This window comes from Variovorax sp. P1_G12 (assembly GCF_056405555.1).
In genome coordinates this window covers 1-56,198 of record NZ_JBFUBW010000031.1, presented here as the reverse complement: position 1 = coordinate 56,198, position 56,198 = coordinate 1, and the positions used below count along the sequence as shown (strand labels likewise).

50 protein-coding genes and 2 tRNA genes (1 of these 52 running past the window's edge) are annotated in these 56,198 nt (G+C 66.9%); 35 read left to right on the top strand and 17 right to left on the bottom strand.

Annotation, left to right across the window (positions count from 1 at the left end; all coding sequences use genetic code 11):
• Positions 1-395, top strand: partial view of a hypothetical protein gene (locus AC1D2O_RS28815; protein WP_478091588.1) — the 3' portion only. It extends 19 nt beyond the left edge of the window; only the last 395 of its 414 coding nucleotides appear in the window; the start codon falls outside the window, past its left edge; its stop codon occupies positions 393-395.
• Positions 396-623: 228 nt separating this feature from the next.
• On the top strand, positions 624-2,969 hold the full coding sequence (locus AC1D2O_RS28810; protein ID WP_478091590.1) for a hypothetical protein: 2,346 nt from the start codon (positions 624-626) through the stop codon (positions 2,967-2,969).
• Positions 2,970-3,810: 841 nt separating this feature from the next.
• On the opposite strand, the gene AC1D2O_RS28805 is transcribed toward AC1D2O_RS28810, so the two are convergent.
• On the bottom strand, positions 3,811-4,815 hold the full coding sequence (locus AC1D2O_RS28805) for an AraC family transcriptional regulator (RefSeq protein ID WP_478158295.1): 1,005 nt from the start codon (positions 4,813-4,815) through the stop codon (positions 3,811-3,813).
• Positions 4,816-4,996: 181 nt separating this feature from the next.
• Here AC1D2O_RS28805 and AC1D2O_RS28800 point away from each other — a divergent pair, with 181 nt between their 5' ends.
• From AC1D2O_RS28800 to AC1D2O_RS28775, 6 genes are all read left to right on the top strand, one after another.
• Positions 4,997-5,845 carry a TauD/TfdA dioxygenase family protein gene (locus AC1D2O_RS28800; protein WP_478091592.1) on the top strand — a complete coding sequence of 283 codons (849 nt, stop codon included), beginning with the start codon at positions 4,997-4,999 and terminating at the stop codon, positions 5,843-5,845.
• An 11-nt stretch (positions 5,846-5,856) separates the two neighbouring features.
• Positions 5,857-7,257 carry an alpha/beta fold hydrolase gene (locus AC1D2O_RS28795; protein WP_478091593.1) on the top strand — a complete coding sequence of 467 codons (1,401 nt, stop codon included), beginning with the start codon at positions 5,857-5,859 and terminating at the stop codon, positions 7,255-7,257.
• A gap of 295 nt (positions 7,258-7,552) precedes the next feature.
• Positions 7,553-9,190: a 3-(methylthio)propionyl-CoA ligase gene (locus AC1D2O_RS28790; RefSeq protein WP_478158294.1), complete on the top strand. Its 1,638-nt coding sequence runs from the start codon at positions 7,553-7,555 to the stop codon at positions 9,188-9,190.
• A 73-nt stretch (positions 9,191-9,263) separates the two neighbouring features.
• The gene (locus tag AC1D2O_RS28785) at positions 9,264-10,235 is read left to right on the top strand and encodes a Bug family tripartite tricarboxylate transporter substrate binding protein (protein ID WP_478158293.1); all 972 of its coding nucleotides are present in this window, start codon (positions 9,264-9,266) and stop codon (positions 10,233-10,235) included.
• A gap of 19 nt (positions 10,236-10,254) precedes the next feature.
• A complete protein-coding gene (locus AC1D2O_RS28780; protein WP_478158292.1) occupies positions 10,255-10,527 on the top strand; it encodes an SDR family oxidoreductase in 273 nt (90 codons plus the stop codon).
• Complete coding sequence (locus tag AC1D2O_RS28775) at positions 10,527-10,652, top strand: hypothetical protein (protein WP_478092764.1); 126 nt, start codon at positions 10,527-10,529, stop codon at positions 10,650-10,652. Before AC1D2O_RS28780 ends, AC1D2O_RS28775 begins: the two co-directional genes overlap by 1 nt.
• A 295-nt stretch (positions 10,653-10,947) precedes the next feature.
• On the opposite strand, the gene AC1D2O_RS28770 is transcribed toward AC1D2O_RS28775, so the two are convergent.
• Positions 10,948-11,163, bottom strand: coding sequence for a hypothetical protein (locus tag AC1D2O_RS28770; protein ID WP_478092762.1), 216 nt, complete (start codon positions 11,161-11,163; stop codon positions 10,948-10,950).
• Between AC1D2O_RS28770 and AC1D2O_RS28765 the strand changes: the two genes are divergently transcribed.
• From AC1D2O_RS28765 to AC1D2O_RS28755, 3 genes are all read left to right on the top strand, one after another.
• A complete protein-coding gene (locus tag AC1D2O_RS28765; RefSeq protein WP_478092760.1) occupies positions 11,162-11,323 on the top strand; it encodes a hypothetical protein in 162 nt (53 codons plus the stop codon). The two genes, AC1D2O_RS28770 and AC1D2O_RS28765, sit on opposite strands and share 2 nt — an antisense overlap.
• A 46-nt stretch (positions 11,324-11,369) precedes the next feature.
• Positions 11,370-11,672 (top strand): hypothetical protein, encoded by a 303-nt coding sequence (locus AC1D2O_RS28760; RefSeq protein ID WP_478092758.1) that lies wholly within the window; start codon positions 11,370-11,372, stop codon positions 11,670-11,672.
• A 119-nt stretch (positions 11,673-11,791) separates the two neighbouring features.
• A complete protein-coding gene (locus AC1D2O_RS28755) occupies positions 11,792-11,995 on the top strand; it encodes a hypothetical protein (protein WP_478092756.1) in 204 nt (67 codons plus the stop codon).
• Between the two features lie 544 nt (positions 11,996-12,539).
• On the opposite strand, the gene AC1D2O_RS28750 is transcribed toward AC1D2O_RS28755, so the two are convergent.
• Positions 12,540-12,815: a hypothetical protein gene (locus AC1D2O_RS28750; RefSeq protein WP_478158291.1), complete on the bottom strand. Its 276-nt coding sequence runs from the start codon at positions 12,813-12,815 to the stop codon at positions 12,540-12,542.
• A gap of 49 nt (positions 12,816-12,864) precedes the next feature.
• Between AC1D2O_RS28750 and AC1D2O_RS28745 the strand changes: the two genes are divergently transcribed.
• Complete coding sequence (locus AC1D2O_RS28745) at positions 12,865-13,062, top strand: hypothetical protein (protein ID WP_478092755.1); 198 nt, start codon at positions 12,865-12,867, stop codon at positions 13,060-13,062.
• 630 nt (positions 13,063-13,692) lie between these two features.
• A complete protein-coding gene (locus AC1D2O_RS28740; protein WP_478158290.1) occupies positions 13,693-15,168 on the top strand; it encodes a DUF1254 domain-containing protein in 1,476 nt (491 codons plus the stop codon).
• 318 nt (positions 15,169-15,486) lie between these two features.
• Here the strand turns inward: AC1D2O_RS28740 and AC1D2O_RS28735 are convergent, their stop codons facing one another.
• The 5 genes from AC1D2O_RS28735 to AC1D2O_RS28715 all read right to left on the bottom strand — a co-directional run bounded on the left by AC1D2O_RS28735 (position 15,487) and on the right by AC1D2O_RS28715 (position 18,464).
• Positions 15,487-16,011 (bottom strand): thermonuclease family protein, encoded by a 525-nt coding sequence (locus AC1D2O_RS28735; protein ID WP_478158289.1) that lies wholly within the window; start codon positions 16,009-16,011, stop codon positions 15,487-15,489.
• The gene (locus AC1D2O_RS28730; protein ID WP_477650434.1) at positions 16,011-16,226 is read right to left on the bottom strand and encodes a hypothetical protein; all 216 of its coding nucleotides are present in this window, start codon (positions 16,224-16,226) and stop codon (positions 16,011-16,013) included. The genes AC1D2O_RS28735 and AC1D2O_RS28730 overlap by 1 nt, the downstream gene beginning before the upstream one ends.
• 197 nt (positions 16,227-16,423) lie before the next feature.
• Complete coding sequence (locus AC1D2O_RS28725; protein WP_477650433.1) at positions 16,424-17,026, bottom strand: AbiU2 domain-containing protein; 603 nt, start codon at positions 17,024-17,026, stop codon at positions 16,424-16,426.
• Between the two features lie 38 nt (positions 17,027-17,064).
• Entirely contained in the window at positions 17,065-17,715 is a 651-nt protein-coding gene (locus tag AC1D2O_RS28720) for a DUF6988 family protein (protein ID WP_477650432.1), read from the bottom strand.
• Positions 17,712-18,464 carry a hypothetical protein gene (locus AC1D2O_RS28715; protein WP_477650431.1) on the bottom strand — a complete coding sequence of 251 codons (753 nt, stop codon included), beginning with the start codon at positions 18,462-18,464 and terminating at the stop codon, positions 17,712-17,714. Before AC1D2O_RS28715 ends, AC1D2O_RS28720 begins: the two co-directional genes overlap by 4 nt.
• Before the next feature lie 963 nt (positions 18,465-19,427).
• On the opposite strand from AC1D2O_RS28715, the gene AC1D2O_RS28710 reads away from it, so the two are divergent.
• Together AC1D2O_RS28710 and AC1D2O_RS28705 are read left to right on the top strand one after the other, a co-directional pair.
• Complete coding sequence (locus AC1D2O_RS28710; protein ID WP_477650430.1) at positions 19,428-19,652, top strand: hypothetical protein; 225 nt, start codon at positions 19,428-19,430, stop codon at positions 19,650-19,652.
• Positions 19,649-20,338 carry a hypothetical protein gene (locus AC1D2O_RS28705; RefSeq protein ID WP_478158288.1) on the top strand — a complete coding sequence of 230 codons (690 nt, stop codon included), beginning with the start codon at positions 19,649-19,651 and terminating at the stop codon, positions 20,336-20,338. Before AC1D2O_RS28710 ends, AC1D2O_RS28705 begins: the two co-directional genes overlap by 4 nt.
• Before the next feature lie 441 nt (positions 20,339-20,779).
• Here AC1D2O_RS28705 and AC1D2O_RS28700 read toward each other — a convergent pair whose 3' ends face one another.
• Both AC1D2O_RS28700 and AC1D2O_RS28695 read right to left on the bottom strand, forming a co-directional pair.
• Positions 20,780-21,238, bottom strand: a complete 459-nt coding sequence (locus AC1D2O_RS28700; RefSeq protein WP_478090562.1) for a DUF4124 domain-containing protein — start codon at positions 21,236-21,238, stop codon at positions 20,780-20,782.
• Positions 21,235-21,450, bottom strand: coding sequence for a hypothetical protein (locus AC1D2O_RS28695; RefSeq protein WP_478090561.1), 216 nt, complete (start codon positions 21,448-21,450; stop codon positions 21,235-21,237). The genes AC1D2O_RS28700 and AC1D2O_RS28695 overlap by 4 nt, the downstream gene beginning before the upstream one ends.
• 157 nt (positions 21,451-21,607) lie before the next feature.
• Between AC1D2O_RS28695 and AC1D2O_RS28690 the strand changes: the two genes are divergently transcribed.
• The 3 genes from AC1D2O_RS28690 to AC1D2O_RS28680 all read left to right on the top strand — a co-directional run bounded on the left by AC1D2O_RS28690 (position 21,608) and on the right by AC1D2O_RS28680 (position 23,611).
• Complete coding sequence (locus tag AC1D2O_RS28690; protein ID WP_478090560.1) at positions 21,608-21,829, top strand: hypothetical protein; 222 nt, start codon at positions 21,608-21,610, stop codon at positions 21,827-21,829.
• A 79-nt stretch (positions 21,830-21,908) separates the two neighbouring features.
• Entirely contained in the window at positions 21,909-23,075 is a 1,167-nt protein-coding gene (locus tag AC1D2O_RS28685) for an ImmA/IrrE family metallo-endopeptidase (protein WP_478090559.1), read from the top strand.
• An 11-nt stretch (positions 23,076-23,086) separates the two neighbouring features.
• Positions 23,087-23,611, top strand: a complete 525-nt coding sequence (locus tag AC1D2O_RS28680) for a DUF4411 family protein (RefSeq protein WP_478090558.1) — start codon at positions 23,087-23,089, stop codon at positions 23,609-23,611.
• Positions 23,612-23,735: 124 nt separating this feature from the next.
• Here AC1D2O_RS28680 and AC1D2O_RS28675 read toward each other — a convergent pair.
• Positions 23,736-23,811: transfer RNA gene (locus AC1D2O_RS28675), tRNA-Lys, on the bottom strand.
• Positions 23,812-23,874: 63 nt separating this feature from the next.
• Positions 23,875-25,059: a beta-ketothiolase BktB gene (gene bktB, locus AC1D2O_RS28670; RefSeq protein ID WP_478090557.1), complete on the bottom strand. Its 1,185-nt coding sequence runs from the start codon at positions 25,057-25,059 to the stop codon at positions 23,875-23,877.
• A 95-nt stretch (positions 25,060-25,154) separates the two neighbouring features.
• Between bktB and AC1D2O_RS28665 the strand changes: the two genes are divergently transcribed.
• The 12 genes from AC1D2O_RS28665 (at position 25,155) to AC1D2O_RS28610 (ending at position 43,287) form a co-directional block, all read left to right on the top strand.
• Positions 25,155-25,865 (top strand): SDR family NAD(P)-dependent oxidoreductase, encoded by a 711-nt coding sequence (locus tag AC1D2O_RS28665; protein ID WP_478158287.1) that lies wholly within the window; start codon positions 25,155-25,157, stop codon positions 25,863-25,865.
• Positions 25,866-26,092: 227 nt separating this feature from the next.
• Positions 26,093-27,025: an HAD family hydrolase gene (locus AC1D2O_RS28660; protein WP_478090555.1), complete on the top strand. Its 933-nt coding sequence runs from the start codon at positions 26,093-26,095 to the stop codon at positions 27,023-27,025.
• Positions 27,022-28,497, top strand: a complete 1,476-nt coding sequence (locus AC1D2O_RS28655) for a DUF1254 domain-containing protein (protein WP_478090554.1) — start codon at positions 27,022-27,024, stop codon at positions 28,495-28,497. Before AC1D2O_RS28660 ends, AC1D2O_RS28655 begins: the two co-directional genes overlap by 4 nt.
• Positions 28,498-28,513: 16 nt before the next feature.
• Positions 28,514-31,012 (top strand): autotransporter, encoded by a 2,499-nt coding sequence (locus tag AC1D2O_RS28650; protein WP_478158286.1) that lies wholly within the window; start codon positions 28,514-28,516, stop codon positions 31,010-31,012.
• 26 nt (positions 31,013-31,038) lie between these two features.
• Positions 31,039-32,040: an HAD family hydrolase gene (locus AC1D2O_RS28645; protein WP_478091360.1), complete on the top strand. Its 1,002-nt coding sequence runs from the start codon at positions 31,039-31,041 to the stop codon at positions 32,038-32,040.
• A 23-nt stretch (positions 32,041-32,063) separates the two neighbouring features.
• On the top strand, positions 32,064-32,699 hold the full coding sequence (locus tag AC1D2O_RS28640; RefSeq protein ID WP_478091361.1) for a MarC family protein: 636 nt from the start codon (positions 32,064-32,066) through the stop codon (positions 32,697-32,699).
• On the top strand, positions 32,689-33,156 hold the full coding sequence (locus AC1D2O_RS28635; RefSeq protein ID WP_478091363.1) for a YidH family protein: 468 nt from the start codon (positions 32,689-32,691) through the stop codon (positions 33,154-33,156). Before AC1D2O_RS28640 ends, AC1D2O_RS28635 begins: the two co-directional genes overlap by 11 nt.
• Before the next feature lie 10 nt (positions 33,157-33,166).
• Positions 33,167-34,429: an ion channel protein gene (locus AC1D2O_RS28630; RefSeq protein WP_478091365.1), complete on the top strand. Its 1,263-nt coding sequence runs from the start codon at positions 33,167-33,169 to the stop codon at positions 34,427-34,429.
• Between the two features lie 10 nt (positions 34,430-34,439).
• Entirely contained in the window at positions 34,440-36,032 is a 1,593-nt protein-coding gene (locus AC1D2O_RS28625; RefSeq protein ID WP_478091366.1) for an efflux RND transporter periplasmic adaptor subunit, read from the top strand.
• Positions 36,029-39,211, top strand: coding sequence for an efflux RND transporter permease subunit (locus AC1D2O_RS28620; RefSeq protein ID WP_478091367.1), 3,183 nt, complete (start codon positions 36,029-36,031; stop codon positions 39,209-39,211). The genes AC1D2O_RS28625 and AC1D2O_RS28620 overlap by 4 nt, the downstream gene beginning before the upstream one ends.
• Positions 39,198-40,676 carry an efflux transporter outer membrane subunit gene (locus AC1D2O_RS28615; RefSeq protein WP_478158285.1) on the top strand — a complete coding sequence of 493 codons (1,479 nt, stop codon included), beginning with the start codon at positions 39,198-39,200 and terminating at the stop codon, positions 40,674-40,676. Before AC1D2O_RS28620 ends, AC1D2O_RS28615 begins: the two co-directional genes overlap by 14 nt.
• A gap of 175 nt (positions 40,677-40,851) precedes the next feature.
• Entirely contained in the window at positions 40,852-43,287 is a 2,436-nt protein-coding gene (locus tag AC1D2O_RS28610) for a DUF6351 family protein (protein WP_478091772.1), read from the top strand.
• Between the two features lie 242 nt (positions 43,288-43,529).
• On the opposite strand, the gene AC1D2O_RS28605 is transcribed toward AC1D2O_RS28610, so the two are convergent.
• A tRNA-Ala gene (locus AC1D2O_RS28605) sits at positions 43,530-43,605 on the bottom strand.
• Between the two features lie 89 nt (positions 43,606-43,694).
• Here AC1D2O_RS28605 and AC1D2O_RS28600 point away from each other — a divergent pair.
• The gene (locus tag AC1D2O_RS28600; protein ID WP_478158284.1) at positions 43,695-44,561 is read left to right on the top strand and encodes an alpha/beta hydrolase; all 867 of its coding nucleotides are present in this window, start codon (positions 43,695-43,697) and stop codon (positions 44,559-44,561) included.
• 16 nt (positions 44,562-44,577) lie between these two features.
• Here AC1D2O_RS28600 and AC1D2O_RS28595 read toward each other — a convergent pair whose 3' ends face one another.
• Complete coding sequence (locus tag AC1D2O_RS28595) at positions 44,578-45,555, bottom strand: GMP reductase (RefSeq protein ID WP_478091775.1); 978 nt, start codon at positions 45,553-45,555, stop codon at positions 44,578-44,580.
• Positions 45,556-45,749: 194 nt separating this feature from the next.
• Between AC1D2O_RS28595 and AC1D2O_RS28590 the strand changes: the two genes are divergently transcribed.
• Positions 45,750-48,122, top strand: a complete 2,373-nt coding sequence (locus tag AC1D2O_RS28590) for a UvrD-helicase domain-containing protein (RefSeq protein WP_478158283.1) — start codon at positions 45,750-45,752, stop codon at positions 48,120-48,122.
• A 131-nt stretch (positions 48,123-48,253) separates the two neighbouring features.
• Here the strand turns inward: AC1D2O_RS28590 and AC1D2O_RS28585 are convergent, their stop codons facing one another.
• Genes AC1D2O_RS28585 through AC1D2O_RS28575 form a run of 3 tightly spaced genes read right to left on the bottom strand, consistent with a single transcriptional unit; the run spans position 48,254 to position 50,480 of the window.
• The gene (locus tag AC1D2O_RS28585; protein ID WP_478094757.1) at positions 48,254-49,048 is read right to left on the bottom strand and encodes a BPSS1780 family membrane protein; all 795 of its coding nucleotides are present in this window, start codon (positions 49,046-49,048) and stop codon (positions 48,254-48,256) included.
• Positions 49,049-49,057: 9 nt separating this feature from the next.
• Positions 49,058-50,101: a homoserine kinase gene (locus AC1D2O_RS28580; RefSeq protein ID WP_478158282.1), complete on the bottom strand. Its 1,044-nt coding sequence runs from the start codon at positions 50,099-50,101 to the stop codon at positions 49,058-49,060.
• 7 nt (positions 50,102-50,108) lie between these two features.
• Positions 50,109-50,480 carry a hypothetical protein gene (locus tag AC1D2O_RS28575; protein WP_478158281.1) on the bottom strand — a complete coding sequence of 124 codons (372 nt, stop codon included), beginning with the start codon at positions 50,478-50,480 and terminating at the stop codon, positions 50,109-50,111.
• 98 nt (positions 50,481-50,578) lie between these two features.
• Between AC1D2O_RS28575 and polA the strand changes: the two genes are divergently transcribed.
• The 3 genes from polA to AC1D2O_RS28560 all read left to right on the top strand — a co-directional run bounded on the left by polA (position 50,579) and on the right by AC1D2O_RS28560 (position 55,771).
• Positions 50,579-53,371 carry a DNA polymerase I gene (gene polA, locus AC1D2O_RS28570; protein WP_478158280.1) on the top strand — a complete coding sequence of 931 codons (2,793 nt, stop codon included), beginning with the start codon at positions 50,579-50,581 and terminating at the stop codon, positions 53,369-53,371.
• A gap of 133 nt (positions 53,372-53,504) precedes the next feature.
• The gene (locus AC1D2O_RS28565; protein ID WP_478094362.1) at positions 53,505-54,803 is read left to right on the top strand and encodes a M20/M25/M40 family metallo-hydrolase; all 1,299 of its coding nucleotides are present in this window, start codon (positions 53,505-53,507) and stop codon (positions 54,801-54,803) included.
• Between the two features lie 68 nt (positions 54,804-54,871).
• The gene (locus AC1D2O_RS28560) at positions 54,872-55,771 is read left to right on the top strand and encodes a LysR family transcriptional regulator (RefSeq protein ID WP_478094360.1); all 900 of its coding nucleotides are present in this window, start codon (positions 54,872-54,874) and stop codon (positions 55,769-55,771) included.
• Positions 55,772-56,198: the final 427 nt, after the last annotated feature.

Genomic DNA, 56,198 nt, shown 5'->3' with positions numbered 1-56,198 from the left:
AACCTGATGCCGCCGTGCTCGCTGTGGCCGATGACCTGCTCGACCGCCTTGGCGGCGATGCGACGACGCGCTTCAACCCGCTCGGCGACGCTCGCTTTCAGATCGTCGAAGAAGATGCCATCGAGTTGGCCCGCGCCTTGGGTGCCGTCGCACCGCACGAGCCCGGCGAGCCGCTGCCGAGTTACCGGCGCGTTGTGTTCGATTTGGACCGCGTGATGCCCGCTCCGGGCGCCTACCTCGTCGTCGCCGACGCTGAGACGGGCGCTGCCGACATCTGCTGCGTGCTGGCCCTCGCCGGACATGACGTGGACCTCGATGTGCCCGGAGCGCCGCTGCTGCCCGGCCACGCGCTGCTCGCAACCTGGCACGCCGAAGACCTCGAAGGGGCGGCATGAAGACGACTGACCAGCGGGTCAAGCAACTGGCAGCCGATTCGGAGCGCCTCGCCGACATCGAGCGGGGGCGTGTCGCCCTCCGAGGGCGTTTTACGTCCGATCCGACATGGACCGCACCTCGGCCTATTGCTGCGGCCCCTAGCGTCGAGCCGCCGGCACCTCCGCCGGCTCCACCTGATCAATTTCTAGCGGACTTCGTGCGCCGCTTTTTCTGAAAGTACATAACACATGGCATCCGTTTTCAAAAGCGACGTGCAAGGATTTCTGATCGGCGAGGTGATCGAGAACGGCCGTGACCTCATGCGCGCGCAGCAACAAGGCATCGCCATCTGGAAGGCCATCCGCACCGACTTGCGGGCAGTGCGCACAGCCATCAATGCCCAGATTTCCACGGTCGTGCGTACCGGCCGCCCTGGCGCTGCGCCTCGTGCACCCTCGACGAGCCGCGCGGCCGGTGGGAACTGGCGGATCACGCCTTCGGCCGTGGTGCCTGCGGGCCGTAGTGCACCTGTGCTGCGCAGCGCGGTCGCGCGCGGCGCCGTCGTGGTCGCGCAGCCGCGCGGCGCCAGCGGCCGCTTCGTGGCGGGCCAGCGCCCCGCCAGCGGCGGCGCGAGTGGCGGCGGCGTTTTGAGTAGCAGTGCCCTCGGGCGCATGAATGACTCGCTTGGCAAGCTCGCATCGAGCCTGCAAGCGGCCGACAACATCGATCCGACCGTGAACGCGATGAAGGAGGTCAAGGACGTGGTGAGCCCTCTCGGGCGCGGCCTGTTCTCGCTCTTCGGGCGCACGTCCGAGCGCAAGAGGGAAGTCTGGTATCGCCGGTTCCTGAAGGCTCTCACGCCGGGATCGCAGAAGGCGCAGCAGGTTGTTGGCGGCGGCCTCTTCGGCGGGGGCGGCGGTGGCGGCCTGGGCGGCTTGCTTGGCGCTGCTGGCGGCTCAGCTGCTGGCGGCCTGCTGGGCAAGGGCAAGGGGCTGCTGAAGGGCGGCGGCAAGCTGCTGAAGCGCATCCCGGTGCTCGGCGCGCTCATTTCCGGCGGCATGGCGCTGGGCTCGGCCTTCGGCATGGACGACGACCCGAGCAAGTCGCCGGAGGAAAACCGCACGCAGCGCTATCGCGACACGGGTGAGGCTGTCGGCATGGGTGTTGGCGGCGCTGCTGGCGCGGCCGTCGGCTCGCTGCTGGGGCCGATCGGCACCGTCGTCGGCGGCTACCTCGGCGCGATGCTCGGCGAAAAGATCGGCGGCGCCGTCGGCGAGTGGACGAAGAGCTTTGTGGACTCGGATGTCGGCGGCAAGGTCATCCAAGGGTGGGACGTGTTCACGACTGGCCTTGGCGCGGCATGGGACTCCCTCGTGACCGACGCGAAAACGACCTGGGGCGACATCACGACGAAGGCCGGCGCGTGGTGGGACTCGACGAAGGAGGCGGCGGGCACGCTGGCCGACAAGGTGTCATCGCTCGCGGACGGCATGAACAGTTGGTTCAAGGACAAGACCGGCATCGACGTGAAGCAGAACGTGACCGCGGCCGCCGACAAGGTGGGCGAGGTGGCCGGCAATGCCTGGGAGAAGACGAAGGGCGTCGCGATCGCGGGCTGGTCGGCGGCGAAGGGCTACGGCGCGGACGCGCTCGACGCGGCAAAGACCGGCGCGGCCGCCCTGGTGCCCAACACCGCAAAACGCGCCTATTCGGCTGGCGCTGCGGCCGCTGGTCAGGCGAAAGCGGGCTACGACGTGGCGCGCGGCACCGAGAGCACGGCCGGTGCGCCCGTGGGCGCGCTCCAGCAAGGCGCTCGCGCTGCTGGCGGCTCTCTAGGCGACCTGATCGCGAAGGGGGAAGGCGGCTACGGCTCGTTCAATCGGGGCCAGGCCGGCGACTCGCGCGGCGCGAGCATGGACTTCTCGAACATGACGATCGATCAGATCATGGCCGCGCAGTCGCTGCCGAAGGGCGACAAGGACCGTCTGTTTGCCGTGGGCAAGTATCAGGTGATCCCCTCGACGTTGAAGGGCGCGGTGGGCTCAATGGGCCTGAAGGGCGACGAGAAATTCACGCCCGAGCTTCAGGAACGCATCTTCGGCGAGTACCTGGCCGACAAGAAGCGGCCCGAGATCGCCAGCTACATCCGTGGCGGCGGCGACCTCGCGAGCGCGCAGAAGGCTGGCGCGAAGGAGTGGGCATCCATCGCGGACCCCTCGACCGGCAAGAGCTTTTACGCGGGCAGCGGCAACAACAAGGCGCATCTGTCGGCTGAGGCCTTCGGCGGCGCGCTCGGCACTGCACGCGCGCAGTACCAACGCCTTGTGGCGACCGGCATGGACAGCAAGGCCGCCTACCAGGCCGCCGTCGTCGCCAGCCCCACGATTCCGTCACCCGTGCCCGCGAACATCCCGTCGGCGGTGCCGGCGACGATTCCGAAGCCCACGGAAGTGAAGGACGTTGCCACGCCGTTGAACAGTGCCGGCGCGGGCCGTGGCAGCCTCAGCGTCTCTATTCCCGACACCATCGGGCAAAACGTGAGCGACCGGGGGACCGCGCACGTAGTAACCGGTGGCCTCGGCGGCGCCGTGTAGCCGAGCAGCATGCTGCGCAGAGAAACCGGGTCGTTGAGGGGCGCGCACCAAGCTGCAACTGGTCAAGGTCACGGCCCATCACCTGCGCAGCGTCCATGCGGAAAGCCACTGGACTTTGCCACCGGCGCACGCGCCCTCCCCTCTAGAGAGCAGATCGGTGTGTCAACGTACTTTGCCCTGGTGAGTCACTGGAGTTTGCCTTTCGCGGGTTTTGAGTCACTGTACTTTGCCTTTTGCAGGTGCAACGTAAGCACGAACTGGTCGCGGGTTGGCTGGCGCTGCCGACGACCGCTTTCCGACAATCATGATGTCCGCTGGCGGGCTCGAATGGGCCCACACGAGTCATTCGAGACTCATATTGGCGCACCGCAAAGCCGACGTTCAATTACTTCTCGATCGGCCTTGCGCCGGTCGAACGGCGGTGCGCATGACACGCCGGAATCCTTCGACCAGGGCGGGACGACGCATGAAGGCACTTGACCTTGCTTCCAGCGCTCCCACATAAGCGCCTTCTGGCTGGCCGAGTAGTAGGTCCGCGTTCGATACTTCATCTGCAACACTCCTTCTGCCTACGCAGTCTGTCGTGTGTTGCATCGGCCGATTGAATCCGCAATCCGAAGCGGAATTTCGGCGAAAGGCGCCTCGCTAAATGGCGGGGCCTGGGTGATCCACTACAGGCCGGCCGGCTGAGCTGCCGTGTAAGCGACCGTGTAGCCTCGTGCTAGTACCGTGTTAGCGACACGGCGACACGGCGACACGGCGACACGGCGGCACTGCGGTGCATGGCAGTACACCACGCGTGATCGCAAGTGCTTGTCAGAAGACGGGGCGTAGGGGAATTTCAAGGGCCCGCCGCAATGCCCGCGCGACGGGTTCGTGGCGCCACGCCGAACTGTCGCCGATGCCAGCGCGAGAACGCGCTGAGTTCCGAGAACCCGAGGAGCGTCGCCACGTCCGACAGCGGCCGAGAGGCGTCCCGCAGGTAGTGAGCCAGCAGTTCGCGCCGCATTGTGTCGACCAGGATGCTGAAGGAGGTCTTCTCCGCAGCCAGGTGGTTGGCGACGGTCCTGCGGTCGATGCCCAGGTGCTGGGCGACGCTCTCCACCCGGCAATGGCCGCGCGGCATCAGCAGCACGATCAGGCGACGGACTCGGTCCGACATCGACGCGCTCTGGCCCGGATCGCGCTCCAGCAGCCGCTTCGTATAGCGCGCCATCACCGGATCTGCGCCCGGGTTCGGTGCCTCCAGATCGGCCGCGTTGCAGACGATCTCGTTGAACTCCTCGCCGAACGCGACCGAATCGCCGAACACGTGCCGGTGCCAGGCCCTGCTCGGCGGCGCGGGGTGGCGGAAGGTCACCAGGCGCGGACGCCAGCCGTCGCCGAGGAAGATGCCGAGCAGGCGGAAGGTGGTGCCCATTGCAAGTTCGATCGGCTGGCGCACCGACTGCCCGCCCTCGTACACCATCTCCTCACGAATGGCGACGATCGGACCCTCCGGCACGACCGAGACCGACATCGCCTCGTTGTGCAGGTGGATACGCGCGATCAGCGCCTCGAGGGCCTGCCGCAACGTCGGCTGGTCCCGCAACAGCAGGCCCAGCGGCCCGAGGTTGGACAGGCGCCGCGAAGCGGCCATGCGCAGGCCGAAGGCAGGCTCGCCCGCGCGCTCTGCCGCCAGTTCGAGCAACGCGCCCACGGCGGCCGCCGGCACCATCAGGTCGGGGTCGGCCAGGCTTTGCGCGGGCAGCCCGGCCTCGCCCAGAAGCCCCTGCGCATCAAGCCCGCAGGCCGACGCCACCGCCTCGAAGTTCGTCAGCGTCGCGGCGCGTACCAGGATCGTCATGGGCGCAACTGCCTTTCCAGAAATGCTCGGCTTCCTTTCCCGAAATGTCAAACGAAATTCCCGAAACGTCAAGTCACGCCGATCGACGGAGCACACAATTTCACTCACGCCGCGATGAGACTCCGGCGACTGTCCGGTCCGGCAAGGGCCGGCGCTCACCGAACCCGATTGGAGACACACGATGAACGTCATTCCGCTGACCTGCGCCCTGGGCGCCGAGATCCAGGGCGTCAGCCTGGCCGAGGCCTCGCGCAACTCGCCCCTGGCCCAGGAGATCAAGGCGCTGCTGCTCGAGCACAAGGTGCTGTTCCTGCGCAACCAGCAGATCACCGACGCCGAACACGCCGCCTTCGCGCGCCACTTCGGCGAGCTCCAAGACCATCCGCTGGTCAACAGCGCCGAGGGCGAGCCCGGCATCATCCAGATCTGGAAGACGCCCGACAGCCCGCCCGAGCGCTACGAGAACTCCTGGCACAACGATTCCACCTGGGCCGAGTGCCCGCCGATGGGCGCGGTGCTGCGTTGCGTCGAATGCCCGCCGGTGGGCGGCGACACGATGTGGGCCAACATGGAACTGGCCTACGAGCGGCTGCCCGAGCACATCAAGGAGACCATCGCCGACCTGCGTGCGCGCCACAGCATGGAATCGGTGTTCATGGCGGCCAAGCCGATCGACGACCGCCTGGCGATGAAGGCGCGCTTCCCCGACCCCGAGCATCCGGTCGTTCGCACGCATCCGGTGACCGGCAGGAAAAGCCTGTTCGTCGGCGCCTTCACCACGCACCTGACCAACTTCCACAACGCCAGGAACGTCCGCTTCGGCCAGGACTGGCACCCCGGCGCGTCCCAGTTGCTGCAGTACCTGATCAGCCAGGCCTTCATTCCCGAGTACCAGTTGCGCTGGCGCTGGCAGGCCAACGACGTGGCGATCTGGGACAACCGCTGCACACAGCACTACGCGGTGATGGATTACGCGCCGTGCCATCGCAAGATGAACCGCGCCACCATCGTTGGCGACCGGCCGTTCTGAAGGAGACAGCTATGGACCGCGCTCTCGAACTGAATCTCCGGCACGACTGGGCCGACCTCGGCGACGTGCGACTGCACTACGTCAGCGGCGGGCAGGGCCCGGCCATCGTGTTCCTGCACGGCTGGCCGCAGACCTGGTACATGTGGCGCGACGTGCTGCCCGGGCTGATGCAGCGCTACCGCGTCGTCGCGGTGGACCTGCGGGGCCTCGGCGAATCGTCGCGGCCCGCGGTGGGCTACGACACCACGACCGTCGCGAACGACATCTGGCGCCTGATGCACGACGTGCTCGGCGAAAAGCAGTTCCACGTCGCGGCGCACGACTGGGGCGGCCCGGTGGCCTATGCGCTGGCCGCCCAGCACCGCGACGCGGTGACGTCGATGGCGATCTTCGACGCCCCGGTGCCGGGCGACGGCTCGGTGCTCACCGCGCTCGGGCGCTGGCACTTCGGCTTCCACGCCGAGGCCGACCTGCCCGAGGCGCTGGTGGCCGGCCGCGAAGAGATCTACCTGCGCTACATGTACCGCAAGGGCGGCGCGCGGCCCGACGCCATCTCCGAAGAGGCGCAGCGCGAGTACCTGCGCACCTACACCCAGCCCGGCGGGATGCGCTCCGGCTTCAACTACTACCGGGAGTGGGCGCAGGACGCCAAGGACAACCAGGCCTTCATCAAGCAGGGCAAGCTCGCGATGCCGATCCTCGTGTACGGCGGCGGTGCGCCCAACGTCGGCCGCGGCCTGTACGCGATGGACTCGTGGCAGCGCGTCGCTTGCGACGTGCGCGGCGGCGTGGCCGAAGGCTGCGGCCACTGGATCCCCGAGGAACGGCCCGCCTGGGTCGTCGAGCGCCTGCTCGAGTTCTTCGGCGAAGTCGATCGCCGCCGCAACGCTGCCCGTCCCCTCACCACCTCCTCCATACCCACCAAGAGAGACCACATGACCATGTTCTACGAGACCATCGATACCGCCCTGATTGACGTCGAGTCGCTGCCCTGGATGCCCTTCGTGCCCTACAGCGACAATTTCTTCCTGAAGCTCATCAAGGTCGACCCGATCCGCGGCGAGTGGACCGCCCTGCTGAAGGTGCCCCCCAACAGCACGCTGCCGATGCACCACCACTCGGGCACGGTGCAGGTCTGGACGATCGCCGGCCGCTGGAAGTACATCGAGCACGACTGGGTTGCCGGCCCCGGCAGCTTCGTCTTCGAGACCGCCGGCTCGCGTCACACGCCCATCAGCGTGGGCGACGACGAGGTCATCACGCTCAACATCGTCCAGGGCGACTGGAACCTCATGAGCCCCGAGGGTGCGGTGCTCGCCATCGAGAACTGGAAGTCGATGGTCGAGCGCTACTTGAACTTCTGCCGCGCCAACGGCGTCAAGCCGGTCGACGTGAGCAGCTTCAGCGTTTGAGTCCGCCGGCCCGCGGGTCCGCGGGTCCGTGCGCAGCCGCGGGCCCACGGCGGCGGGCTGCGCCATGCGCTTCGGCGCAGCCGACCGACCGCAACATGCTGCTCGGCAAGGTCGCCTTGGTTCGCCGCACCGAATAAGTGCCGCAGTCTGGGGGAACTGCCTCGGTGAGAGGGACAGCTTCATCTGCCGGACCCATACATTTTCGCCGCCGCATAAGCACAGATTGAAGACACCAATGACAGCCACCGCCCTAACCCAAGACACTGCTCCACAAGCCACGCCCACGGCACCCACCGTGAACGCAAACATGATGCAGCAGCCGCTGCTGATCTCGACGCTCCTCAATCATGCGGAGCGTCACCATGGCGACCAGGAAATCGTCTCGCGCCGCGTCGAAGGCGACCTGCATCGCCAGACATACGGCGACCTCGCCCAGCGCGCACGCCGCATGGCCAACGCGCTGGCGGCGAACGGCATCCGCTTCGGCGATCGTGTCGCGACGCTCGCATGGAACGGCTACCGCCACATGGAGCTGTACTACGCGGTGTCGGGTTCCGGCGCCGTGCTGCACACGCTCAACCCCAGGTTGCATCCGGACCAGGTGGTGTGGATTGCCGACCACGCCGAAGACCAGGTGCTGTTCTTCGACCTGACCTTCCTGCCGCTGGTCGAGGCGATCGCCTCGCGCGTGAAAACCATCAAGGCATTCGTTGCCATGACCAGCCGGGAGCACATGCCGGTGTCGTCGACGATCCCGAACCTGTTGTGCTACGAGGACCTGATCGACGCGCATTCCCCGCAATTCACCTGGCCGGTGTTCGACGAAAACACGGCCTCGTCACTGTGCTACACCTCGGGCACCACCGGCAATCCCAAGGGCGCGCTGTACAGCCACCGGTCCACGGTGCTGCACACCTACGCCACCGCACTGCCGGATTCGTTCGACTGCTCTTCGCGCGACACGATCCTGCCGGTCGTGCCGATGTTCCACGTCAACGCCTGGGGCCTGCCCTATGTGGCTTGCATGGTGGGTGCCAAGCTTGTGTTCCCCGGCCCATGGATGGATGGCAAGTCGCTGCACGACCTGTTCGAGTCCGAAGGAGTGACCATGTCCGCAGGCGTGCCGACCGTGTGGCAGGGATTGCTGGCGCATGTCGAAGCCAACGACCTGAAGTTCAGCACCATGAAGCGCACCGTGATCGGCGGATCGACCTGCCCGCCGGCCATGATGGACGCCTTCGAGGACACGTACGGCGTTCAGGTGATCCACGCCTGGGGCATGACCGAGCTGAGCCCGATGGGCGCGTTGGGCAAGCTCAAGGGCAAGCATGCGGGCCTGGACGCGGTGCAACGCCGGGCGCTGCAAGCGAAGCAGGGACGGTCGCCGTACGGCATCGACATGAAGATCGTGGACGAGCATGGCGGCGAACTCCCGCGCGACGGCCTGACTTCGGGCGAGCTGATGGTGCGCGGTCCCTGGGTCATTGCCGCCTACTTCAAGAGCGAGGGCGGCGATCCGCTCACGTATTTCGGAGATGAGGGCTGGTTCCCGACCGGCGACGTCGCGACGATCGATGCCGACGGGTTCATGCAGATCACCGACCGCAGCAAGGATGTCATCAAGTCCGGCGGCGAGTGGATCGGCTCGATCGACCTCGAAAACATCGCGATGGCCCACCCGGCGGTGGCGATGGCCGCGTGCATCGGTGTCGCGCACCCGAGGTGGGACGAGCGCCCGCTGCTGGTGGTGGCAAAGAAGCCGGGCGCCGAGGTGACGCGCGAGGAACTTCTCGCCTTCTACAACGGAAGGATCGCCAAGTGGTGGACGCCGGACGACGTGGCATTCGTCGACAGCATTCCGCTGGGCGCCACGGGGAAGATGCTGAAGAACCAACTGCGCGAGACGTTCCGCGACTACCGGCTGCCGAACTAGGCGCCACCGGCTCAAAGCCGAACGGCTCAGTTCATTTTTTCGGCGTCACTGCCATACATAGAAGGAGACATTCATGATCATCAAATCCCTGCGGACCGGCTTGGCCGCATGCCTGTGCGCCGTGGCCACCCTCGCGGCCGCCCAAACCTGGCCCGATAGGCCGATCCGCATCGTGGTGCCTGCACCGCCGGGCGGCAGCATTGATGTGATCGCGCGCATCATGGCCGATGCGATGCAGCCCGGTCTCGGCCAGCCGATCATCGTCGACAACAAGCCCGGCGGCATGGGGATGCTCGGCGTCAACGAGTTGCTGGGAGCGCCGCGCGACGGATACACCGTGATGATGCACCTGAACGGCGCCGTGTCCGAGATTCCGCACCTGACCAAGTCGCGGTTCGACCCGTTCAAGGACATCAAGCCGATCGCGGAACTCGCGCGCAGCGGGCTTTTGTTCGTTGGCGGGCCGCAGGTGCCGGCCAACACGCTCAAGGAGGTGATCGCCCACGTGAAGGCCAACCCCGGCAAGGTCAGCATCGCGTCGTACAGCACCGGCACGGTGTCGCACACGCTGGGCGTTGAGCTCAACGCGCTGGCCGGACTCGACATGCAGCACGTGGGCTACAAGGGCGCCGCCCCGGCGCTGCAGGACGTCATGGCCGGACATGTGCCGCTGATGTTCGACGGCCCCGGAACATCGGTGCCGATGGTCAAGGCCGGCAAAGTCAAGGCCTTCGCGGTCACCTCGTCGCAGCGCATGCCCGCGCTGCCCGACGTGCCGACCTTCGCCGAGCAGGGCTTCCCCGCCATGACGCAAGATGTCTGGGTCGGCCTGTGGGTCGCGAACGGCGTGCCGGCCGCTGTGCAGGACCGACTGCGCGAGGCAGCGCTCAAGGCCCTGCAGCAGCCCGCGGTGCGCGGACGCCTGAGCGGCTTGGGCATGGAGCCCGGTCAGCCCGCGACTCCTGACGAGTTGGCGAAGTCGCTGCGCGTCGCTCACGAGCGCCAAGGCGCGCTCCTGAAATCGATCAATTTCAAACCGGATTGAACCCGCATTGGAAACACGCATGAGGCGGCTTGATCGCGGCGCACTGGGGGTGGAAGGCCGCGGTTGGCGTGGTCGGATTTCGCCTGCGGCGGCGTCAGACGCCGCCCTTCGAGGCCTCATCGCCACGACCACCGAGGCCCAGAAGAACAGCCTGTTCCAGATGATCCCGATGATCCCGATGGGCCGCCTCGGTACGCCGCAGGAATACGCCTCGCTCGCCGTGTACCTGGCGTCGGATGAGCACTATCTCGCCGGCCAGGTGATCAGCCCGAACGGCGGCATGGTGATGTGATGGCCCCGTGGATTCCCCTGATCGTGCTGAGCGAACTGCCCGAGGGCAAGGGCCGGCGGGTCTGCAAGGCCGGGCTCGACCTGGCGTTGTTCAGGTCGGCGCAGACGCTTCGGCCTCTGACGTAGTGGAGCGTGCGGTGAGGGTCCGCTCGCTACAGGAGGCGCACATTGGCCCTGAACTTGGCGGTGCATGCGATCAGGCAACCCCATTGCAGTCGGTGGTGGGTGACTGCTCATGGCCGGGACCGGCTGTTGGCCGCATTCTGGCCTTTCCATGGCCGGCGTGGCGTGCGCCGTGCGGCCGCGGGCGTGCCGGCACCGCCGCTGATCGTTCTCCGCTGCCTCGCCCCCTCGCCTGGCGTCGTACTTCCGGCAGCAGCCAGTGGAACCCGCTGCAGGCGAGCCGGTCCACCCCACCAGGCTAGCGCGGCGGCGCGGGTGGCCCCGCAAGTTCAGTGGCGCGTTCTCGCAGGTCCAGTGTCATTCCGCAGCAGTGGCCCTTATTGCCAAGGCAACGTCCAGTGACGCAAAAGGCAAAGTCCGGTGACGTTCCGCAGTCCAGCGACAGCCCGAACGGATCAAGAGCTACTTCCAGCATGAGCCGGTTCGATATGCCGCTTGATTCAAGTTGGTTCATGCCGGCTCAATATTGTTCTGTCATCGGCGCCAAGTGGATCGAGCGCGAGGACCGTCTGCCGGAAGACCCGCCCGAGGACTTCGACCCCGAGTTCCCCGCCGCACCCTACGACGACGAAGCCGACGCCCACAAGTGCGAGCGCGACCGCGAGGCGAGCTGACCGCCGCGCGGCATACTCGACGTTTTCAGGGCTAGGAAGGGCCAAGATGATTGACGCCAAGAACGAGAAGCTGCAGCCGATCGACGGCCGACTGCCGATCAAGGTCGCGGACTGGTTCGCACGCCGGGCGAAAGCGCCGGGCCACACCGCCTACAGCCGCATTCACCCCGAGGCGCCCTGGTCGCCAATTCTTGACGCAGCCGAAGCGACTGAAGACCTCGTTCCGGGAGTGTTGCGGATGTTCGAACTCAAGCTGCTGCCTCACGTGACGCTTAAGGTTCCCGGCGAGAATCTGGTCTACATCAATCCGGAAGTCCACGCAAGGCTCACAGGAAGCGGCCCGGCGTAGGCACCACCAGCGCCCCCAAGACAAGCCCGCCGCGCGCGGGCTTTTTCACGCCTGCCTACAGGCGCGGACGCGAAGCGTCATAGGCCGCCTCAGATCGGCATCTCGATTAGCATTGCTCCATGAGCCTCCAGATCGAACCGCTTCCTGACGAGCGCATTCGCGCTGAAATTGGCAAGCTCATGGCACAGACCGTGCGGCTTGCAGATGAGCAAGCGAAATCCAACATTGGCGAGACCGCGTGGCTCCCGCTCGTCGCCATCATGGCGGCGGCAGGGGTTGGCGCTGCGCTGGCAATTCTCCTGTCCCGCCTCTGCGGCGGCTGAGCTTCTTGCCGCACCGCCGCAGAATGCGATGTGCACCAGGGAAATCGATGCCATCCGCACCGATGCCGCCTATCGCCGCAGGCGCAATCATCACGGGAGTGCTCTTCGCGCTTGCTAACCTACGCTAACGTTCGCGCGGATATCGCAGGCGGCAACGCGCTGCGATATCCGCTGCTCGATGGGGAGGCGTCTTTCGTGGCGCGCGACGCGCTACCGCTTCGGGCGCGGCTTCGGCGCCCCAGTATTGGGGGCGGCAGTTGATCGGACACAGGCCGAGCCAGCAGCCACGCGTCCAGTTCGCACCGCAGCCATGCCACTCTCTTTTCGGCGAGCTGGCGCGGCTGGGGGTGTTGTGGCCGATCCGAAGCGGCGCCGAACCTTGACCTCGTGAACGTGAGCAAATCCCCGCGCCTCCGAGTTGCCGCGCAATGCGAGCAAGCGCAGTCGACTGGCTCGGTTGATCAGTTCTTCATCTTCGAGATTTCCTGGCTCCGTCATGCTCATTCCTCCTGCTCGGTCATGGTGGGGCTCCTGGGGCGTCAGGCTATCCGGCGCGCGATTCGCAGTACCAAGTCTGGTGCACGAACTTCCCATGCTCATGCTCGATCCCCGAGAAGCTGATGGTGTCGGAGGCGCAAGCTACCAAGGTCGGCGCCCACAAGATGCCAAACGCTGGCTGCCTCTGGCCGGGGACTGACACGTAGAGGCCGAGCCGGGTCCGCCCCATCTTGTGGTCGAGCACCAGCATGCCGCGCGCCCATTCCTGATCGGCGAACTCCCGATCGCTCAACTTTTTGCCGCCCCGGTAGCGCCGCTTCATCCCGACCCTCATACTGGATAAGCATACAGTCTTTTGCTATGCTGGAGGAATGGAACGCGACGACTGGATTGCAGTCTGTGCCCACCAGCTGCATCGCCAATGGCGGACTGTGGACCCCGATCAACTCGATGAGCTGGCGGCCGATCTGTGGCGCGACGAGCGATTGCGATCGCTGGCGCCGGCGCAGGCCGCCGAGGTCTGGCTGCGACCACTGGCGATGTCGACGCGGCCGCCTGGGTCGGGGTAAGCTCCGTCGCCCGTTGTCAGCCAGTTGCAGCAATTCCCGTACAAGCGCTGCACGTCCGCTTTGAGACGCATAGCCGTCTTTTTGCCCGAAAGGGCAGATGTGTTCGAGGTCGCGTCAGTACTGTCATCCCAAGTACCTGCGAGCGTTGCGTGTAAGCTGCACCCCAAACCCAAACTCCCGGAACATGAAGCGCATCCACACCCTCGCGGCCACTGCCGCATTCAGTCTCCTCGCGCTCATGTCCTCGGAGGCGTCTGCGGTCGCCTGCGCGGCTGGTGTCTATCGTGCGGGTTGCGTCGGCCCTAATGGGGCGGTGGCGGCCAAGAAGGCGCCTGTTGTCGTGCGCCCCGCTCCGGTGACATGCGCTCGCGGTGTCTATCGTGCAGGTTGCGTCGGGCCGCATGGCGCGGCCGTCGTTCGCCGCTGAACGCAGCCCCGCACGGCGCACGAGATGCGCCGCTCACTGCGGTCTTCCGTGAACTGGAACAATTGCTGACATGGCCTGCGTGGGCGAACCGATGACCGGCCGGTCGGACTCCACGGGCCGAATCTTGTGCCAACGCTTCTCCCTGTACTCGCACCGTGGCCATGTTCGCGGGCATTCTTCCACAACCTCAACGCAGGATTTTAATGAACCCCTCGACCTCCCGGCGCATGGCATTGGCCGCGCTTCTCAGTGCTGCCGCGCTCGTCGCCGCCTGCGCTTCAAAGTCTGATCCGGTCTCCCAGGCCGCCAAGCGCGATGTGGCGGCGGGCGTGCCTGCGCCCGGGCTTGAAGAGACCAAGGCCATAGCCGAAGAAGGCTTCATCTACGGCCTGCCGCTGGTCATGAACTACGCCGTGATGAACGAGTTTGCGGTGGACACCAAGTCCAGCCAGTTCAAGGCGCCGTTCAACAAGATCAACAACCAGCACCACGTTGCCACCTACCAGGATACGGCGATCGTCACGCCCAACAGCGACACGCCCTATTCCTTTGTCTGGATGGATCTGCGCGCAGAGCCGATGGTGATTTCGGTCCCCGCCGTGGAGAAGCAGCGCTACTACGCCGTGCAGCTCATCGACGGCAATACCTACAACTACGGCTACATCGGCAGCCGCGCCACCGGTAGCGAGCCAGGCAACTACATGGTGGTTGGCCCTGACTGGAAGGGCGACATGCCCGCTGGCATCAAGAAGGTCTTCACGTCGACGACCCCGTTTTCGCTTTCTCTTTTCCGCACCCAACTCTTCAACCCCAAGGACATCTCGAACGTCGAGAAGGTGCAGGCGGGCTACAAGGCGCAGCCGCTTTCCGCGTTTCTGAAGCGACCAGCTCCGCCGGCCGCCCCTGCTGTCAATTTCCTGCCGGCCACCACTGCAGGCATCAAGCAGAACTACTTCGAGTATCTCGACGCCGCGCTTCAGTTTGTGCCAGTAACTCCGGAAGACAGAGAGCTACGAGCCCGGCTCGCCAGCATCGGCGTTGGGCCAGGCAAGACCTTCGAGTTCAAGGATCTATCGCTCGAACACAAGGCTGCCGTTCTGCTGGCGATGAAGGACGGCGACGCGAAGGTCGACAAGTTCGTGGCCACCGGAGTGAAGAACGTCAATGGCTGGAACATCGGCTCTTTCTTCGGCGATCGCAACTACTACAAGGGCGACTGGTTGAAGCGCGCTGCCGGTGCCAAATCCGGCGTCTACGGCAACGACGATGTCGAAGCCATGTATCCCATCACTCGCGTTACGGCAACCGGCGAGACCATCGACACCAGCAAAAGCAAGTACACCATCACCTTCCCGGCCGGGCAGCTTCCGCCTGTCAACGCCTTCTGGTCGGTGACGATGTACGACGGCAAGAGCCAGCTGCTGATCAAGAATCCGATCAACCGCTATCTCATCAACTCGCCAATGGTGCCGGCGATGAAGAAGAACGCCGACGGCTCGCTCACGCTCTACATTCAGAAGGATTCGCCGGGCAAGGCCCGCGAGGCCAACTGGTTGCCGGCGCCTGACGACACCGTCTATCTCGTGATGCGTCTCTACTGGCCGAAGGCCACGCCGCCATCGATCCTTCCTGCCGGAACCGGCAGCTGGCAGCCGCCGGCGCTGGTGGCATCGAAGTAGCGACTCATGTGGCTGCTTGCAACCCGCAAGCAGTTGTTCGCTTGCGCAGGTTGAACAGCAGCAGAGGGCCCCAAGCGGGTGTTCATCCTGCGCGAGAGCCCATCGCTGCAGGTAGCAGAGGGTGAATGTCGAAGCGCAGAGCGGCCGTCAGAGCACGACGAGCCCCAGGGACAAGGGGGCTGTTTGCCACATGCTGCCAGCAAGGCTGATGTGCCTGTTTTTGAGGCATCGCGTCGGCGGCCCCATCTGGAGTCGATCCCCGATGTTTCGCATGCTGTTGTCCACAGGTCTGTCCACGGGGCTGGTGGAGAACCCTAGTCAATCGCCGCGCTGGGCCTTTCGCCACTCCCACGGCGCCACCGGGTCGGCGTCGCGCCAGAGCCCGGCGCGCTTTGCCTTGGCCTCCATTTCGGCGAACTCGTATTGCCCGCGCTCCTGGGCGGTCTGCTCGCGCGAGTAGCCGCGGTACCACCAGGCCATGCCTACGGTGACCATGGCGAGGCCGGCATCGAGCGTCTTGGGCCCGCGCGGCGCCGAGACGGGCCTCACCATCACCTTGCACACGCTGCGACCGTAGCGATCGGTCTTGATGCAGTCGAGGTCGACGTCCTTCATGTAGACCAGGTCGGACATTGTCTGCTTGGCGCGCTCGCCGAACGGCTGACGTTTTTCGGGGGTGTCGATGCCGTTCAGTCGAACCTTGAGTTCTTCGTAGCTGCCGGGCTGGCCGCAGCGGGCCTTGAGGGTGTCGCCGTCGGAAACACCGACCACCAGGCAGGTGCGCGGCGCGGCGGAAACGGTGAGGGGGAGGGCGAGCAGGAGGAGGGCGAGGGATCGAATCATCAATGCAATTGTCCCTGCGCGGCTGGCATAGGCTGGGTGCCTGAGTCGTCCTCTAGTCGAGAACGGATAGCGGCCTCGAGAGTTGCGCGCACGACGGCTTCGACGGCCTGCCAGTACTTCAGGTATGCCTCTTCGTCGGGCGCTTGCTTCGGCACCAGGCCCTGTTTGACAGCCTCCCTCATGGCGGCGGCGAGCATGTCGTCAGTCATATTCATCGGTCAAATCAAATCGCTGATAACTAAGCCTCTATTGTCAGGGCGCAGCCGGCAGGCGAGGAGGAGGGGGCTTGGCGAGCCAAGCTCTCCAGGTGCTTCGACAGCTTGGTGAGCTACAGCTAGCGCTCGGCGTCGTAGGTTGCGCTGACGGTGCCCGGAAGGCGAAGCAGCACAGCGCGTGAGCGGCTGGCTGCAGCCTACGCTTGGGCTCGCGCCGATTGAGTGCGCCAACCGAGTTCGATCAACTCCAGCAGGTCGTCGGTGATGCCCCACCCGCCGTGATGCAGCCACGGAAGCCTCCTGCCGTAGTAGTGCGCGCCGATGGCATCTAGCACGACTTCGATCGCCGCAATCGCCTCCGCGACTTGACGACGACTGCCGAGGGTGACGCCAGCCGTGTCGCGGTCCAGTGCCGTTGGCAGATCGAAGTGCGCCAGGACCTTGTTGCGTGCCGGTGTGATGAATTTCGCCGCTTCGACGGCAGCGTCCACGCTGACTCGGAGCCTTCGCTTGAGCTTTGGGTCCACGAGCATCGGCAAGCGCTGGATGGTCAAATTGGGGAGATGATTGCCATCGCGATCCTGGGTTTCGACTGGCCCAGCGACGCGCGCAATCTGCATCAGGATCTCGGACCACAGCGTGTTGAAGATCATCGAGAAAAACACCGGCGCCGTCTGGTTCAACAGTTCGATGCGTTCCCTGCTCGTGCCGAACAGCGACTCGTACTCGCTAAAGTAGTAGGCGAGGGCTGCGTGGTGGCCTTGGAGCAGGTCGTACTCGCTGCGCAGGGCCTCACTCATCGGCGGTGGTGCGACGGGGCCGACGAATCGCCGGTCAGTCATGTCGTCTGCGGCAACGGCTTGCCGCGCACCACGCGATGGAAGGCCGCGTAAGCCGCCGCCAGCATCTCGGGGTTCGCCGGGTCCTCGCAGATGGCGGAAAAGCCCGTCATCGTGAGCAACAGCAAGGTGCACGAAGCAATCAACATGCTTGCGACGTGCTCGGGTTTAAAGCGCTCGTCGATACCCTTTGGTCCCATGCGGACCGCGATCTGATTGGCACCGCCGTGGGTGAAGTCGCACAGGCCCGACCAGGGCGGATTCATGATCGCCTTAAGCGGCTCTCCGTCTTCCGTAGGCAGGCTGTCGAGCATGGCCTGCCGGGACGGGGGCTTCTTGCCGTTCAGGAAGTCGACAACCTGCTGGTCGGTGGCGGCCACGTGCAGCCAAAGCCCTCGCTCATACGTTTCCGCCTGCGGCCTGAACAGGGCGAAGGCTGAGCCGTCAAGCTGATGTGCGGTCAGGACGTGAATCGCGGCCTGATGCCCCACGCTGACGTGATACAGCGAGGCCGCTGCCCTCGTGCGCTGCGTCCAGTCATCGAATCGGATGGCGTTGATCGCGTCGGCGCAGTAGTGCATCCACTCGCCCGACCGTGCGATCGCCTCATCGAGTCCGGGCGCGGGATAGTCGTCGATCGGTGCAGTCATGCGAATCGCAATCCGGCGATGCCGTCGGCAGGCGGTTCAATCTGAAATACCGGGGCGGCGGTGACGACAGACATGTGCGCCATCCATGCATCCGCCAGCCGGTCGAGAAATGACTCAGCGACCGTCGCCTTGCCCTTGATAGACCACGGAGCCCAGAAAAGCGAGCGCCCGAACGGCTGACCGGCGATCACCGGCAGGTTCACACTCGCATAGATCACCGTGTTAATTGACGAGTAGTGCCCGCTGTTCAGGATCGGCATCAACAGGTGCGCCATCATGTCCGGGGCCAGGGCCGGATTGCCGTCGTTGACGATGATCAGCAGCCCCTTCGATTCCAGCGTGCCCGTGTCCTTGCGTGTCTGCTTGATCTGCTTGTTGGCCTTCACGATCAGGTTCTGCTTCACCCGCTTTCGGAAGGGGTCGACGATCTCGCGCACGAGCATGGGCGGCACATCGGGATCGGCCAGGTCCATCATCCCCGTCCTGCTGGGCAGTTTGCCGCGCCGCATCCAGTCGTTGGCGCATGAGCTCGCATGCGCGTTGAGGTCTTCGGTCCAATCCTCTTCTAGGCACTTCAGCTCGGCGATCACGCCGTCGGCGGCGAACACGAAGTCAGCGTTGGTCGGCGGCTGATGCACGCCGCGCAGTACGTCATCCATGACGGTCCCGCCCATCTTGGTCACGCACGCTGCAAATTCGCTGCGCACGTCGATGCGTGCTCCGGGGCGTTGGGGAGGGGGCTGGCTCATTCACCGATCGTAGCCGGGCGGTGTGGTGATTTCCGTAGTACCGCGATCAGGCATTGCGGCGGGGACCGCGAGCGGCCCGGGATTGAGGCCGGCGGGGCCTCTATGCAATGGCGCGGATGCTGATGGCCTCGGCAACGAAGCGCAGGTGGCGGCCGGCGATGCGTTGGCGTCCTGACAGTCCCGTGATCAGGTCGGCGTTGCATCAGCCTGTTGGGGGGGAGGCGACGCCCATCAACTTTTATTCTGGCTCCTTTTGTGATGGAGCCCTCCCTGAGTTGCTGAAGCGGTTCTTGCGCGACGTGTGAATCGGCGTGCCAAGGCCATCCATCACTCGGATCGGCGTTGACATTGGGGCGGCCGTGGTCGCCCAGGGGGCTAGGCAGATGGAAGTCGATCGGGACGGCCACCAAGTCAGGGACCTTGAATTTGGGCGGCGGAAACATTGTTTCCATCTGACCTGAAGATGCGTGAACCCGAACACCTTTGCACCATCGCGGAGGAAAGTACTGGCTCAGAAACGCCGGCCCGGTCTTCGAGATCACCTGCGCCACCGGGCCTGTCGGGGCTGTCGCCATGAGGTCCATGTCCCAGATGCCGTCGGCAGGCGGCGCGAAGTAGGTGTACCGCGTCACGATGCGCGCCGCGATCATCGCGACCGCCTTCAACCGGCAGAGTCAGGGCGTCGATACCTCCGGCATTCGTAGGTTGACCAGCGTGCTTAGTCGAGTGTCTGCATGGGGTGGGCATGCGCATGGCGAGCTATTAGTACTATCGGTTACATTTCGAGAGTCAGTTGATGGTCAGGTCGACAGCATCGACGAGGCAAAAACGATCGGAATAACAAGATGAGACATTGGGCAAGAGGAGTTGGGCTCGCGTTGCTGATAGGCACCCTTGCAGGGTGTGGTGGCGGAGGCGGAGGCGGAGGCGGGGGCGGGTCAGGTGCTGGTTTGAACTTGCCTGGTGCGAACAGCGCACTCGGTCAAGCTACTTCAGAACAAGTCGCGGGCACTGGCGCTGGCACTGGCACCGGCACTGGCGCTGGCGCTGGCACTGGCACTGGCACCGGCACCGGCACTGGCGCTGGGACCGGTACAGAACTCGGTACTGGCACAGGCACAGGCACAGGCACAGGCACAGGCACAGGAACTGGAACTGGCGGCAATCCTGATCCCGTCATCAGCGTGACTTTCGATCCTCCTCGGATCGATTTGGCGATGATGGAGAAGCAGACTGATATCCCAGCCGTGTTCAAGATCACTGCCAAAACAACAGGTGCTCCAGCAACGGGAGTTTGGCCGTACCTTTTCAGCGATGAAGACGGTCTGAACCACACGCAAGTGCCAATCTGGCAGGTTAGTGCCGGGGTGTTTACGTTCGTTTCGCCCATCAACGGCCTAGCTTTGAACACCAAACTGTCCCAAGGAGTGCACAAGGGCTCCCTGAAGTTGAGGCTATGCAAAGACAGGGATTGCGTTGGGGAATATGCGATCACTGCCGCCAACGGCTTGCCCTACGTCTTGAATGTCTTGCCACCCATGGTGTTCACGGTCGAAGCTAACGGCGCGCCCGTCCCTGTTACTACGTGCTGCGGGAACGATCCGTTCAAAGAGTCAAACGTGCAGGTGCGGCGTGGGGATACCGTGACTGTGCACTCTACGATGCCAGTTTCTCAATGGGAGGTATTGACGGGCGGCTCGACAGCCGTCAACGAATCTAAGACCACCACTTCATGGACTGGAACTATGAAGTATGGAGGATCCTCAGGATCTCCAGTGGAAGTTGTCTATATGTCCGTCAACGGTTGGACCCCCTACAACGATCCAATTCTGCAACATGGCGGAAGAAGGTTGCATCTAGAAATTCTTCCGTGAAGGTCGAGACGCGGCATGTCGTATGCGGTCGCGCTCGAAGCCCTTGTGTTATTGGTGTCGCCTCTCGGCATCGGGATGTCTCGCGCTGGCACCTCGGGTGGCGGCAACTGCAGCGCCACGAACTCGCCAGTCGATTGCCGCGTCGATACCTGCTGCCGCTTGACCGCTGTCACCGCGTCGTCCTGCTCCGTCACCCAGCGCCGCAAGAGATTGGCGCTCACCCCATGTGCCATAGCCACCGTAGCCGTTCGCAACGCCGGAGGGTGTGATGCTGCCGATCTGGGCGACGACCTTATAGCCCGCCGTCCCGAACGGGCTGCCGGCCTTCTCGTAGCAACTGCCCCAGCTGTGGCCGAACCAGGGCAGTTGATGGTGTGCGCAATCTTGCCACTCGGACCGTAGGTCTGGGTGGGACGTGGCGCAGCCGGCGAGCGGCAGCAGTCAGCATTTCAGATCGAAGAACTGTTTGCGGGCTTTGTAGAGATCAACTTCGACGCGGGCTTTGGCCTCGCCTGCCGCTCGTGCCGCATCGGCTTCTAGCGAGGGCAGGCGGTTGTCGAGATCGGCGCATTGGGCCTGCTCGCGGGTGGGCAACTTCACGCGACGGCGCAAAACGTCCATGTCGGCGTGCGAGCGACCATGGAGCGGGCGCAGGGTGTTGTCGAAGGTCGCATTGAACTCTTCACGTTGCACGTCACGACCTTTGCGTGACTGGCCGGTCATTTTGTCCATGCCTTGCGTGGGCGTCGCGTCGATCACCTTGGCCCCGACGCATGGGGCGTCCGAGTAGCTGACCTTGCCGTTCGTCTCGCAGCGGTAGACCGTGGGCTGCGCGGCCACGGGCAACACCAGCATGGCGACGGCGGCAGCGATGGGCAGGCGCAGCATGCTCGCGGTCACCAGAGCTTCCACCACGGCCGCCGGGCCAACCGCAGTTGCTGCGGCCGAGTATCGAGGCTGTCGAAGATGCTGGCGGCGGCGCCGAAGCGGCTACGCGGTCCGTCGTCGGCCGCACCCGTGCTGCTCAACGCGCAAGCCTGATTCCCCGCCTGGGCGATGTGGTGGGCCTGCTCGGGGGCATCGTCGAGGGGGAGGGTGCCGGAATTGGTCATGGGGGATGATTCTGGCGCGGCGGACGACGGGTGGCGAAAATGCGATACAGGGCTTATTTTCTAGCGTCGCAAGACCCGCAGATCAATTCGCCTCTCAGCCTGCTGGCGTCGCAGTCAAATACTGGATAAAAAACCAGTAGTTCGCTACGATAGCGCCATGGACGACGCGCAGAAGGACCAGTGGATTGCGGCCTGCGCCCACCGGCTGCAGCGCCAGTGGCGCACGGTCGACCCAGAGCAGCTTGAAGACGTGGCCGCCGACCTTTGGCGCGACCCGCGCCTGCGCGCGATGACGCCGGCGGACGCCGCGGTCGATTGGCTCCGGCCCGTGGCGACCGGCCCACATCACGGCACGAGTTCGCGGCCAGGGCAAGGCTGAGCGGCGAGACGCGGCCCGATGTCTGTAAACTTTGGAAACGAGACGCTGCGCGAGTGCCGCGCGCGCCTCGGCGCAAACAATGACACGGTTCAACCCGGATGTGTTTCGATGGGCGAGAGAAACCGCCGGTCTTGAGCCGGAGGACGCTGCACGCGCCATCGGCATTGCCGCCGCATCGCTGAAGGCCATCGAGGGCGGCGAGAAGGAGCCCTCGCGCACGATGCTGTCGAACATGGCGCGGGTCTACCGTCGCTCGTTGCTCACCCTGTACCTGCCGGCGCCGCCGACGAAGGGGGACCGAGGCGAAGATTTCCGCACTGTCGTCGCAGAACGAAGCGTTGAGGCCGAGGCCGACGTGGATGCGCTCGTGCGCGACCTCCGCGCGCGGCAGAGCCTGGTGCGGGCTGTCCTTGAAGATGATGAGGACGCGCGGCCGCTGGACTTCATCGGCTCGGCAAAGATGGAGGCCGGTGTCCCAGCTCTTCGCGAGGCGATCGAGAAGTTACTGGGCGTCACCCGCGCGGAGTACCGGGCGCAGAAGGACGCCGACGGCGCCTTCAACCTGCTGCGTGATCGTGCCGAGCGGGCAGGGGTGTTCGTGCTGCTCGTCGGCAACCTCGGAAGCCACCACTCGACCATCCCTGTTGGGGCATTCCGTGGCTTTGCCATTGCCGACCCCCTCGCGCCCTTCGTCGTCATCAACGACGGGGACGCGAAGGCGGCATGGTCGTTCACCCTGCTGCACGAACTGGCACACCTGTTCCTCGGCGCCACGGGCGTCAGCGGCAGCGGGGTGCCTGAGATGAAGATCGAGAAATTCTGCAATGACGTGGCCGGCGAGTTTCTGCTGCCGGTCGCGGACTTGGAGATGCTCAATCTCGCGGGGCTCGACGTGAACGCGCAGATCGCCACCATTTCGCAGCATGCCGATCGCTGGCGCGTGAGCCGGCAGATGGTCGCCTACGGCCTGCACAAGGCCGGGCGCCTGTCGCTCGATGACTGGAAGGCGCTGTCGGTTGAAATTCACACGCGCTGGATCGCGGAAAGGCGGCGCGAGAAGGAAATCGCCAAGATGAAGAAGAGCAGCGGCCCAAGCTACTACGTCGTCCGGCGTCACCGCCTAGGCACCGCCATGCTCAATTTCGCGCACCACGCCATGGATGCGGGAACGCTGTCGCCGGTCAAGGCCGCCAAGGTGCTCGGGGTCCGGCCCCGTAGCGTCTATCCGTTGTTGGCTGTCGCCTGATCGGTCGCTCGATGCTCTATCTGCTTGACGCGAGCGTGTTGATCACTGCCCACAACTCCTACTACCCGGTGGATAGCGTGCCCGAGTACTGGGAGTGGCTCACCTACCAGGGTGAACAAGGCCGCGTGAAGATGCCGTTCGAAATCTTCGACGAGGTCAAGGACGGCCCGGACGACGCCGACAAGGATTTGCTCTTTGCATGGTTGCAAGAGGACGCCAACAAGAAGGCGCTGCTGTTGAGCGACGCGGTGGACCCGGGCCTTGTGCAGAAGGTCATCACTGAGGGCTACGCCCCCGACCTCACGGACGATGAGGTCGAGCAGATCGGCCGCGATCCGTTCCTGACTGCCTACGCGCTGTCCGACAAGGGGAAGCGGTGCGTCGTGACGGTCGAAATCTCCAAGCCGAAGAAGCAGCGCCAGAACCGTAAGCTCCCCGACGTGTGCAGCTCCTTCGGGCAGGACTGGTGCGACCCGTTCGAGTTCAATCGGGCGCTGGGCTTCAGCACCCGGTGGAAGCAAAAGTTGGGGAAGTAGGGCGCGCGCCGATCAGCGTAGCGGCAATGCGGTTGATTCTGTCACCAGACTGTCACCGATCGGCCAATGAAAAAAGCCTGCTATCGAATCGATAGCAGGCTTTTCAACGCTTACGCGGTGTTGGTGGTGGGCCCTGAGTGACTCGAACACTCGACCTACGGATTAAGAGTCCGCTGCTCTACCAACTGAGCTAAGAGCCCCTGATCGACATTTCTGTCATTCAGGCAATCCCACGATTATAGCCACAACTTTTGGCGCGGCCGTCAGATCCGCTCAAAAATGCAGGCGATGCCCTGGCCGCCGCCGATGCACATGGTCACCAGCGCGTAGCGGCCCTGGATGCGCTCCAGCTCGTACAGGGCCTTGACGGTGATCAGCGCCCCAGTGGCGCCGACCGGGTGGCCGAGCGAGATGCCGGAGCCGTTGGGGTTCACCTTGGCCGGGTCCAGGCCCAGGTCCTGGCTCACCGCGCAGGCCTGCGCCGCAAAGGCCTCGTTGGCTTCGACCACGTCCATGTCGGAGGCCTTCAGCCCCGCCTTCTCGAGCGCCTTGCGCGAGGCCGGCACCGGGCCGATGCCCATGTAGGCCGGGTCCACGCCCGCGAAGGCATAGGCCACGATGCGCGCCATCGGCTTCAGGCCGCGCCGCGCCGCTTCTTCCTTCTCCATCAGCACCACGGCCGCGGCCGCGTCGTTGACGCCGGAGGCGTTGCCCGCGGTCACGGTGCCGTTTTCCTTGAGGAAGGCGGGCTTGAGCTTGCTCATGTCCTCGATCTTGGCGTCGTGTCGCACGTGCTCGTCGGTGTCGAAGTAGGTGGTGCCCTTGCGGCTCTCCAGCGGCACCGGAACGATCTGCGTCTTGAAGTAGCCGCCCTCGATCGCCTTCTGGGCGCGCTGGTGGCTGGTCAGCGCGGTCTGGTCCTGGGTCTCGCGGCTGATTCCCCATTTCTTGGCGATGTTCTCCGCCGTGATGCCCATGTGGATGGTCTGGAAGGGGTCGTGCAGCGCGCCCAGCATCATGTCGACCATCTTGCTGTCGCCCATGCGCGCGCCCCAGCGGGCGGTGAGCGAGGCGAAGGGGGCGCGGCTCATGTTTTCGGCGCCGCCGCCGACGGCCACCTTGGCGTCCCCGAGCTGGATGCTCTGGGCCGCGCTCACGATGGCCTGCAGGCCCGAGCCGCACAGGCGGTTGACGGTCAGCGCGGGTGTCTCCTGGGCGCAGCCGCCCTCGATCGCGGCCACGCGGGCCATGTACATGTCGCGCGGCTCGGTGTTGATGACGTGGCCGAAGACCACGTGCTCGACGTCCTTGCCGTCGACCTTGGCGCGCGCCAGCGCTTCCTTGGTGACCAGGGCGGCGAGCTTGGTGGGCGGGACGTCCTTGAGGCTTCCGCCGAAAGTTCCGATCGCGGTGCGAACGCCGCTGACGACAACCACTTCTTTCATCACAGTTCTCCTTTGCAAACGAAGCACCGATGATGCCAGCCCGGGCGCCGTGCGGGTGACATCGGCGCTACCATGCCTTCCCCAACCAGGAACCTGCCATGGACGAAGTCGATTCCCCGGGTCAAGTGGTCGTCACGGGCGCCGCCGGCGCGCTGGGCCGTGCCGTGGTGCAGCTGTTCCTCGACAGGGGGGGCCGCGTGGCGCTGATCGACCATCGGCTGGAGCACCTCGTCAGCAGCTTTCCCGGGCTCGACAACTCGCAGCACCTGCTGCTCCAGGCCGACGTGACCTCGGTGGAGGCGATGGCCGGGGCGGGGCAGCGGGTGCTCGGCACCTTCGGCGGGCAGGTCGATGCCCTGGTGCACATCGCCGGCGGCTTCGAGATGGGCGAGCCGGTGCATGCGCTCGGCCGCGCGGCCTGGGACCGAATGATGAACCTGAACGCCTGGTCGTTCGTGGCGGTGACGCAGGCGCTGGTGCCGGCGATGATCGAGCGCAAGTCCGGCCGCGTGGTCGCCGTGACCGCCAAGACGGCGGCGCGCGGCGCCGCGGCCATGGCGGCGTACATTGCGTCGAAGAGCGCGCTGCAGCGGCTGGTCGAAGCCTCGGCCGCGGAACTGGCGCCGCACGGCATCACCGTCAACAGCATCGCGCCCAGCGTGCTCGACACCCCCGCCAACCGCCAGGCCATGCCCGATGTCAACCCGAACCAGTGGGTGTCGACCTCGGTGGCGGCCCGCACCGTCGCCTTCCTGGCCTCGCCGGCGGCCGCGGCGCTGCACGGCCAGCACCTGACGCTCGACGCCTGAGTCCGGCGCCCAGCCAGGGCCCGGGCTGAGCTGAGTTGAGCTGAGCTGAGCTTGCACCAAGGGGCAAATCGCGTGTCACCTTAGGACAAGTGCGCTTTGCCGCCGGCGTGCGCATGCTCTCGACACGCTCTGGCGCGGCAGCATGGCTGCCCCGTGCCCGCGCGACGATGCAATAACCCGGAGGCCGCCATGGCAGCGAAGAAGCCCGCTCAGCAATCGACGGCCGCATGACTGCCGTCCTGCCGTCCTGGAACGAGGGCCCGGCCAAGGCCTCGATCACCGACTTCGTGGCCCGGGTGACGCTGGAGGGCGGGCCGGACTTCGTCCGCCCGGCCGAGCGCATTGCGACCTTCGACAACGACGGCACGCTGTGGTGCGAGCAGCCGATGCAGTCGCAGGTCTTCTTTGCGCAGGATCGGCTGGTCGCGCTCGCGGCCCAGGATCCTGCATTGAAGGAACGCCAGCCCTTCAAGGCCTTCCTCGAGCACGACCTCCAGACGATCGCGAGGCTGGGCAAGCAGGGCGCCTTCGACGTCGCTTTCTTCACGCATGCCGGCGTGACCGAGGACGATTTCCAGGCCATTGCGAAGGCGTGGCTCGCCTCGGCCAGACACCCGAAGCTCGGCCGCCGTTTCACGGAGTGCGCCTACCAGCCCCAGATCGAACTGCTCGACTACCTGCGCGCCCACGGGTTCAAGACCTTCATCGTCACCGGCGGCGGCATCGACCTGGTGCGCGCCTTCTCCGAGGAGGTCTACGGCATTCCCGTGGAGCAGGTCATCGGCAGCAGCACGAAGACGCGCTTCGAGATGCGCGACGGGCGTGGCGAGCTGTGGAAGCTGGCGGAACTCGGCACTTTCGATGACCGCGAAACCAAGCCGCAGAACATCGGCCTGCACATCGGCCGGCGTCCGATCCTTGCCTTCGGCAATTCCGACGGCGACCTCGCGATGCTGCGCTACGTCAAGTCGGGCGCCGGCCCGCGGCTGGCGCTGCTGCTGCACCACGACGACGGCGAGCGCGAGTTCGCCTACGACCGCGAGTTCCGGCTCAGTCCGCTGGTCGACGCGCTCGACCATGCCGGCGACTACGGCATCGATCTGGTCAGCATGCGGCGCGACTGGAACACGGTGTTCGTCCCGCGGACGGCCACACCATGACCCGGGCACGGGCGCATCCGCGCATGGGCCGTCGCGCGGGCCCGCCCTTCCGGCAAGGCCGGGCCGAATGCTTCCCGCTGCAGGAGATGACCATGGCGCAGGCAGTCCCGGGTCCCGACACCAAGACCAAGCTCAGCGACGACTACGTGCGCATGGTGGCGCGCGACGCCTTCTTCTGGGCCTGGCCGATCGTCAACGTGCACAACCGCCGCGTCGCCTTCGGCGGCTTGCCGCATCCGATGCTGCTGGGCGGCGTGCTGCCGGTCGGGCCGGCCAACAGCCTGACCATGCTGACCGACTACATCGATCCGGCCGAGCGCGCGGTGGCCTGTCCGAACCAGGACGTGGTGTATGGCAACGGCATCGTCGCGCTGGACCAGTCGCCGGTGGTGCTCCAGGTGCCCGATTTCGGCGACCGCTTCTGGGTCATCCAGGTGGTGGATTCGCGCACCGACAGCGTTGCCGAACTCGGCAGCATGTACGGCACGCAGGCCGGCTTCTACCTGCTGGTCGGGCCGAACTGGGTCGGCGCGGTGCCGCCGGGCATCCGCCGGGTGTTCGTCTCGCAGACCGGCACCGGCGTGGTGATTCCGCGGGTGTTCCGCGAAGACACCGAAGAGGATCTGTTGGCGGCGCAGTCGGTCATCAGCCGGATCGGGCTGTACCCCGTGGCGCAGTTCGACGGCAGGATCAAGCGCACCGACTGGTCTCGGGTGCCGGCCGTGCCGAACGCGGCCGACCGCGGTGGCGGCGAAACCCGATGGGTGCCGCCCGAGACTTTCCTCGAGAGCCTGCCCGCCGCGCTGGCCGATGCGAAGCCGCTGCCGGGCGAATCGGCGCGCTATGCGCAGGTGCTGGCGGTGGTGGACGCGGTCGCCGGCGATGCGCACCTCAAGGAGGTCTTCGAGCAGGCGGTGGCGGCGGCCGACCGGGAACTGGTCGAGCCGCTGTTCGAGTTCCGCAACTACGGGCGGCAGTTGCCGCACCACTGGTCGACGATCGCCAACGGCGCCTGCTTCGGCACCGACTACTTCACGCGCACGGCGGTCGCGAAGTCGAACATCTTCGTCAACAGGCCCAACGAGACGCAGTATTTCTACCAGGACCTGGACCAGGACGGCGCGCGCCTGTGCGGCGCCGGGTGCTATGCCCTGACCTTCGCGCCGGGAGAGCTGCCGCCGGTGAAGGGCTTCTGGTCGCTGACGCTGTACAACGCGCATCACTTCTTCGAGCCCAATGCGCTCGGGCGCTATTCGGTGGGCACCAAGAGCAGGTCGCTGCGTTTTGCCGAGGACGGCTCGCTGACGATCTACGTGCAGCCGCAGTCCCCCGGCGTCGAGCACGAAAGCAACTGGCTGCCCGCGCCGAGCGGCGGCGCGAGCGAGTTCTCGCTCTATCTCCGCGCCTACTGGCCCGAGCCTGCCGCCGTGGACGGCCGCTGGACGCCGCCGGCGGTCGTCCGTTTTGAATGAATCACGAGGAGTTTTCATGAGTCGAATCACAGGCAGCGCCGCGATCTTCCTGGTCGCCGCGCTGGCGGCGCAGGCGATGCCGGCGGGCGCGCAGCCCACCGCGGTCGCCACGGCGGCCGCCTCTGCCATCGGTGGCGAACTGCCCTGGCCGCGCACCGTCCAGTCCGGCAACGCGAGCCTGAGGGTGTACGAGCCGCAGCTCGACAGCTGGGACGGCGTGAAGCTGGCCGGGCGCGCGGCGGTGCAGGTCGAGATCGGCAGCAACCCGCCGCAGACGCGCTACGGCATCGTCACCTTCGAGGCCCGCACGCTGACCGACAAGGGGCGCCGCCTGGTCACCCTCGACGGCGTGCGTTTCGCCAAGGTCGATTTTCCGTCCTCGACCGCGGCGCAGGCGCAGGCCTGGAGCGATGCCATCGCGCGCGACCTCGGCGGCCGCTCGCGCACCATCGCGCTGGATCGGCTCGAGGCCGCGATGGCGATCGTCCAGACCCGGCAGCCCGAGGAGCGCAAGCCGCTGGCCAACGAGCCGCCGCGCATCGTGTTCTCCAGCGCACCGTCGATCCTGGTCACGATCGACGGCGAGCCGCGCTATGGCCGGCTGCAAGGGACGCCTTTCGAGCGCGTGCTCAACACCCGGCCGCTGCTGCTGCGCGACGGCTCGGGCACCTACTACCTGAAGGTGTTCGACGGCTGGATGACGGCCGTTGCGCTGAACGGGCCGTGGAAGGTGCTCCACGCGCCGTCGAAGGAGCTGGGCCGGGCTTTCAAGACCGCCATGGATGCGCACCAGATCGACCCGCTCACGGGGCAGAGCACCCCCGACCGCCCGGCGCCGCGGCTCGAGAGCCATGCGCCGATGGTCTTCGTGGCCACCGCGCCGACCGAACTCATCGTGACCGACGGCACGGCACGGCCGGTGCCGCTCAGCGGGGCGCCGCTGCTCTATGTGGAGAACACCACCGGCAACATCTTCATGGACATGCAGGACAACATGACCTACGTCCTGATTGCCGGCCGCTGGTTCCGTTCGGCCTCCACCGCCGGTCCGTGGCAGTTCGTTCCGGCCAATGCCCTGCCGCCCGCGTTCGCGCGGATCCCCGACGACAGTCCGAAGGAGAACGTCAAGGCTTCGGTCGCCGGCACTTCGCAGGCGCGCGAGGCCGCGATCGCGGCGACCGTGCCGCAGACGGCCGCGGTCAAGGTGGCGGGCACCTCGCTGACGCCGCCGCGTTTCGACGGCGAGCCGGTGTTCAAGCCGATCGCGGGCACCTCGCTGTCCTACGTCGAGAACACGCCGACCGCGATCATCCGGGTCAGCGACGGCGCCTACTACGCGGTCGAGAACGGCGTCTGGTTCAGCGCTGCGTCGGTGCGCGGGCCGTGGAAGGTCGCCCGATCGGTGCCGGCGGCGATCTATTCGATTCCGCCGAGTTCGCCGCTGCACTACGTGACCTACGTGCGCATCTACGACACGACGCCCGACACGGTCTACGCCGGTTACTCGCCGGGCTACATGGGCGCGATCGTCGACCCGGTCTCGGGCGTGGTGGTGTACGGCACGGGTTATGTCTACAACCCGTGGATCGGCTCGGTCTGGTATGGGCCGCCGGTCACCTACGGCTATGGCGCGGCGGTGGCGTACACGCCGTGGACCGGCTGGGCGGTGGCCTTCGGCCTCGGCTGGGCCTGGGGCGCGGCGACCGTGGCCACCGGCTGGGGCTGGGGCCCGTATCCGTACTGGGGGCCCTGGGCCGCGCCGGTGTGGGGCGGGGCCGCCTTCGGCCCGCGCGGCGGCGCGGTGGCCTGGGGACCCGGCGGCTGGGCCGGCTACAGCGGCAACGTCTACAGCCAATGGGGCAACCGCGCGACGGTGTCGCGCGCCGCCGGCGGCTACAACGCCTGGACCGGCAACGCCTGGGCCGGGCAGGTGGGTTCCTCGTACAACTCGCGCACCGGCATCGCCTCGGCGGGCCAGCGCGGCGCGATCGGCAACGCCTACACCGGCAACTACGCGGCGGGCGGGCGCGGTGCGGCGGTCGGGCCGGGCGGCAGCGCCGCGGTCGGCGCGCGCGGCACCGTGGGCAATGCCTACACGGGCAACGAGGTGTCGGGCGGCCGGGGCGCGGTCTACAACCACAACAGCGGCCAGGTGACCACCTACGGCCGGGCCACCGGGGAGGGCGGCGGCACGGTCGGCCATGTCGGCAACGACGTCTATGCCGGCAAGGACGGCAATGTCTACCGCAACACCGGCGACGGCTGGCAGAAAGCCACGCCGGGCGGCTGGGAGGGCCGGGCGGCAGGCGGCGAGCAGGGTTTCTCGCAACTCGACAGCGAGCGCAGCGCGCGCGACTTCGGCGCCCAGCGCACGGGTGAGCTGCACCAGTCGTCGATGAACATGAACCGTTCGTTCAGCGGCGATTCCCACGCCGGGGGATTCGGCGGCGGCGGCGAGTTTCGCGGCGGTGGCGGCGGCTTCCGTGGCGGTGGTGGTGGCTTCCGCCGCCGATAGGCCCGAGAATCCATGGAGCCCAGACCATGAACGCCCGCGTCACGCACACGCTGCGGCGCTTGCTGTCCGCCGCCTTGCTGCTTGCCGCAGCCGCGGTCGCGCAGGCGCAGGGACTGCCGTCGTGGAACGACGGCGCGGCCAGGCAGTCGATCCTGAAGTTCGTGGCCGACGTCACGACCCCGGGCGCGCCGACCTTCGTGCCGCCGGCCGAGCGCATCGCGGTCTTCGACAACGACGGCACGCTGTGGATCGAACAGCCGGTCTACGTGCAGTTCGCCTTCGCGCTCGATCGCGTGAGGGCGCTGGCGCCGAAGCACCCGGAGTGGAAGACCACGCCGCCCTTCGATGCGATCCTGAAAGGCGACCTGAAGGCCTTCGCGGCTTCGGGCGAGAAAGGCCTGATGCAGGTGATGGCCGCGACCCATGCCGGCATGACGACCGAGCAGTTCGCGGACACCGTGGCGCAATGGCTCGCGCAGGCCCGCCATCCGCGCTTCAAGCGGCCCTATGAGGAGCTGGTCTACCAGCCGATGCTGGAACTGCTCGCCTACCTGCGCGAGAACGGCTTCAAGACCTTCATCGTCTCGGGCGGCGGCGTCGAGTTCATGCGCGTCTTCACCGAGAAGGTCTACGGCATCCCGCCCGAGCAGGTGGTGGGCTCGACCGGGCAGCTGGCCTTCAAGAAGGGCAGCGACGGCCGGCCGGTGCTGCTCAAGCTCGCGAAGATCGACCTGGTCGACGACCATGCGGGCAAACCGGTGGGCATCCAGCGCTTCATCGGCCGGCGCCCGATCCTCGCCTTCGGCAATTCCGACGGCGACCAGCAGATGCTCGAGTGGACCGCCGCCGGCGCCGGGCTGCGCTTCATGGGGCTGGTGCATCACACCGACGCCGGGCGCGAGTACGCCTACGACCGCGCCTCGCACATCGGACAGCTCGACAAGGCGCTCGACGAGGCGAAGGCCAGGGGCTGGACCGTGGTCGACATGAAACAGGACTGGAACAAGGTGTTCCCGTTCGACAAGTAGACAAAATCAAGGAGGGGCATCCCATGCTCGGAACCAACTCGCTGCTCGGCCTGGGCGGCATCTTCACGGTGCTGTTCGTCATGCTGGGGCCGCTCAAGATCATCGGGCCGTTCGCCAAGCTCACCCATGGGTTCGACGAGAAGGCGTTGCGTGAAATCGCTTTGCGCACCTTCGCCATCGCCTTGGCGGCGGTGGTCCTGGGCGCCCTGATCGGGCAAGTGCTCCTGCGGAACTGGGACATTCCGGTGCCGGCGCTGCTGCTGGCAGGCGGCCTGATCTTCTTCGTCGTCGGCATGCGCATGGTGCTGGCGCAATACCAGCCCGGCCATGCGTCGCCGGAGGAGTTGCCGTCATCGCCCGCCGCAGCGGCGATGCGGATCACCTTTCCGACCGTGGTCACGCCCTACGGGATCGCGGCGCTCATCGTGCTGCTGGCCAACAGCCACACCATCGAGCGCACGCTGACCATCTTCGCGTTGCTCGGCGGCGTGATGCTGCTGAACCTGCTCGCCATGCTTTATGCGCGGCGCATGCTGGGCGGGGTCGCCGCCATGGTGCTGGAGATTCTCGGCGCGGTGCTGGGGGTGCTTCAGGTGGCCCTGGCGGTGAGCATCATCTTCGTCGCGCTGCGCGAACTGGGAGCATTGAATGCCGGATGACAAATCATGGGTCGACCCGGGGTCGGCGTCGGACCGCGCTTCGGTCGAACTGTCGTCCCGTCGAACCGGGATGTCCTTCCAGCGCACGCGCATGAGCGCGGAGCGCACGCTGATGTCGGTCATACGGACCTCGCTGTCACTGATCGGCTTCGGCTTCACGCTCTTCCAGGTGTTCCAGAAGCTGCACGACGCCGAGGTGCTCAAGAGCAGCCTGGCGCCGCGCCGCTTCGGCGAGGCGCTGGTCGTGATCGGGATCGCCATGCTGATCTCGGGCATCGCCTACCACTGCGTTTTCATGCTGGGGCTGCGCGCAGAGCGCAAGACGCTGAAGAGCCAGGGGCTCATCCATGCCGAGAGCCAGTTTCCGCTCTCCCTGACACTGGTCGTGGCGCTGCTGCTGCTGGTCCTCGGCTTCCTGGCCATCTTCAGCATGGTCTTCGATACCGGGCCCTTTTGACCGAGACCTCATGATCGATTCCCGCGCACGCACCATGCTCGCCCTCGCGGCGCCCGCTGTCATCGTCGGCATGGCGGCCGCCCTCATCCTGCTGGTCGTGGTGCTCGCAGCCAACCTGCTTCAGCGCTTCCTCTGGCAGACGCTGCCGCCGATGGTCGGCGCTTCGGGCACCGCGTGGTGGTGGGTCCTCGGCGTGCTGACGCTCACCGGGCTGGCGGTCGGCCTGGTGGTGCGCTTTCTGCCCGGACACGCCGGCCCGGACCCCGCGACCGTCTCGCTGTTCGGCCCACCCACGGCGGTCGGTGTGCTGCCGAGCCTCGCGCTGGCGCTGATCCTGGCGCTGGCCGGCGGCGTGAGCCTGGGGCCGGAAAACCCGATCATCGCGATCATCGTCGGCCTGACGGTGGCGGTCGGCGCGCGGCTGATGCCGAAGGTGCCGGCCAAGGGCTGGGTGATGCTCGCGGCGGCCGGCACCATCGGCGCGATGTTCGGCACGCCGGTCGCCGCGGCGCTGCTCTTCTCCGAGATGGTCGGCCGCGGCGGCAACGACAAGGAAAAGCCGATCTGGGACGAGCTTTTCGCGCCGCTGGTGGCCGCGGGCGCCGGAGCGCTCACGATGTCGCAGTTCGAGGAGATGAATTTCTCGCTGCCGGTGGAGCCCTATCTTCATCCGACGATCCCCGACATCGGGCTGGGCATGCTCGTGGCCGTGGCGGCGGTCGCCATCGGGATGGCGGGCGTCTGGCTGTTTCCGCGGCTGCACAAGCTCTTTCGCGCCATGGGACACCCGGTGCTGGTCCTCACGCTGGGCGGCTTCCTGCTCGGCCTCCTGGCCATCGTCGGCGGCCCGATCACCATGTTCAAGGGCCTGGCCGAGATGAAGACGCTGGCGAGCACGGCGGGCAGCTACAGCGCGTCCGGGCTGGCCATGATCGTCATCATCAAGCTCGCGGCCGTGCTGATCGCAGCCACCTGCGGCTTCAGGGGCGGGCGCATCTTTCCGCTGGTCTTTGTCGGCGTCGCCTTCGGCCTGCTCGTGCACGAGCTGTTCCCGGTCGTTCCCATGGCCCTGGCGATCGCCTGCTCGGTGCTCGGCTTCACGCTGGTGGTCACGCGCGATGGCTGGCTCAGCCTCTTCATGGGCGCGGTGATGATCCCCGGCATCGAGTTGCTGCCGCTGCTGTGCGTGGTTATCCTGCCGGCGTGGCTGGTTCTCGCCGGACGCGCCGAGATGCTGATCAGGGCACCTGCCCCATCGACCGCCGAAAGCTGAGGGAGTCTCCATGCGCCGAACGATGAGTGGGTACAGGGCTTTTCTCGCTGCGCTGCTGGTCGTGGCACTGCTGGCCGCTTGTTCCGGGAAGGAAACGGAGAAGCCGAAGCCGCCGCCCACCGAGGTCGAGGTGCAGGTCGTCAAGACGCAGACCGTGCCGGTGATCTTCGAGTTCGTGGGGCAGACCGAGAGTTCCCAGCAGGTCGAGATCCGGGCCCGCGTCAACGGCTTCCTCGAGCGGCGGGTCTACACCGAAGGCGCCTTCGTCAAGACCGGCGAAGTGATGTTCCTGATGGATGCCAAGCCCTTCGAGGCCAGCCTGAAGGCGGCCCGGGCCGAACTGGCGCAACAGCAGGCCCGTCTGAGCACGGCACGCGCCAACCTGGCGCGCGTGAAGCCTCTGGTGGCGGACGAAGCGCTGGCGGTCAAGGACCTCGACGATGCCACCGGACAGGAGCAGGGCGCCGCCGCGGCGGTCGAAGCCGCTGCGGCCAAGGTCACCGATGTGCAGTTGAACCTCAGCTACGTGACCATCACCTCGCCAGTCGATGGCCTCTCGTCCTTCGCCAAGGTCCAGGACGGCGCCTACATCAGCGCGCAGAACAGCTTGCTCACCTACGTGGCAAAGCTCGATCCGATGCGCGTCAACTTCAGCCTGTCCGAGAACGAGTCGCTGCGCGTCCAGGACGAGATCGCGAAAGGCAAGCTCTTGAAGGCGCCGGCCGACGACTACGGCGTTGAACTGCTGCTGGCCGACGGATCGACCTTCCCGGCCCAGGGGCGCATCACCTTCGCCGATGCCGCCTTCAGCCAGGAGACCGGCACCTTCCTGCTGCGGGCCGAGCTGCCCAATCCCAAGGGCCAGTTGCGCCCCGGCCAGTTCGTGCGTGTCAAGGTGTCCGGCTTCACCCGGCCGAACTCGATCGTGGTGCCGCAGCGGGCGGTGCAGCAGGGCCCGCGCAGCCAGTTCGTCTGGACGGTCGACGCCGAGGGCAAGGCGATCCAGCGACCGGTGGAAGCCGGCGACTGGCTCGGCGATCAATGGCTCGTGACCAGCGGCCTCAAGAACGGCGAGCGGGTGGTGGTCGACGGCTTCATGCGGCTGGCGCCCGGGGTCATGGTGAACGCGAAGGAAGTGCCCGCGCCACCGCTGCCGGAGCACAAGCCGCTGGCGATGGCCGCCTCGGCAGCCTTGCCTTCGGTGTCGGCCAAGCCGCCATCCCCGGGCGCCGCTTCCGCGCCGCCCGCCGCCTCCGCACCCGCGCCCGCATCCGCGCCCGCATCCGACAAGGATGCCGTTTACTTCGAGCGCGGCCGCGCCGTTCTCGACGCCACCGGCCGCGCGCGGCTGCTGGGCGTCGCCGCGACGCTCAAGTCCCGCCCCGCCTTGCGCGCCGAGGTGCAGGGCTATGTCGATGCCAGCGGCGATGCGGCGCTCAACAAGGCGCTGGCCCGGGAGCGCGCACAAACCGTGCGCGACGCGCTGATTGCCGCCGGCGTGCCGCCCGGGCGCATCGTCCTGCACGTGCCCTCGAACCTGGTGGGTTCCGAGTCGCCTGCGCTGGCACGCCGGGTCGACGTCGTGCTGGCGCAGACGCGATGAAGTTCGCCCACTTCTTCATCGACCGGCCGATCTTCGCGTCGGTCATCTCGATCATCATCGTGCTGGCCGGCGCGGTGGCGATGCTGAACCTGCCGATCGCGCAGTTCCCCGACATCACGCCGCCGCAGATCTCGGTCAGCGCCACCTATCCGGGCGCCAGCTCGGAGGTGGTGTCGCAGAACGTGGCGGCGCCGATCGAGCAGCAGGTCAACGGCGCCGACCGCATGATGTACATGAACTCGACCTCGAGCTCGACCGGCAACATGACGTTGTCGGTGTTCTTCGAGATCGGCACCGACCCGTCGCTGGCGCAGGTCGACGTGCAGAACCGGGTCAACCTGGCGTTGCCGACGCTGCCCTCGGCCGTCAGCAGCCAGGGCGTCTCGGTGGCCAAGAAGTCGCAGGCCTTCATGATGATCGTGGCGATCTATTCGCCCGACAACAGCCACGACCCGACCTACATCGCGAACTACGCCAACATCAACGTGCTGGACGCGATCAAGCGCGTGCCGGGCGCCAACCAGAGCTCGATCTTCGGCTCGCCCGACTACGCGATGCGCCTGTGGCTCAAGCCCGACCGCATGGCCGGCCTGGGCCTGACGGCGACCGACGTCCAGCAGGCGGTGGCGGCGCAGAACCAGCAGTACGCGGCCGGCCGGCTCGGCGCTTCGCCGACCGCGGCGCCGGTGCAGCAGACCATCCCGGTCACCACCTCGGGCCGGATGACCGAGCCCTCGCAGTTCGACAACATCATCCTGCGGGCCCAGCACGGCACCGGGGCCATCGTCCGGGTCAAGGACATCGGCCGCGCCGAGCTGGGCGCCAAGGACTACTCGATCCGCTCCAAGTACAACGGCAAGACCGCCACGCTGATCGCGATCTACCAGCAGCCCGGCGCCAATGCGCTGCAGGTCGCGACCGACGTGAAGAAGCTGCTCGGCGAAATGAAGCCCACCTTCCCCGAGGGGCTGGACTACGACATCGCGCTGGACACCACCGACTTCGTGCGCGAGTCGATCAACGAGGTGGTCCACACCTTCATCGAGGCGGTGGTCCTGGTCGTGCTGGTGGTCTTCCTGTTCCTGCAGAGCTTCCGGGCCACGCTGGTGCCGATCCTGGCGGTGCCGGTGTCGATCCTCGGCGCCTTCATCGGCATGACCGCGATGGGCTTCTCGATCAACATGCTGACCCTGTTCGGCATGGTGCTGGCGATCGGCATCGTGGTCGACGATGCGATCGTGGTGGTCGAGAACGTCGAGCGCAACATGGCCGAGTTCGGCCTCGGCCCGAAGGAGGCGGCGAAGAAGGCGATGGACGAGGTCAGCGGCCCGGTGGTCGCCATCGTGCTGGTGCTGTGCGCGGTGTTCATCCCGGTGGCCTTCCTCTCGGGGATCACGGGGCAGCTCTACAAGCAGTTCGCCATCACGATCGCGGTGTCGGTGGTGTTCTCGGGCCTGGTGGCGCTGACGCTGTCGCCGGCGCTGGCGTCCATTCTCCTGAAGCCGCCGAAGCCCGGCGAGCACGAGAAGAAGGGTTTCTTCGGCTGGTTCAACCGGCGCTTCGAGCACCTGACCGAGCGCTACACCTCGACCACCCGGCTGGCGATCCGGCGGGTCGGCTTTTCGCTGCTGCTGATCGTCGGCATGGTGGTCATCATGCTCGGGCTCTTCAAGAAGGTGCCATCGACCTTCCTGCCGGTCGAGGACCAGGGCTACATCTTCACCGCGGCGATCATGCCCGATGCGGCCAGCCTGGACCGCACCGAGGCGGTCACCGACCGCGCCCAGCAGTGGTTCAGCAAGCAGCCGTCCGTGCAGTCGGTGGCCTCGGTGCCCGGCTTCAGCCTGATCGACTCGCAGCTCAAGTCCAACGCGGGCGTGCTCTTCGTGTCGCTCAAGGGCTTCGCCGAACGGCAGGCGCCGGGCGACCGCGCCGATGCGCTGATCCGGGATGCCAGCGCCGAATTCGCGACCTTCAAGGAAGGCGTGCTGGTGCCGGTCAACCCGCCGTCGATTCCGGGACTCGGAACCACCGGCGGCTTCGAGTTCTGGGTCCAGAGCGAAGGCGACGCCAGCCTGCAGCGGGTCGAGGAGGTGACGCGCGAGTTCATCGCCAAGGCGCGCCAGCGGCCCGAGTTGCGCGGGGTCAACAGCACCATCAACACGCGCTCGCGGCAGTTGCTGGTCGATGTCGACCGCGACCGGGCCGAGAGCCTCGGCGTGCCGGTGCAGGAGGTGTACTCCACGCTGCAGACGCTGTTCGGCTCGCTCTACGTGAGCCAGTTCCCGAAGAACAGCCGGCTGTTCCAGGTGATCCTGCAGGCCGAGCCGGACTACCGCGCCAAGCCGGACGACCTGCAGAACATGTTCGTGCGCAACCGCGACGGCAAGATGGTGCCGCTGAAGGCCGTGGCGACGACCCGCTACGTGACCGGCGCCGACATCGTCACGCGCTTCAACAATTTCACCGCCGCCAAGATCACCGGCGATGCCGCGCACGGCTACAGCTCGGGCCAGGCGCTCGACGCCATGGAGGCGGTGGCCAGGGAGGTGCTGCCGCAGGGCTTCTCGTACGCCTGGTCGGGGCAGTCCTACGAGGAACGCAAGGCCGGCTCCACGGCCGGCATGGTGTTCGCCTTCGCGCTGGTGATGGTGTTCCTGATCCTGGCCGCGCAGTACGAGAAATGGACGCTGCCCATCGGCGTGCTGCTGGCGGTGCCGTTCGCGCTGTTCGGTGCCATCGCCGCGATCTGGATGCGCGGCATCCAGAACGACGTCTACTTCCAGATCGGCCTCACGGTGCTGATCGCGCTGGCGGCCAAGAACGCGATCCTGATCTTCGAGTTCGCGGTCGAGCTGCGCGAGAAGGAAGGCATGTCGGCCTACGAAGCGGCCGTCGGCGCGGCCAAGCTCAGGCTGCGCCCGATCATCATGACCTCGCTGGCCTTCATCCTCGGCTGCATCCCGCTGGCGATCGCGAGCGGCGCATCGGCCGCCAGCCGGCAGTCGCTGGGTACCGGCGTGATCGGCGGCATGCTCGGCGCGACGATGATCGCGATCTTCTTCATCCCGATGTTCTTCTGGGGCTTCGAGACGCTGAGCGAGCGGTCGGCGGCCAGGAAGGCGCCGGCCGGGCCGGCCGCGCCCGATGCGGGAGGTGCCGTCGATGCCCCGCATTGACCGGACCCGCATCGGCCGTGCCGGCATGGTCGCCGGACTCGCGGCCCTGCTCGCCGGCTGCATGCTCGGCCCGGACTACAAGCGGCCGGAGATGAGCATCCCGGCGCAATACCGCGGAGCGGCGCCGCCGACCCCCGCCGAACTTGCGCTGCCCGACAGCGCCTGGTGGCGCCAGTTCGGCGATGCCGAACTCGATGCGCTGATTGCAGAGGGCCTGCGAAACAACCTGGACCTGGTGGTGGCCGCTTCGCGCGTCGAGCAGTTCTACGGCGCGCTCGGCGTCACGCGCTCGCCGTTGTTCCCGCAGATCGGCGCCGATGCGAGCGGCAGCCGAACCCGGGCGAGCGAGAAGACCATCAGCCCGGCACCCACCGTCAATCCTTACAACGCGGCCCAGGCCACGCTGCTGGCGAGTTGGGAGATCGATCTGTTCGGTCGCACGCGCCGGCTCACCGAAGCTGCGACCGCCGAGCTGGAGGCGAGCGAGTCCTTCCGCCGCGGCACCGTGCTGTCGGTGGTGGCCGCGGTCACGACGGGCTATGTGCGGCTGCGCGAGCAGGACCGCGAACTCGAAGTCGCGCGCAGCACGCTGGGCCTGCGCAAGGATTCGCTCGACCTGTTCTTGCGGCGCTTCAAGGGCGGCGTGGTGTCGGCGGTCGAAGTGAGCCAGGCCCGTTCGGAGTACGCCACCGCGTTGCGCGCGGTGCCGGTGCTGCTGCAGGCCATCTCCGAGCAGGAGAACGCGCTGTCGATCCTGATCGGGCGCGACCCGGGGCCGATCGCGCGCGGGCGCAGCATCGACGTGCTGGTGGCGCCGCCGGTGCCCGCGGGCCTGCCCTCCGAACTGCTCGACAGGCGCCCGGACATCCTGCAGGCCGAGCAGACGCTGGTGGCCGCCAACGCGCGCATCGGCGCGGCCAAGGCGGCCTACTTCCCGACCATTTCGCTGACCGGCGCGTTCGGGCAGGCGAGCCGGTCGCTGTCCGACCTGTGGAGCGGCCCGGCGCGGGTCTGGAGCTACGGTGCCGACATCAGCCTGCCGCTGTTCACGGCAGGCGCCATCGCGGGCCAGGTGGAACGCGCCGAGGCCGAGCAGCGCGCGGCGGTCGCCCAATACCGCAAGACCGTGCAAGCGGCCTTCAGCGAGACCGCGAACGCGCTCGCGGGCATCTCCAACTCGCGCGAGGGACTCGACGCGCAGCAGATCCAGGTCGGGGCGCTGGTCAACTACGCGCGGCTCTCGCGCAAGCGCTTCGAAGGCGGCTACACCAGCTACCTCGAAGTGATCGATGCCGAGCGCAGCCTGTTCAACGCGCAGGTGGATTTGGCGAAATCCCAGGGCGACGTGCTGCTGCAGGTGGCGGCGCTGTACAAGTCGCTCGGCGGCGGCTGGGTGGGCCTGGCGAACGAGGATGCGCCGCAGCCTGCGGTTCGTCTGGACGAGCGGCCGCCCCTTGTGCCTTGACGGCATCGTCGAGGACGCGCCTGCGCCCTCGACCCTTGTCATCGAAATCTGACAGCGACCGCCCGGGTCGCTGACTTGTGCGTCTTTCCACGGCTCCCTAGCATCGACCGCACCCCGGGGGGAGCGGCTGCCGTGGCGACCCTGCCCGGTCCACAAGAGCAATGAGGAGACCTGCATGAGTTCATGGAAACAGATCGCGGCCTGCGCGGCCGGTGCGATCGTGATGGCCGCGTGCGGCGGTGGTGGTGGGGGCGGCATCCCCTTCGTTCCGTCGTCCAGCGCGCCCCCGCCGACCAACCCATCGCCCTCCGCCGGGGTGCCGCCATCGACGCCGGTGCCGTCGAAGATCTCGCTGCAGGTGCTGTCCAGCAAGCCCGAATACGTGTCGGGCGGGGATGCCCGCATCGCCGTGTTCGCGCCGCAGGCGGAGCATGAGCAGGTCGAGCTGTGGCTCAACGGCGCGAAGATCGCCCCCACCCTCGCATCGAGCGCGGACCGTCTCGAAGGCCTGGTGGCCGGACTCGTGCTCGGCGCGAACACGCTCGAACTGCGCCACAGGACCCGCGGCAAGGTGGACACGCTCACGCTGACCAATCATCCGATCACCGGCCCGATGTTCGCAGGGCCGAAGCAGGAGCCCTTCGTCTGCACGGTGCTCACTGACCTCGGCAAGGAGCCGCTGGTCGACACCACCGATCCCAAGTACTACGCGGTCAAGGACAGCGGCGGCGCCACCATCGGCTACAGCCGCAACTGCTCGATCGCGTCCTATGTGCGCTACTACTACCTGCCCATCGGCGGCACCAGCCACAACAACTACAAGCCGATGCCGGCCGACGGCTCGCGCCCGGCCGACATTGCGAAGACCAAACTGACCGACGGGCGCGAGGTCGACTTCATCGTGCGCTGGGAGCGCGGCACCATCAACCGCTTCATCTACCAGTACGTGATGCTCGCGCCCTTCGGCGAAGACCCGACGCGGCCCGACCTGAGCCTGTGGAACAAGCGGCTGGTCTATCACTTCCAGGGCGGCGTCGGCTTCGGCCACTACCAGGGCGGACCGGACGCGCGAGCCGGCCTGGTCGAGGCGATCGGCAAGGGCTATGCCATGGCCTATTCGACCGGCAACCGCACCGGCGAGCACTACGACATGATCCTCGGCGGCGAGACCGCGCTGATGACCAAGGAAGGCTTCATCAAGCGCTACGGCGTGCCGCTCTACACGGTCGGCCTCGGCGCCTCGGGCGGCGGCATCCAGCAGTACCTGTATCCGCAGAACCATCCGGGACTGATCGATGCGGCGATCGCCCAGCAGCCCTACCCCGACATGGTCGGACAGATCCCGCACGTCGGCGACTGCGAGCTGCTCGAGTACTACATGGACGTCACCAATCGCGCCAACGACAAGTGGACCAGTTCCATCAAGAACCGCACCTGGCTGGTGGGATTGAATGCGGAGGAGGGCGTCCGCAATCCCTTCATCGATCTCCAGCCCGCCCTGCCGAACGTCAGGATGGCCACCGGTTCGACCGAATGCCGCAAAGCCTGGATGGGCCTGACGGCCGGCGCCATGAACCCGAAGTTCGATGCCGACGACATCATGGTCAAGGGCGCCGCGCGCATGGACATGGCGGCCTTCGGCCCCATTCCGTTCAGCCACTTCGACGACGTGCGCAACGTCTACGGCATCGGCGCCGACGGCTACCCGCGCTCCACCTGGGACAACGTCGGCGTGCAGTACGGCCTGCAGTCGATGAAGGACGGGAAGATCTCCGCGACCGAGTTCCTCGACCTCAACCTGAAGGTGGGCGGCTGGAAGCGGATGAGCGAGATGGTGGCCGAGGGCTTCCCGTACAACGGCACCGGCGATGCCGAGGTGCAGAAGGCCATCACCGTGCCTGGCTACTTCGACCCCTGGGGCGCCCGCAACATGAACGCATGGAACGCGGCCGCGCCGGACGTGCCGGCAGCGCGCACCCACGGCGACCTCGAAGCCATCAAGGCGCTGCAGCGCTCGGGCCTGGTCTTCACCGGACAGACCGACATCCCGACCATCGACTGGCACCCCTACCTCGAGCAGAAGCTCAACATGCACAACGTGCACCAGTCGTTCGCGATCCGCAAGCGCATCCGCGCGAAGATGGGCAGCTCCGACCACCAGGCGATCTGGTTCACCGAGACGCGCGGCGCGAGCACCGAGTTCGACCAGACGCCGATGTCCCTCGAGGTCATCGACGAGTGGATGACGAAGATCCGCGCCAATCCGACCCGCAGCGTGGCCGACAACCGGCCCGAGCGCGCGATGGACAGCTGCTTCGACGCGAGCGGCGTGCTGATGGCCAAGGGCGCCGAGGTCTGGGACGGGGTGCTCGACACCAAGGCCAAGGGCGTCTGCACCCAGGCCTTCCCGATGTACGGGACTTCGCGCATCGTGGCCGGCGGGCCGATCGAGGGCGGCATCTTCAAGTGCGCGCTGAAGTCGGTGGACACGGCGCTCGCCGATGGCACCTATGGCGCCTGGAAGCCCGCGTCGGCGGAGATCCAGAAGCTCAATGCCATCTTCCCCGAAGGGGTCTGCGACTACGCGAAGCCGGGGCAGGGCGCGCCCTGAGCCGCGCCGGAGGCGCCGGGGGGCTTCAGTCCGCCCGGCGCAGCGCCTCGATTCGCCCGGCAATACCGGTTTCCCGTGTCGGGCAGGTCCAGGTTTTTCATTCTTGGCTGGCCGTTGTCGTCAGGTAACGGCAACGTGCAGCCCGCCGCGTTGCGAGGCGGCAACGCCGGTCTTCCGGAGTGGGAGTCGATGCGGGGCAAGAGGGCCGATGGGCTCCGGCACCCGCATGAATGCTGGAATGTTGGTGGAGAGGATGAGGATCGAACTCACGACCTCCGCATTGCGAACGCGGCGCTCTCCCAGCTGAGCTACCCCCCCAACGCAATTCGAATTCTAACCAGAACCGGCCAGTTCTTGCACGCCGGCATGTCAAGATGCGCGCCTCGTCACCCACGGAGCAAGAGCAGATGGTTTCGTCCGATCCGTCCTGGCTGGACCGCATGTACAACAACCGCGCGCTGGTGCCGGACCATCCCGCGTACTTAGAGCGCTGGGCGGCGGAGTCCGCCGCGACCCGCGCCGCGCAGCCCTGCCATGTCGACCTGCGTTACGGCGACGGGCCCGGCGAGATGCTCGACGTCTTCCCGGCGCCAGTGCCCGACGCGCCCGTGCTGGTGTTCATCCACGGCGGCTACTGGCGCTCGCTCGACAAGAGCCAGCACTCCTTCATCGCGCGCGCCTTCAACGACCGCGGCGTCTGCGTGGTGCTGCCGAACTACGCGCTGTGCCCCGGCACGCCCGAGCAGCCGGTGGGCATCGACGACATTGCGCTGCAGATGGTGCGCGCGCTCGAATGGGTCTGGCGCCACGTCGCGGCCCACGGCGGCGACCCCTCGCGCATCACGGTTTCCGGCCATTCGGCGGGCGGCCACCTGGCGGCGATGCTGCTGGGTTGCGACTGGAAGGCCGTGGCGCCGGATCTACCCGCGGCGCTGGTGCGCAACGCGCTGTCGGTCTCGGGCGTGCACGACCTGCGGCCCTTGCAGCACGCGCCCTTCATCGCCGACGCGTTGCGCCTGACGGACGACGCGGCCCGGCGCCTGAGCCCGGCGCTGTGGCCGGCGCCGGCGCGCGGCCGGCTCTGGGCGATCGCCGGCGGCGACGAGAGCGAGGAATTCAAGCGCCAGAACACGCTGATCCGCGATGCCTGGGGCTCGCGCACCGTGCCGGTGTGCGAACTGATGCCGGGACGCAACCATTTCAGCATCGTCGATGCGCTGGCCGATCCGGCGCATCGGCTGCACCAGCTGGCGGCGCAGCTGCTCGAGGCCTGAGGCCGCGGCTTTACCTTTACATCAGCAGGTGCTCGCCGGCGTTGTCGCCGCCCAGCATGACGTAGTTGACCTTGCGGATGTCCATCAGCTTGCGGCCGCCCGCGTAGCTGATCGAGCTCTGGATGTCCTGCTCCATCTCGACCAGCGTGTCGGCCAGCTTGCCCTTGATCGGCTCGAGGATGCGCTTGCCCTCGACGTGCTTGTACTCGCCCTTGTTGAAGTCGCTGGCCGAGCCGTAGTATTCCTTGAAGAGGGCGCCGTCGACCTCCACCGTCTGGCCCGGCGATTCCTCGTGGCCCGCGAACAGCGAGCCGATCATCACCATCGAGGCGCCGAAGCGGATGCTCTTGGCGATGTCGCCGTGGTCGCGGATGCCGCCGTCGGCAATGATCGGCTTGGTCGCCACGCGCGCGCACCACTTGAGCGCCGACAGCTGCCAGCCGCCGGTGCCGAAACCGGTCTTGAGCTTGGTGATGCAGACCTTGCCCGGGCCGATGCCGACCTTGGTGGCGTCGGCGCCCCAGTTTTCCAGGTCGATCACGGCCTCGGGCGTGCCGACGTTGCCGGCGATCACGAAGCTCTTCGGCAGCTTCTTCTTGAGGTAGCCGATCATGTTCTTCACGCTGTCGGCATGGCCGTGCGCGATGTCGATCGTGATGTATTCGGGCTCCAGGCCGGCGGCGACCATCTGGTCGACGGTCTCGTAGTCGGGCTTCTTGACGCCGAGCGAGATCGACGCGAACACGCCCTGGGCGTGCATGTCCTTGACGAACTTCAGGTTGTCGAGGTCGAAGCGATGCATCACGTAGAAGTAGCCGTTCTTCGCCAGCCAGGTGCAGATGGTCTCGTCGACCACGGTCTTCATGTTGGCCGGCACCGTCGGGATGCGGAAGCTGCGGCCGCCCAGCGTGACGCTGGCGTCGCACTCGGAGCGGCTTTCCACCACGCATTTGCGCGGCAGCAAGAGGATGTTGTCGTAGTCGAAGATCTGCATAACCAAGCTCCTGGAAGGGTGAATTGAGCGCTTGGTCCGGCCGGTATTCGGGCGTTCTCGCGAAACGGAAAACGCGCACAAAAAACCGGGCGCAAGAAACTTGGGCCCGGTGACTGATTTTACACGCCCGTGCCGAAAAGGAGGCAACGGCCCTTCATATACCCCCCATACGCTGTGCTTTCTACAATCGACGGATGTTCACCGACCTCGCGCCCGCCGCAGATTCGCCGCTGCTCCAAAATCTCAACCCCGAGCAGCTCGCCGCCGTGACGCTTCCGGCCGGCAATGCGCTGATCCTGGCTGGCGCCGGTTCCGGCAAGACCCGGGTGCTGACCACCCGCATCGCCTGGCTGCTGCAGACCGGCCAGGTGTCGCCGGGCGGCATCCTGGCCGTCACCTTCACCAACAAAGCCGCCAAGGAAATGATGACGCGGCTGGGCGCGATGCTGCCGGTCAATGTGCGCGGCATGTGGATCGGCACCTTCCACGGCCTGTGCAACCGCTTCCTGCGTGCCCACTGGAAGCTCGCCAACCTGCCGTCCACCTTCCAGATCCTCGACACGCAGGACCAGCTCTCGGCCATTAAGCGCCTGATGAAGCAGTTCAACGTCGACGACGAGCGCTTCCCGGCCAAGCAGACGCAATGGTTCATCGCCGGTGCCAAGGAAGACGGCCTGCGCCCGCGCGACGTCGAGGTCCGCAGCGACGACGACCGCAAGAAGGTCGAGCTCTACCAGTTGTACGAAGAACAATGCCAGCGTGAGGGCGTGGTCGATTTCGGCGAGCTGATGCTGCGCAGCTACGAACTGCTGCGCGACAACGACCCGGTTCGCGCGCACTACCAGCGGCGCTTCCGCCACATCCTGATCGACGAGTTCCAGGACACCAACCGGCTGCAGTACGCCTGGATCAAGATGCTCGCGGGCACGACCACCGAAGGCAGCTTCGTGCCGGGCGACAACAGCGTGATCGCGGTCGGCGACGACGACCAGAGCATCTATGCCTTCCGCGGCGCGCGGGTGGGCAACATGGCCGACTTCGTGCGCGAGTTCGACGTCTCGCACCAGATCAAGCTCGAGCAGAACTACCGCAGCTTCAGCAACATCCTCGATTCGGCCAACGCGCTGATCAGCCACAACACCAAGCGGCTCGGCAAGAGCCTGCGCACCGACCAGGGTCCCGGCGAGCCGGTGCGCGTCTACGAGTCGACCAGCGACTTCGCCGAGGCGCAGTGGATGGTCGAGGAGATGCGCCAGCTGGTGCGCGACGGCATCGACCGCAAGGAGATGGCCGTGCTCTACCGCAGCAACGCGCAGAGCCGGGTGATCGAGACCGCGTTGTTCAACGCCTCGGTGCCGTACCGCGTGTATGGCGGCCTGCGCTTCTTCGAGCGGGCCGAAATCAAGCATGCCCTGGCCTACCTGCGGCTGCTCGAGAACAAGGACGACGACACCAGCTTCCTGCGGATCGTCAATTTTCCGCCGCGCGGCATCGGCGCGCGCAGCATCGAGCAGTTGCAGGACGCGGCCCGTGCGGCCGGCCGCTCGATGCACGACGCCGTGAACGCGGTCGGCGGCAAGGCCGGCGCCAACCTGTCGGCCTTCGTCGCGAAGATCGACGTGCTGCGCGAGCAGACCGAGGGGCAGTCGCTGCGCCAGATCATCGAACTGGTGCTTGACCACAGCGGCCTGATCGAGCACTTCAAGGCCGACCGCGAAGGCGCCGACCGGATCGAGAATCTGGAAGAACTGGTGAACGCGGCCGAGAGCTTCGTGACCCAGGAGGGCTTCGGCCGCGATGCGGTGGCGCTGCCGGTCGACGAACTGCGCCAGTCGCCGGCCAGCCAGGGGCTGGATCCGAACCGGGCGCTGCTCGACGAACCGCTGGCGCCCGACGCCGAGACCGGCGAAACCCTGAGCCCGCTGGCCGCCTTCCTGACCCATGCGGCGCTGGAATCGGGCGACAACCAGGCCCAGGCCGGCCAGGATGCGGTGCAGCTGATGACGGTGCATGCCGCCAAGGGCCTCGAGTTCGACTGCGTCTTCATCACCGGCATGGAGGAAGGCCTGTTCCCGCACGAGAACTCGATGAGCGACAACGAGAGCCTCGAGGAGGAACGGCGGCTGATGTACGTGGCCATCACGCGGGCGCGCCAGCGGCTCTACATGAGCCATTCGCAGACCCGGATGCTGCACGGCCAGACCCGCTACAACCTCAAGAGCCGCTTCTTCGACGAGCTGCCCGAAGGCGCCCTGAAGTGGCTGACGCCGAAGAACCAGGGCTTCGCGCCGTCGGCTTTCGGCTATGGCGGCGGGTACGCGACGACGCGCGGCGGGTCGGGCGGTTTCAGCAGCAAGGACAGCTTCGCCAGTCCGCCGGTGCCGCCCCAGAAGGCCGCGCCGTCGCACGGCCTGCGCTCGGGCATGCAGGTGTTCCACAACAAGTTCGGCGAAGGCACCGTGACCGCGCTGGAAGGCAGCGGCGACGATGCGCGGGCGCAAGTCAATTTCCCGCGCCATGGCGTCAAGTGGTTGGCCTTGTCGGTCGCCAAACTCACGCCTGTCTGATCCAGTTGGGTCGGCCGGCGCAGCCAGGCCCGTTGGTGAAACACCGCGGAACCGGCTTCGCCGGGCCGCTGGTGTTGCCCCCGGTAGGGGGTGGGCGGGCTACACGCAGTGAGCCCAACCTGGGGGCGAGCCTATTCCGTGAAGGAGTCCCTGAACGTGAACCAGGTGCTGGTGAAGAACATCGCGGCCATCACCAGCGCGCCGCCGATCATCAGGGCGCCGCCGATCGCCGCGGCGCCTTCGCCGGCGCCCATCGCGCCGACCGCGACCAGCAGGCTGGCGAGCAGGCTCAGCACGATGCCGGCGCCGATGAAGACGCCGACCCAGGCCAGGCCGAACACGGTGAGGGCGCCGAAATTCTTGAAGCAGGCCACGAAGCTGAAGAACAGGCTCTTGGCCGGCGGCACGCGGTGCCAGTGCACCAGTGCGGGCGCATGCCAGAAGGCCAGCGACAGCGGCAGGTACAGGCCCATGGCGATCCACAGCGCGACCTGGAATTCGGTCGATTCCGCCAGTTCGCGCGTGAGCGGGCCGCCGAGCAGGTAGACGCGGGCGAACTGGCCGCCGTCGGCCAGCGCAGAGATCGCCATGACCAGCAGGAACAGCGCAGCGTAGAGCGCGCCCAGCACCGCCATCGGCCGCACATCGGCGCGGATCGCGTGGAGCGCTGCCAGGAACACGGTGCCGGCCGGCGGTTTTTCGGGCCCGGAGGCCTGCTGCGTCGCCGCCATGAGGCCCAGCGTCATGGTGGGCAGCAGCATCAGGGCGATGGCGGCGCCGATCAACGGCACCTGCGAGGCGATCGACACCATCGCCATGAAGAAGAAGAACAGCGAGATGAAGGCCAGCGGCTGCTTCGCGAAGGCCTTGAGCCCGCTACGGACCCACAGCACACCGGTACGCGCGGGCACGAGATTGAGTTTCATCGGATCCGGTCAGGCGGCCAGCGCATCGGCGCCGGACGCAAATTCGAAGGAGGCGTGCGCGCGTTCCCGCAGCACACGCTCGAAGTGCGTCGGGTCGTGGGCCTTGAGCATGCTCGCCTCGCGCGGGAGGTGGAAGTCCCACAGGCGCGAGATCCAGAAGCGCAGCGCCGCGGCCCGCAGCATGGCGGGCAGCAGCGCACGCTCGGCGCCGGTCAGGGGGCGCACGGTGCCGTAGGCGGCCAGCAGGGCGTCGGCCCGCGCGGCATCGTGGCGGCCGCTGGCGAGGTCGATGGCCCAGTCGTTGAGGCACACGGCGATGTCGAACAGCCAGCTGTCGGCGCCGGCGAAATAGAAATCGAAGACACCCGTGAGGCGCGGCGCGTCGGCGCTGGCGTGGGTGTCGAACATCGCGTTGTCGCGGAACAGGTCGGCATGCACCGGCCCGCGCGGCAGCGCAGCATAGGCCGAGGATTCGGCCACGTGATTCTGGTAGGCCAGTTCGCTGCGCAGCAGTCCAGCCTGAGCGGCCTCCAGGTAGGGCAGCACCACCGGCGCGGTGTCGTTCCACCAGGGCAGGCCGCGCAGGTTGGGCTGGATGCGCGGGTAGTCGCGGCCCGCCAGATGCATGCGGGCCAGCAGCCGCCCGAGTTCGGCGCAATGGGCCGCCGTCGGTGCCAGTTCGCTCTTGCCGTTCAGGCGCTGGACCACCGCCGCCGGCTTGCCGGCCACCGTGTGCAGCAACTCGCAGGGCGCGTTGGCCGGGATCGACAGCGGATGGCCCTTGTGCGCCGCGACGTCCGGGTCGGCCAGCGGCTCGGGCACCGGGATGCCGTGGGCCGCCAGGTGCTTCATCAGGCAGAGGTAGTAGGGGAGCTGTTCGGCGCCCAGGCGCTCGAACAGGGTGAGGACGAACTCGCCGGCCTCGGTGCTGGCGAAGTAGTTCGTGTTCTCGATGCCGCCCTCGATGCCCTTGAGGGCGGTCAGGGGGCCGAGACCCAGGCGCTGGACGAGCGCGTCGGCTTCGTCGAATCCGACTTCCGTGAAAACCGCCACTGCGCGCTCAGAACTTGAAGACGTTCCACCAGACGCGCGAGCCGCCTTCGCCCGCGCTGGAGTCGGACTGGCCCTGGTTGCGCACGCGTTCTTCGGCGTTGGGCATGACCTGGTAGGCCGGGGCGTTGTTCTTGGGCTTGACCGTGATGTCCTGGGTCTGGCCGCCGACGCGCAGTTCGTCGATGGTGGCGCCGCTGTCCTCGGTGTGGATGCGCTCGATCCTCTGGTTCTGGCGGCCGGCCGCCTTGTCCGGGTCCTGCTGTCCCTGGGCGGGCGCCGGGGCCGACGGCTGCGGGTTTTGCGCAAAAACGACAGCGACGGGCGCGGCACAGGCCAGCACGAGCGTGGCGAGGCGAACGAGGAGCATGGAGGAGGACATGCGTGGGATTGTAGGTCCGCGCCCGGCCCGGAGATAGAAGTAAGTGCCGATCTTTTCAGCCTTCCGGGGGAGCCCGCGAGGCACGGCAAAATGGCCCGATGACCGACAAGAAAACGCTGCTGCTCGTCGACGGATCGAGCTACCTCTATCGCGCCTTCCACGCGATGCCCGATCTGCGCGCCGTTCCGGGCGACAACAGCAGCCCGGCCACCGGGGCCATCCGCGGGATGATCAACATGATGCAGGCGCTGCGGCGTGAGGTGCGGGCCGACTACGCGGCCTGCGTCTTCGACGCGCCCGGCAAGACCTTCCGCGACGACTGGTACCCAGACTACAAGGCCAACCGCTCGCCGATGCCGGACGACCTGCGCAGCCAGGTCGAGCCGATCCACCAGGTGGTCCGGATGCTCGGCTGGCCGGTGCTGTGCGTGTCCGGGGTCGAGGCCGACGATGTGATCGGGACGCTGGCGCGGACCGCCGCCGACCAGGGCATCGAGGTGATCGTGTCCAGCGGCGACAAGGACATGAGCCAGCTGGTGGACGAACACATCACGATCATCGACACGATGAACGGCAAGAAGCGCGACGTGGCGGGCGTGACAGCCGAATTCGGCGTGCCGCCGAAGCTGATGATCGACTACCAGACGCTGGTGGGCGATACCGTCGACAACGTGCCCGGCGTCCAGAAGGTCGGCCCGAAGACCGCGGCCAAATGGCTGCTCGAATACGGCTCGCTCGAGGCCCTGATCGCGCGCGCCGACGAGGTCAAGGGCCAGGCCGGCGAGAACCTCCGCCGCGCGCTCGACTGGCTGCCCCAGGGCCGGCGCCTCGTCACCATCCGCACCGACTGCGATCTCGGCGAACACGTGAGCGGCCTGCCGGCGCTGGAGGGGATTGCCATCGGCGTGCAGCAGACCGATGCGCTCAAGGACTTCTACGAGCAGTTCGGCTTCAAGAGCCTGGTCAAGTCGCTCGAGTCGCATGCGGTGCCGCCCGAGTTGATCGAGGAGAACAAGAAGCGCAAGGGGCCCGAAGGCGGCATCGACCTGTTCAGCGATCCCGCCCAGGAAGCCGCCGAGAAGGTGAGCAACCTGGCCTACGACACGGTCATGACCTGGGAGGCTTTCGACGCCTGGCTGGCGAAGATCGAGGACGCCGAGCTGGTCGCGATCGACACCGAGACCACCTCGCTCGACGAGATGCGCGCCGAGATCGTCGGCCTGAGCTTCAGCGTCAAGCCCGGCGAGGCGGCCTACATTCCGGTGGCCCACAACTACCCCGACGCGCCGGCGCAGCTGCCGCGCGACGAAGTCCTCGCGAAGCTCCGGCCCTGGCTGGAGAACGGCGCGAAGAAGAAGCTGGGCCAGCACGTCAAGTACGACCGCCATGTGTTCGCCAACCACGGCATCGAGGTGCAGGGCTACGCACACGACACCATGCTGCAGAGCTACGTGCTCGAAGTGCACAAGCCGCATGGCCTGGCGAGCCTTGCCGAGCGGCACCTGGGCCGCAGCGGCATCGACTACGAGGACCTCTGTGGCAAGGGCGCGCACCAGATTTCCTTCAGCCAGGTGGCGATCGACAAGGCGGCCGAGTATTCCTGCGAGGACTCCGACCAGACGCTCGACGTGCACCGCGTGCTCTGGCCCCGGCTCGAGGCCGACGAGAAGCTGCGCTTCATCTACGAACTGGAGATCGCCTCCAGCGAGACGCTCTACCGGATCGAGCGCAATGGCGTGCTGATCGACGCGCCGACGCTGGCGTCGCAGAGCAACGAACTCGGCAAGCGCATCATGGCGCTCGAGCAGGAGGCCTACGAGCTCGCGGGCCAGCCCTTCAACCTCGGCTCGCCGAAGCAGATCGGCGAAGTGTTCTTCACCAAGCTCGGCCTGCCGGTCCTCAAGAAGACGCCGAGCGGCGCGCCGAGCACCGACGAGGAGGTGCTCGAGAAGCTGGCCGAGGACTTCCCGCTGCCCGCCAAGATCCTCGAGCATCGCGGCCTTTCCAAGCTCAAGGGCACCTATACCGACAAGCTGGGCCTGCTGGCGAACCCGCGCAGCGGCCGCGTGCACACGCACTACGCGCAGGCCGTGGCGGTGACCGGGCGGCTGTCGAGCAACGACCCGAACCTGCAGAACATCCCGATCCGGACGCCCGAAGGCCGGCGCGTGCGCGAAGCCTTCGTGGCGCCCGCCGGCCGCGTGATCGCGAGCTCGGACTACTCGCAGATCGAGCTGCGCATCATGGCCCACATCAGCGGCGATGAATCGCTGCTGCGCGCCTTCACCGAGGGCATCGACGTGCACCGCGCGACCGCGGGCGAAGTCTTCGGCGTGCCGGTCGATCAGGTGTCGAGCGAGCAGCGCCGCTATGCGAAGGTCATCAACTTCGGATTGATCTACGGCATGAGCAGCTTCGGGCTGGCACGCAACCTGGGCATCGAGACCAAGGCCGCGGCCTCCTACATCGAGCGCTATTTCGCGCGCTATCCGGGCGTGAAGGTCTACATGGACGAGACCAAGGCGCTGGCCAAGGAGAAGGGCTATGTGGAGACCGTGTTCGGCCGCCGGCTCTACCTGCCCGAGATCAACTCGCCCAACGGTCCGCGCCGCGGCGGCGCCGAGCGGGCCGCGATCAACGCGCCGATGCAGGGCACCGCGGCCGACCTGATCAAGCTCAGCATGGTCAAGGTGCAGCAGGTGCTCGACGCCGAGCAGCGCGGCACGAAGATGATCATGCAGGTGCACGACGAACTGGTGTTCGAGGTGCCCGAAGCGGAAGTCGAATGGGTCCGCACCGAGATCCCGCGCCTCATGGCGGGCGTGGCGGACCTCAGGGTGCCGCTGCTCGCGGAAATCGGCTTTGGTCCCAATTGGGACAAAGCGCATTAGATTTGGCTCGCCCCCAGGTTGGGCTCACTTCGTGTAGCCCGCCCACCCCCTACCGGGGGCAACACCAGCGGCCCGGCAAAGCCGGTTCCGCGGTGTTTCTGGAGATGTTTTTTTTGGGAGACCTGAGAATCAAATGAAGACTGCAACCGCTTTGATGCGCGGGGGCTTCGCCCTCGTTGCGCTCGTCGCCGCCTGTACCGTTGCGTCGGCCGCCCCCGACGAACGCATCGCCACGCTCGCTGCCAAGGAAAAGCCCGCGCTGCTCGAGACGCTGAACCAGCTGGTCTCGATCGAATCGGGCAGCCGCGACCTCGAGGGCCTCGACAAGATCGCCAACCTGATCGCCGACAAGTTCCGCGCGCTCGGCGGCCAGGTCGAGCTGATCGATCCCTCGGCCGAGGCCTACCGCATGGAAGACACGCCCGAGAAGATCGGCAAGGTCGTGCGCGCGACTTTCAAGGGCACGGGCACGAAGAAGATCATGCTCATCGCCCACATGGACACGGTCTACCAGATCGGCATGCTGAACAAGCAGCCCTTCCGCGTCGAGGGCGACAAGGCCTATGGCCTGGGCATCGCCGACGACAAGCAGGGCATCGCGGTGATCGCCCATACGCTGGCGCTGCTGAAGGCGATGGACTTCAAGGAGTACGGCACGCTCACGGTGCTGATCAACGGCGACGAGGAGATCAGTTCGCCCGGCGGCCGTCAGCTGATCACGAAGCTGGGCGGCGAGCACGACGTCGTGCTGTCGTACGAAGGCGCCCCGGTCCAGGGCGACAAGCTCTCGCTGGCCACCGCGGGCATCGCCTCGGTCACGCTGCATGTCACGGGCAAGGCCTCGCATGCGGGCTCGGCGCCGGAGCAGGGCGTGAATGCGCTGTACGAGCTGTCGCACCAGATCCTGCAGATGCGCGACCTGTCCGATCCGGCGACGGGGCTCAAGATGAACTGGACCATCTCGCGCGCGGGCAGCAACCGCAACGTGATCCCGGCCAGCGCCACGGCCGGTGCCGACGTGCGGGTGCTGAAGGTCAGCGACTACGACCGCATCGAGCAGCAGATCCAGGAGCGCGTCAAGAAGCAGCTGGTGCCGCAGGCCAAGGTCGAGATGAAGTTCGAGCGCCGCCGCCCGCCGCTCGAGGCCACCGACGCCTCGCGCGCGCTGGCGCTGCATGCGCAGCAGATCTACAAGGAGCTGGGCCGCGAGCTCGGCGCGGACGACAAGGTCGCCGGCGGCGGCACCGATGCCGCCTTCGCGGCACTGAAGACCAAGGCGGCGGTGGTCGAGCGCTTCGGCCTGCAGGGCTTCGGCGCCCATTCGGCCGATGCCGAGTACGTGCTGGTCGATTCGATCGAGCCGCGGCTGTACCTCTCGGCGCAGTTGATCATGGACATCTCGCGCGGCAAGGTCGGACGTCCGGCGCCCTGAGGTGAAAAGCCCCCACGCGCCGCACTTCGTGTCGTCGCTGCCGCCCGAGGGGGCGCAGGCCTGATTCCATGCGCCTGCGCCACATCGAGGTCTTCAACGCGATCATGCTCACGGGCAGCGTGAGCGCGGCGGCGCGGCTGATCAACATCACGCAGCCGGCGGTCAGCCGGACCCTGCAGCATGCCGAGATCCAGCTCGGCTTCCCGCTGTTCCAGCGCGCCAAGGGCAGGCTCGCGCCGACCACCGAGGCGCTGACGCTGTATCCGCACATCGAGCGGCTGTTTGCGCAACTCGACGAGGTGCAGCGTCTCGCCGCCAATCTGCGCACCGCCAGCGAGGCGGGCGAACTGCGCATCCTGAGCGTGCTCGCGCTCAGCTACGAGGTGCTGCCGCGCGCGCTCAAGCGATTTCGCGAGCAGCATCCGGCGATCGCGGTGACGGTCGAGTCGCTGCATTCGCCGCAGATCATGTCGGCGCTGCTGCTGCAGGAAGCCGACGTGGGGTTCGCGTTCAGCCCGGCGGTGCACCCCTCGCTGACGCAGGAGGAACTGGCCGACAGCCGCATGGTCTGCATCGCGCCCAAGGGCATGCTGCCGCAGCCGCTGCTGCGCAACGGCTCGGTGGCGCTGCACGACCTCGTGAAGCTGCCGGTGGTCGGCCTCGACAGCCGCGACCCTGTCGGCACCAGCCTGAGCCAGGCCTGCCGGCAGGCTGGCGTCGGCTTCCAGGCGGTGGTGACGGTGCAGACCTATCACGCGGCGCTGGCGATGGCGCATCACGGGCTGGGCGTGGCGCTGGTCGACGGCTGCACCGCGAGCTCGGCCGATCGGGACAAGGTCGACGTGCTGACGCTGGAGCCCCATATCCCGGTGCCGATCCGCGCGCTGCGCTTCGCCGGGCGGCCGGATTCGGTCGCGGTGCGGAGCATCACGCGGTGCATGCGGGAGGCGATCGAGGGGATGAACTAGGCGCGTTGGGTCTGCCTTGTCCCTTGGAAGAGCGCCCGTCACGCGGTACGGGCCGAGCGACCCCACTGCGCCGGCCCTTCGGGCTGCCTTGCGGTGCTCGCTTCAGGCGGGGTCCGCGCAAACTCGCTGCGCTCAAACACGCGCGGCCCTTATCCGCCTGAAGCTGCGCTCCTCAGCGGCGCAGAGGGGATCGCCCGTCCCGCACCGCATGCCGGGCTTCGGGGTGTTCAACGGCCAGCTGCGCCTCCAGCGTCGCAATGCAACCCCAGCGTGTCCACGGCGGTGGGCGGTATGCCCTGGGCCGGCCGTTGAGGCACCGCCGAGCAGCGCAGCGGTGCGCGGATCAGGGCTCGCGACTGTTTGAGTGGAGCGCAGCGGAGCGAGTTTGAGCGAGACCCCGCGTACCGCGAGCAGCGCAGGGCAGCCG

What these genes read in the sequence shown, in the direction of transcription:
- AC1D2O_RS28810 (WP_478091590.1), top strand. Translation starts at nt 624, where the DNA reads ATGGCATCCGTTTTCAAAAGCGACGTGCAAGGATTTCTGATCGGCGAG.
- AC1D2O_RS28805 (WP_478158295.1), bottom strand. Translation starts at nt 4,815, where the DNA reads ATGACGATCCTGGTACGCGCCGCGACGCTGACGAACTTCGAGGCGGTG.
- AC1D2O_RS28800 (WP_478091592.1), top strand. Translation starts at nt 4,997, where the DNA reads ATGAACGTCATTCCGCTGACCTGCGCCCTGGGCGCCGAGATCCAGGGC.
- AC1D2O_RS28795 (WP_478091593.1), top strand. Translation starts at nt 5,857, where the DNA reads ATGGACCGCGCTCTCGAACTGAATCTCCGGCACGACTGGGCCGACCTC.
- AC1D2O_RS28785 (WP_478158293.1), top strand. Translation starts at nt 9,264, where the DNA reads ATGATCATCAAATCCCTGCGGACCGGCTTGGCCGCATGCCTGTGCGCC.
- AC1D2O_RS28780 (WP_478158292.1), top strand. Translation starts at nt 10,255, where the DNA reads ATGAGGCGGCTTGATCGCGGCGCACTGGGGGTGGAAGGCCGCGGTTGG.
- AC1D2O_RS28775 (WP_478092764.1), top strand. Translation starts at nt 10,527, where the DNA reads ATGGCCCCGTGGATTCCCCTGATCGTGCTGAGCGAACTGCCCGAGGGC.
- AC1D2O_RS28765 (WP_478092760.1), top strand. Translation starts at nt 11,162, where the DNA reads ATGCCGGCTCAATATTGTTCTGTCATCGGCGCCAAGTGGATCGAGCGC.
- AC1D2O_RS28770 (WP_478092762.1), bottom strand. Translation starts at nt 11,163, where the DNA reads ATGAACCAACTTGAATCAAGCGGCATATCGAACCGGCTCATGCTGGAA.
- AC1D2O_RS28760 (WP_478092758.1), top strand. Translation starts at nt 11,370, where the DNA reads ATGATTGACGCCAAGAACGAGAAGCTGCAGCCGATCGACGGCCGACTG.
- AC1D2O_RS28755 (WP_478092756.1), top strand. Translation starts at nt 11,792, where the DNA reads ATGAGCCTCCAGATCGAACCGCTTCCTGACGAGCGCATTCGCGCTGAA.
- AC1D2O_RS28750 (WP_478158291.1), bottom strand. Translation starts at nt 12,815, where the DNA reads ATGAAGCGGCGCTACCGGGGCGGCAAAAAGTTGAGCGATCGGGAGTTC.
- AC1D2O_RS28745 (WP_478092755.1), top strand. Translation starts at nt 12,865, where the DNA reads ATGGAACGCGACGACTGGATTGCAGTCTGTGCCCACCAGCTGCATCGC.
- AC1D2O_RS28740 (WP_478158290.1), top strand. Translation starts at nt 13,693, where the DNA reads ATGAACCCCTCGACCTCCCGGCGCATGGCATTGGCCGCGCTTCTCAGT.
- AC1D2O_RS28735 (WP_478158289.1), bottom strand. Translation starts at nt 16,011, where the DNA reads ATGATTCGATCCCTCGCCCTCCTCCTGCTCGCCCTCCCCCTCACCGTT.
- AC1D2O_RS28730 (WP_477650434.1), bottom strand. Translation starts at nt 16,226, where the DNA reads ATGAATATGACTGACGACATGCTCGCCGCCGCCATGAGGGAGGCTGTC.
- AC1D2O_RS28725 (WP_477650433.1), bottom strand. Translation starts at nt 17,026, where the DNA reads ATGAGTGAGGCCCTGCGCAGCGAGTACGACCTGCTCCAAGGCCACCAC.
- AC1D2O_RS28720 (WP_477650432.1), bottom strand. Translation starts at nt 17,715, where the DNA reads ATGACTGCACCGATCGACGACTATCCCGCGCCCGGACTCGATGAGGCG.
- AC1D2O_RS28715 (WP_477650431.1), bottom strand. Translation starts at nt 18,464, where the DNA reads ATGAGCCAGCCCCCTCCCCAACGCCCCGGAGCACGCATCGACGTGCGC.
- AC1D2O_RS28695 (WP_478090561.1), bottom strand. Translation starts at nt 21,450, where the DNA reads ATGACCAATTCCGGCACCCTCCCCCTCGACGATGCCCCCGAGCAGGCC.
- AC1D2O_RS28690 (WP_478090560.1), top strand. Translation starts at nt 21,608, where the DNA reads ATGGACGACGCGCAGAAGGACCAGTGGATTGCGGCCTGCGCCCACCGG.
- AC1D2O_RS28685 (WP_478090559.1), top strand. Translation starts at nt 21,909, where the DNA reads ATGACACGGTTCAACCCGGATGTGTTTCGATGGGCGAGAGAAACCGCC.
- AC1D2O_RS28680 (WP_478090558.1), top strand. Translation starts at nt 23,087, where the DNA reads ATGCTCTATCTGCTTGACGCGAGCGTGTTGATCACTGCCCACAACTCC.
- AC1D2O_RS28665 (WP_478158287.1), top strand. Translation starts at nt 25,155, where the DNA reads ATGGACGAAGTCGATTCCCCGGGTCAAGTGGTCGTCACGGGCGCCGCC.
- AC1D2O_RS28660 (WP_478090555.1), top strand. Translation starts at nt 26,093, where the DNA reads ATGACTGCCGTCCTGCCGTCCTGGAACGAGGGCCCGGCCAAGGCCTCG.
- AC1D2O_RS28655 (WP_478090554.1), top strand. Translation starts at nt 27,022, where the DNA reads ATGACCCGGGCACGGGCGCATCCGCGCATGGGCCGTCGCGCGGGCCCG.
- AC1D2O_RS28650 (WP_478158286.1), top strand. Translation starts at nt 28,514, where the DNA reads ATGAGTCGAATCACAGGCAGCGCCGCGATCTTCCTGGTCGCCGCGCTG.
- AC1D2O_RS28645 (WP_478091360.1), top strand. Translation starts at nt 31,039, where the DNA reads ATGAACGCCCGCGTCACGCACACGCTGCGGCGCTTGCTGTCCGCCGCC.
- AC1D2O_RS28640 (WP_478091361.1), top strand. Translation starts at nt 32,064, where the DNA reads ATGCTCGGAACCAACTCGCTGCTCGGCCTGGGCGGCATCTTCACGGTG.
- AC1D2O_RS28635 (WP_478091363.1), top strand. Translation starts at nt 32,689, where the DNA reads ATGCCGGATGACAAATCATGGGTCGACCCGGGGTCGGCGTCGGACCGC.
- AC1D2O_RS28630 (WP_478091365.1), top strand. Translation starts at nt 33,167, where the DNA reads ATGATCGATTCCCGCGCACGCACCATGCTCGCCCTCGCGGCGCCCGCT.
- AC1D2O_RS28625 (WP_478091366.1), top strand. Translation starts at nt 34,440, where the DNA reads ATGCGCCGAACGATGAGTGGGTACAGGGCTTTTCTCGCTGCGCTGCTG.
- AC1D2O_RS28620 (WP_478091367.1), top strand. Translation starts at nt 36,029, where the DNA reads ATGAAGTTCGCCCACTTCTTCATCGACCGGCCGATCTTCGCGTCGGTC.
- AC1D2O_RS28615 (WP_478158285.1), top strand. Translation starts at nt 39,198, where the DNA reads ATGCCCCGCATTGACCGGACCCGCATCGGCCGTGCCGGCATGGTCGCC.
- AC1D2O_RS28610 (WP_478091772.1), top strand. Translation starts at nt 40,852, where the DNA reads ATGAGTTCATGGAAACAGATCGCGGCCTGCGCGGCCGGTGCGATCGTG.
- AC1D2O_RS28600 (WP_478158284.1), top strand. Translation starts at nt 43,695, where the DNA reads ATGGTTTCGTCCGATCCGTCCTGGCTGGACCGCATGTACAACAACCGC.
- AC1D2O_RS28595 (WP_478091775.1), bottom strand. Translation starts at nt 45,555, where the DNA reads ATGCAGATCTTCGACTACGACAACATCCTCTTGCTGCCGCGCAAATGC.
- AC1D2O_RS28590 (WP_478158283.1), top strand. Translation starts at nt 45,750, where the DNA reads ATGTTCACCGACCTCGCGCCCGCCGCAGATTCGCCGCTGCTCCAAAAT.
- AC1D2O_RS28585 (WP_478094757.1), bottom strand. Translation starts at nt 49,048, where the DNA reads ATGAAACTCAATCTCGTGCCCGCGCGTACCGGTGTGCTGTGGGTCCGT.
- AC1D2O_RS28575 (WP_478158281.1), bottom strand. Translation starts at nt 50,480, where the DNA reads ATGTCCTCCTCCATGCTCCTCGTTCGCCTCGCCACGCTCGTGCTGGCC.
- polA (WP_478158280.1), top strand. Translation starts at nt 50,579, where the DNA reads ATGACCGACAAGAAAACGCTGCTGCTCGTCGACGGATCGAGCTACCTC.
- AC1D2O_RS28565 (WP_478094362.1), top strand. Translation starts at nt 53,505, where the DNA reads ATGAAGACTGCAACCGCTTTGATGCGCGGGGGCTTCGCCCTCGTTGCG.
- AC1D2O_RS28560 (WP_478094360.1), top strand. Translation starts at nt 54,872, where the DNA reads ATGCGCCTGCGCCACATCGAGGTCTTCAACGCGATCATGCTCACGGGC.